Origin of the sequence: Rhodoferax sp., from assembly GCF_025354435.1 — a bacterium.
GTDB lineage: Bacteria > Pseudomonadota > Gammaproteobacteria > Burkholderiales > Burkholderiaceae_C > Rhodoferax_B.
Map to the genome: position 1 here is coordinate 1 of NZ_JANXMU010000065.1, position 45,741 is coordinate 45,741.

Sequence of the window (45,741 nt, forward strand, 5' to 3'; positions counted from 1 at the left end):
GTCGTCGTTGGCGATGACATCCTCGGCGCCCGCATCGAGCGCCGCCTCCATCACCTTGTCTTCGGACGCGCCCGGTGCGAACACCAACAGGCCGCAATGCTTGAACAAGAAGGCGACCGAGCCGTCAGTGCCCATGTTGCCGCCGTTCTTGGCGAAGGCGTGGCGCACTTCGGCCACCGTGCGCACGCGGTTGTCGGTGAGGCAGTCGACCATCACCGCCGCGCCGGCAACGCCGTACCCCTCATAGCGCACCTCTTCGTAGTTGACACCCTCCAGTGCGCCGGTGCCACGCTTGATCGCGCTCTCGATGTTGTCCTTGGGCATATTGACATCGCGCGCCTTGTCCATGGCAAGGCGCAGTCGCGGATTCATCGCCGGGTCACCCCCGCCCATGCGCGCGGCCACGGTAACCTCCTTGATCAGCCGCGTGAAGGCCTTACCCTTCTTGGCATCGGTAATCGCCTTCTTGTGCTTGATATTCGCCCACTTGCTGTGCCCGGCCATAAAGCCTCTGCCTCTGTGACGGTTCGGAAAGCTTATAATTTTACCATTCCGGCCCAACGGATCGCAGCATCATTCGAGATTCACGACAAAGACTCACGACAAGGACCGCCTCCCCATGATCACGCCCATCGCCGTCGCCAGGTCAGGCGCCACCGAACTGGCGCTGCTGCCCGCCCTCGCCAACCGCCACGGGCTGATCGCCGGCGCCACCGGAACGGGCAAGACGGTTACCCTGCAGACGCTGGCGCAGGGCTTCTCTGCCATCGGCGTGCCGGTGTTCATGGCCGATGTCAAAGGCGATCTGACCGGCATCAGCCAGGCGGGCCGTATTGGCGACAAGCTGGCCGGCATTCTGAAAGAGCGCGGCATCGACCAGCCCGAATCTCTGGCCTGCCCCGCCACCCTGTGGGATGTGTTTGGTGAGCAAGGCCACCCGGTGCGCGCCACCGTGTCCGACATGGGTCCGCTGTTACTGGGCCGCATGCTGAACCTGAACGACACCCAGGGCGGCGTGCTCAACATGGTGTTCAAGATTGCCGACGACCACGGCCTGCTGCTGCTGGACCTGAAAGACCTGCGCGCCATGCTCCAGTATGTGGGCGACAACAGCAGCGAATTCACAACCCAGTACGGCAATGTGTCCGCCGCCAGCGTGGGCGCCATCCAGCGCGGCCTGTTGCAGATCGAATCGCAAGGTGGCGACAAGTTCTTTGGCGAGCCCATGCTCAATATCAGCGACTTCATGCAGACCGTGGACGGCAAGGGTGTCATCAACATCCTGACCGCCGACAAGCTGATGAACGCACCGCGCCTGTACGCCACCTTTTTGCTGTGGATGCTGTCCGAGCTCTTCGAGCAACTGCCCGAAATCGGCGACCCCGAGCAGCCCAAACTGGTGTTCTTCTTCGACGAAGCGCATCTGCTGTTCAACGAAGCGCCCAAGGCGCTGGTGGAGCGCATCGAGCTGGTGGTGCGCCTGGTGCGCTCCAAGGGCGTGGGCGTGTACTTTGTGACGCAAAACCCGCTGGACATCCCGGATTCGGTGCTGGCCCAGCTGGGCAACCGGGTACAGCACGCCCTGCGCGCCTTTACCCCGCGTGACCAAAAAGCCGTCAAGGCCGCGGCGCAGACCATGCGCCAGAAACCCGGACTGGACATCGAAGCCGCCATCACCGAACTGGCCGTGGGCGAAGCCTTGGTCAGCCTCCTGGATGAAAAAGGCCGCCCCAGCATCACCGAGCGCGTGTTTGTGCTGCCGCCTGGCAGCCAGCTCGGCCCTATCACCCCAGAGCAACGCCAGTCGCTGATCGCCAATTCGCTGGTCGCAGGGGTGTACGAAAAGCTGGTAGACCGCGAATCGGCCTACGAGAAGCTCAAAGGCCGCACAGAAACCACGGCCACCAACACCTCGGCACCCGCCCAGCCACCCAGCCTGCCCGGCATGGCCCCGCCCGCCGCGGAAAGCAGCGCACTGGGCGGTGTGATGGGAGGCTTAAACGACATCCTGTTTGGCACCACCGGCCCGCGCGGCGGCAAGCACGACGGCCTAGCCCAGACCATGATGAAGTCCGCCGTGCGCACCATGGGCACCAAGGTCGGACAAGAGATCTTGCGCGGCGTGCTGGGCGGCATCTTCGGCGGTAAGCGCTAGTCGCTTTACACAGGCTTTGCGGCAGCCATACCCGAGGCCAAAGTCTGCCGTCCAGAATGTCCAGGATCGGGCCCTATGCCCTCTTTGGACAGGTTGGCATGGATTTCCCTTTTTTCTCCTCCGTCAGCAGCCTGATGGAATACGGCTTTTGGCTGCTGATCGCCTTTTCCGTTCTGGCCCCGGTGGGCGTATTTGCCACTTTGCTGGTGCGCCGGGTCATCTCGCGCCCGGCGGTGCTGGTGTTTGGCATCGTGCTGATTTTGCTGGCCGGGCTGGATGTGGTGCTGCTGCAAAAACTCAACAGCTGGGCCAAAGTGGTGCCTACACCGCTGGAGGACCACTTTTTTGCGTCCGAAGTGTCCCTGGCGCTGTACCTGCTGCCAGTGGTGTTGGCAGGCATTGGCGTGAACCTGGTGTCGCATGTTTTGATACACCACCTGGGCGAGGCCGAACGCCGCTTTGACAAGTCCCACAAGAATCCCGAGTAAGGTTCTGTTACGCATGCAAAATACATAGCATGCACGGAATTTGTTGCATTCTTTGAGGACTCTTTATGCCCGCTGATACCGCTACCGGCTCCATGGCTCCCGCGCAAACCAGCCACATCCGCCTCACCTCGCACGCCAGCGGCTACGGCGCGCTGCCGATACGCTGGGCCGCAGCCACCGCCGCCGAGCGCGGCCCGGTGGTCGGCACCACCACCAAACGTGCCCACCGCAACGTCATCGGCACCCACAGCGGCAGCTACAGCATCTACCGCGCGCTGGCCGTGGCCTCGGGCGGCCTGTCGCCGCAGCACAAGGCCGACCTGACCAACACCATGCCCACCGACATCATCGGCCCCTACCCGCAATGGAGCGAGCCGGGCCGCATCGTCGCCATGGACCCCTGGGGCGCGACGGTTGCCGAGGTGTTTGCCGGCGAACTGGCGGCGGGCTACGACATCCGCCCCACCATCGCCGTCACCCAGGCCCATGTGATCCTGCCGGAGGTAATCGAAGCGCTGCAATCCGGTCGCCTGAAGGCCGACGGCAAATTCCTCACCGCCAGCGGCGCGGCCATGGTCACCAAGGTGGCGGTGGAACCGGTGTGGTACCTACCCGATGTGGCCAAGCGCTTTGGTTGCACCGAGGCCGAGCTGCGCCGCGTGCTGTTCGAGGAAACCGGCGGCATGTACCCCGAACTGGTGACCCGCAGCGACCTGGAAGTGTTTTTGCCACCCATCGGCGGGCTCACCGCCTACATCTTCGGCAACCCGCGCGATCTGGCGAATCCCGAGGTCGAACTCACCGCGCGCGTGCACGACGAGTGCAACGGCTCGGACGTGTTTGGCTCCGACATCTGCACCTGCCGACCCTACCTCACGCACGCCATCGAGGAATGCATCCAGGGTGCGCAACGCGGCGGTGTGGGCCTGGTGTCGTACTTCCGCAAGGAAGGCCGGGCCCTGGGCGAAGTCACCAAGTTCCTGGTCTACAACGCCCGCAAGCGCCAGGTCGGTGGCGACACCGCCGACCAGTATTTCAACCGCACCGAGTGCGTGGCTGGGGTGCAGGACATGCGCTTCCAGGAGCTCATGCCCGACGTGCTGAACTGGCTGGGCATCCGCAAAATCCACCGCCTGGTGTCGATGAGCAATATGAAATATGACGCCATCACCCGCGCCGGTATCGAGGTGGTGCAACGGGTGAATATTCCCGACCACATGATCCCCGCCGATGCACAGGTGGAAATGGACGCGAAAATGGCAGCGGGGTACTTCACCCCCGGCGCGGTGCCGGATGCCGAAGAACTCAAAAAGGCCAAAGGCCGTGGATTGACTGAATGACTATGGATTTGATAGCTACCCGTGCAGATGCAATCAGTGCTAGCACCCTATTACGCTCTACAAAAGCAGTGCGCGCGCGGGCCCAGGGCCTGCTGGCGCGCGCCCGTGCGGGCGAATCCCAGTACTTCACCGTGGTGGATGCCGCGCTAGCTCCCACCGCGCAGTTGGTGGCCGAGGTCACCCGCAAAAACTATCCCAGCCTAGAGATCCCGTACCACAGCCGCTGGCGGCATTTTGAGGCGGGCGGGGTCAACCGCACCGACCAGATGACCGAAGAACTGGGCAAGGTGTCGGTGGCCAAGCGGGCTCGCGCGCAGATTGACCTGGCCATCGTCAGCGTGTTGCTGGACGCAGGCGCAGGCCCCGACTGGAGCTACACCGACCCGCGCACCGGCCAAAAGCTCAGCCGCTCCGAAGGCCTGGGCGTGGCCAGTTTCAACGCTTTCACCAAAGGCCTGTTTTCCAGCAAGCCGACCCAGCCCTGCCAGGCCGATGCGCTGGGTTTGCAGTCCCTCACCTCGCGCCAGTTGGGCGATGCGTTCCAGGTCGGCGTGGAGAACCCGCTGGTCGGACTGGAAGGCCGCGTCGCCTTGCTGCGCCGCCTGGGTGAGGTCGTTGCAGCCCAGCCCGAAGTATTTGGCGGTGCGGGCGGCCTGTGCCGTCCGGGCCGCTTGTTCGACCACCTGGTGCCCACCGACACCGACGAGCCCACGGTGGCGGCGCACGATATTCTTGCAGCACTACTGGGCACGCTCTCGCCCATCTGGCCTGCACAGAATGCTATCAAAACAGATGATGGAGCTGACATTGCACTCGGCGACTGCTGGCGGCACAGCGCGGTGCCCGGCGAGGGCGCTTCTGCGGGCTGGATGCCCTTCCACAAGCTGTCGCAGTGGCTCACCTATTCGCTGCTGGAGCCGCTGGAATGGGCGGATGTGACCGTCACCGGCCTGGATGCACTGACGGGCCTGCCCGAGTACCGCAACGGCGGCCTGCTGCTGGACGGCGGCGTGCTGGTATTGAAAGACCCGGCGCTAGCCACCCAGGCGCACACTGCGGGCGATGAATGCATCGTCGAATGGCGGGCCTTGACCGTCGCCCTGCTGGACGAGCTGGCTCCGCTGGTGCGCGCCGAGCTAGGCCTCACCGCTACGCAAATGCCCCTGGCCTGCGTGCTCGAAGGTGGCACCTGGGCGGCAGGCCGCGTGCTGGCCCAGCGCTTGCGGGGTGGCACCCCACCCTTGAACATCGCCAGCGATGGCACCGTTTTCTAACCCATTGAAGAAGCACACCATGAGCAACGTCCACCTGATCAACCACCCTTTGGTGCAACACAAGCTGACCCTGATGCGCCGCAAGGATGCCAGCACCAACACCTTCCGCCGCCTGCTCAACGAGCTGAGCTCGCTGATGGCCTACGAGGTCACGCGCGACATGGCGATGCAGGACGTAGAAATCGAAACCCCGCTGGAGACCATGACCGCCAAGGTGATTGACGGCAAGAAGCTGGTGTTTGTGTCCATCCTGCGCGCGGGCAACGGCATTTTGGAGGGCATGCTCAGCGTGGTGCCGGGCGCGCGCGTCGGCCATGTGGGCCTGTACCGCGACCCCAAGACTCTGACGGCCGTGGAGTACTACTTCAAGATGCCCAAGGACATGGAAGAGCGCGATGTGGTGATCGTCGACCCGATGCTGGCCACCGGCAACTCGGCGATTGCGGCGGTGGAGCGGCTCAAAGAGCTCAACCCCAAATCGATCAAATTTGTGTGTCTACTGACCTGCCCCGAAGGCGTGGCCGCGCTGCAGGCGGCACACCCGGATGTGGCGATTTATACCGCTGCCATCGACCGCCAGCTCAACAGCCACGGCTACATTGTGCCCGGCTTGGGCGATGCGGGCGACCGTATTTTCGGCACCCAGTAACCAAAGGGAATAAGCGCGGGGATTTAGACGATGACGGTCAGGTCAGTCGAGCTCACCAGGCTGGAACCGGCGCGGGGCCACTCTACCAGCACACCCTTGTCGGTCTGGGCCAGCACATAGCCGTCGGTGCGTTCGATGCTGCCACGGCGCACCAGGTTCACGCGCTCGCCAGGGGCGAACTGGTTCTGGGCAACGGCGAACAGGGATTTGATGAAATACAGAACTTGCATGGTGAAACTCCAAAAAGGGTCAGGCGCTGTGCCTGGAAATTAAAAAATTATTTCGACTGCAGCCACTGGCGTTCGCGGGACTCGAGGTCGGCGAATGACTGGGATTTGCCGAGGTAGCTGTCCACATCGCGCTGGTCTTGCTGGTCCAGGTGGCGGCCCAGTGCGTGGGCGGCGTTACGTGCGGAGAACCAAAATAAATAAAGAATGTGCATAGCCAAAGTGTCCTGGGGTAAAACCGCTCCCTGTTTTTCAGGGTTAACCCTAGTATCGCACAAGGCCGGTGCACGCACGCACCAACTAATGCACATTAGTTACTCTTGTTTGGTATAAGGCACCGTTTTGCCTCAATTTGGTGCATCTCCCAAGCACCTCTCCAACACACATGGCTTTTGAAGTTTTTATAAGAAATAGGCCTCTAGCGCATATCCTGCCTACGCTATTCGCTATTTATTCAATAGCAATTACCACAACTTCTCCAACCGCCCCTCCATCAACCGGAAGCCGCAGGTGGCCATGGCCTGGGCTTCGGCTTCGTCGTGGGTTACCAACACCGTGGCCATACCGACATCGAAGATACGCTGGCAGAATTCGGCCTGCAGGTTGCGGCGCAGGGCGGCATCCAGGGCCGAGAACGGCTCGTCCAGCAGCAGCGCACGCGGCGCGGTGATGAGGGCCCGCGCCAGGGCCACGCGCTGCTGCTCGCCGCCCGAAAGCGTCCAGACCCGGTGCCGGGCATGGTTGGCCAGGCCGAAGCGCTCCAGCAAGGCTTCTGCGCGTTGCCGGGCCTGGGCCTTGGGCACCCGCTGTTCGACCAGGCCAAAGGCCACGTTGTCGCGCACGTCCAGGTGCGGAAACAGCGCAAAGTCCTGGAACATCAGCGCAAAACCGCGCCGCTCGGGTGGCAGGCGGCTGATGTCTTCGTTGTCAAACCACACGCTGCCCGCCTCGGCGGCTTCCAGCCCAGCGGCAATTTTCAGCAAGGTGCTTTTACCGCTGCCCGACGGGCCGAGTAAGGCGACGATCTCGCCCTCGCCAACCCGCAGATCGAGTTGGTCGGCCAGGGCGCGGTTGCCGTAGTGTTTGGTGATTTGGCGCAGTTCAAGCATGGTGGGGGGCCTTACGGCGTGGGCCTTCGATGAACGCAAACGCGGCCATGGCCAGGGCCATCAGCACGCAAGCCAACACCAGCGCCGCGTCGCCATTGGCGGCACCGGGGCGGCCCAGGCGCTGGTAGATCAGCGTGGTCAGCGTGGCCCATTCGGGGCGGGATAAAAACAGGGTCACGGCGAATTCGCCCAGCGCCGTGGCCGCCGCGAAGGCCATGCCCCGGCGCAGCGCGGGTGCCACCATCGGCAGCGTGACCCGCCAGAACACGCGCCAGGGCGTGGCACCCAGGCTGCGGGCGGCCTGGGGCAGGTGTTCGGGCACGCTGTCCAGCGCCGATGCCAGCGATTTGGCGATGAACGGATAGGCCAGCACAGCGTAGGCGCACAGCAGCAGCGGCAGGCTGGCGGTCCACTGCGGGTACAGCAGCAACAAACCAAATGCCACGGTGATGGGCGACACCACAAACGGCAAGAACGCGGCGGCACGCATCGCCACCGAGCTTTGCGCGGCCAGCGCGTGCAGTACGCCCAGCACGGTGGCCAGTAATAGTGCAACGGCGGAAAAGCGCAAGGTGTTCCACAGCGCGGCCAACGTTTCTTCGTCGGCCACCAGCGCCCAGGTGTCCCAGCCTGCATGGGCGGCCCGCCAGACAATCGCCACTAATGGCGCGGCGCAAAAGAAAGCCAGCACACCCAGTGCCGCCGCTACACCCAGCCAGTGCGCCGGGCGGCTGGGTCGTTGGCGGGCGATGGGCTGCACGCGGGTGGGCGTGGCCAGGCGCTTTTCGATCAAGGCATACGCCCAGGCCACCGCGCCGGTCAGCAGCAGCATCCACAGCGCCAGCAGGCTGGCCGGGGCCAGTTGCAGCTCGTGGGCCACCAGGGTGTAGATCTCGACCTCCACCGTGGCGTAACGCTGCCCGCCCAGCACCAGGGCCAGGCCAAACCCGGCAAAGCAGTACAAAAATACCAGGCACAGGCTGGATGCCAGCCAGGGCAGGATGGCCGGCCACTCGACCCGCCAGAACGCCCGCCATGGCGTGGCACCCAGAGTGCGTGCTGCCGCCACGCGCGGCGCGCTGACGTGCTCCAACGCATCCACCCCGGCGCGCACCACCACGCAGAGGTTAAAGAACAGGTTGCCGTACAGCAGCAGCCAGGGTGTGTCTTGCAGATGCAAGCCCAGCCAGCCACTGAACACGCCACGCGGCCCCCACAGCGCCAGCACACCCAGCGCGGCGACCAGGGTGGGCACCACAAACGGCAACATCAAGAGGCGCAGCACCAGGCTGCGGCCCGCGAATTCCCAGCGCGCCAGCACCCAGGCCACCGGCAGGCCCAGCAGCAGCGCGGCGACACAGGTGGCAGCCGCCTGCAGCACCGACCACAGCACGCGCCAGCGCAGATACGGGTCGGTCCACAGCGCCCAGGGGGAGCTAGGGGCTTGGGTGGCCAAGTCGCCCCACCAGCCTTCGCCCGCCAACCGCAACACCGGGGCCACCAGCAGCACGGCCAGGGCCAGCAGCGGCAGCAGGGCCAGCAGCCAGCGGCGGAAACTACGCATCGTCCACATTACCGGAGCGAATGTCCTCCAGAAACACCGCAGAACTGGCTTTCCCAGGCTGCTGGTATTGCCTCCTGCAAGAGGGTTGGCGAAAGATGCGAAGCACTGCAGCCTGGGGGTGAGCCACTACTTCAGAACCACCTGCGTCCAGCGCGCCACCCAGCCCGTGCCCTTGTCTGCAATCGTCTCGGCGGGCAGGCTGTCAAAGGCGGTGGGTTCCACGGCGTGCTTCATCACCTCGGCCAGGGGGGTGTGGGCTTCGATCGGATACATCCACATGTTGGTTTGCAAAGCCTCCTGCACCACGCCGGAGCGCATGAAGCGGATGAACTTGCCTGCCGCCTCGCGCTGGCCGCCGCCTGCCACCAGGGCTACGCCCTCGACCTGGCGGAACACGCCGCCCTTGAGGAACAGGTTGCCGGTAGGCGATTCGCTGATTTTTTCCTTGCTGTAAAACACCTCGGCCGCCGGGCTGCTGGCGTAGCTGACGACCAGCGGGCGGGTGCCGCCGTTGCGGCTAAATTCGGTGTAGTAAGCCTCGGTCCAGCCCTTGACGACTTTCACACCGTTGCCGCGCATGCGGGCCCACCAGTCAAAAGCCTTTTCTTCGCCCATGCCTGCGATGGTGGCCAGCAAAAAGGCGTAGCCGGGGCTGGAGGTGGCGGGATTGGGCACCACCAGCAGGTTGCGGTAGGCGGGCTGGGCCAGGTCTTCCAGTGTTTTGGGTAGTGCCAGGCCACTCTTGGCGAAGGCCGCCTTGTCAAAGTTCAAATTGACGAAGCCGTAGTCCACCGGCACCACGTTCGCACCCACCTGGGCAATGGCCGAACCCTGGGTGTAGGCCAACGGCTCCAGCACCTTGTTGGCCTGGGCCTTGGCGACGGAAGCGTTGTCCAGGCCAAACACCACGTCGGCGATGGGCTGGGCGCGGGTGAGGATGAGCTTGTTAAGCATCTCGCCCGCATCGCCCGCCTTGATGATGCTGAGCTTGACACCGGATTCGGCCTCGAACTGGGCCAGCAGCGGCTTGGGCAGCGAGAACGAACTGTGCACCAGCACCCGCAGCGGAGTGTCTTGGGCCAAGGCCGGGAGGGAGACGAGTGCGGCCAGCGCGGTGGCGGCCAGGGTAAAACTACGGCGGTACAGCATGTGTGCCTTTCAATGCGCCGGCGGCGGACGCATGAAAAGGCCCCAAAGTTGACCCCATCACGCTCCCTACGCTGGCATGACCCAGATCAGGTATGGGGTATTTCTCAGTCTGTTTTTAGTCCAGACACCCCCGGTGTAGGACCGGATTGTAGTGGTTGTCCACCGGCTTCAAGTTCTCCCTGCCAACACTGGATAAACTTGTGGATAACCCTGCCAAGCACTTGTATAGGGTGGTTAAGTGCTTGATTTATATGGATAAAGCTTACAGCGCTTAAAAATTAAGCACTACGCACCAGAGGTCTTGCCCGACATGCGGCTCTTCACTGCGCCTAGCACAATCACCAGGCCGGGAATCAAAATCATGGCCCAGATGATCTTGTCCAGGTGCTGCTTGACCCACGGAAAGTTGCCAAAGAAGTAGCCAATGGTGACGATACCCACCACCCACAGCGCACCACCCAGCACGTCAAAAAACGTGAACTTGGCGCGGCCCATCATGGCCACCCCGGCCACAAACGGCGCAAAGGTGCGCAAAAACGGCATGAAGCGCGCAGCCACCAGAGTTACACCGCCGTAACGTTCGTAAAACGCATGGGCCTGGTTGAACGCCTGCTTGTTGAACAGTCGGGAGTTTTCCCACTGGAACACCTTGGGCCCAAAAAAGCGGCCAATCGCGTAGTTGCACTGGTTACCCATGATGGCCGCCGCCAGCAGCAGACCTGCGGCGATGGGATACGACATCAGCCCCACGCCGCACATCGCGCCCACTACAAACAACAGCGAATCGCCGGGTAAAAATGGCATCACCACCACTCCGGTCTCCACAAAAATGATCAGAAACAGCAGCGCATAGACCCAGGGGCCATAGCTGATCACAAAGGCCTCCAGGTGCTTGTCAATGTGCAGAATGAAATCGAGAAGTTGCATGAGAATGTCCATGGAGCGCGATTATCGTGGGTGGCTGCTGTCATCATGTGACATTGCCCCGTAGGACATACGCCACAGTCCGCACCCAACTACCCGAATAGAAACATGAGCATCATCTGCCCCGCCTGCAAAACCGAGAACGCCAGCGATGCGCCCCTGTGCACCCACTGTGCAGCCGCCCTGCCCCTCCCCCCGCCCGCTCCCCAGCGCATGTCCCTGTTGGAACAGGCCATGGCCAAACCCTCCGCGATGCCTTTCGCCAAGCCCGTTGCCCCGCCCGTTGCATCACCGCCGGCCGTCCCGACCGTGCCTAAAGCCGCCCCGGTGCCTCCGCCCGCGCCCGTGGTAACCGCGAAACAACCACCGGCCCCCATACCGGCACCAGCACCCGTCACCGCACCGGCACCCGTCACCGCCAAGCCCACGTACACCATGCCGCCCTTGCCCCCGCAGCCCCAGGCACGCCGCCGCAGCCGCGCGCCCTGGATTCTGGCCGCAGTGCTGTTTCTGGCCCTGCTGGGGGCCTTGGCTTACGAACAATTACAAATCCGTGGCATATCACTCCCATCCCTGCTCTCATCCCTGTTTACCGCCCGCCCCTGATGGAGACCGAAGCCCGCCATGACGCACCACACCCATCTGCTCATCATCGACCCGCAAAATGACTTTTGCGACCTGCCCAGCCCTGCCAAGCCCGCCCTGCCGGTGGTGGGAGCCGATGCAGACATGCAGCGTCTGGCTGCCTTCATCCGCGCCAACGGGTCGCAGTTGACCGACATCACCATCACCCTGGATTCGCACCACCGCATCGACATTGCCCACCCCACCTTCTGGCGGCAGGCCGATGGCAGCCCGGTTACACCATTCACTACCATCACCGCCGCCGCCGTGCACGCAGGCCAGTACCGGCCACGCCAGCCCGCGGCGCTGGGCCGCACCCTGGCCTACCTAGACGCGCTGGAAGCCCGGGGCCGCTACACGCTGATGGTCTGGCCGGTGCACTGCGAAATCGGCGCCTGGGGCCACAACGTGCACGCCGATGTGCGCGCCGCCTACAACCAATGGGAAGACCAGCAGGGCCGCAACGCCACCAAGCTCACCAAAGGCAGCAACCCCTGGACCGAGCACTACAGCGCCGTCATGGCCGAGGTGCCCGATGCCCATGACGAAGCCACGCAACTCAACCACGCGCTCATGGCCGCCATGGACCAGGCCGACATACTACTGATCGCTGGCGAGGCCAGCAGCCACTGCGTGCGCGCCACCACCGAGCACATCGTGCATAACCTGGCCCGCCAAAAGCACCAACGCATCGTGCTGCTGACCGACTGCATGAGCCCAGTAGGCGGTTTCCAGCTGCAGCACGAGGCGTTTTTGCAAACCATGCAAGCCCAGGGGATCGAGCTGGCAACCAGCACACAGATCCAGCTATAGATTTTTTAAATGCGAACGGTTATCATTTAGTCACCTGAATACGCAAAACTCCATTCAACGCAAAGGGCCCGGTGCTGCCATCCGTGGCACCGGCTCCATGGATGTTTTGCATGACCCGTTCTTTTGTACCTTCTGCGCCCGCCGTTTCACCCACGCCACTGCCGCGCCCCCAGCGCCCCCAGCGCCCCGCCAGCCTCACCCAATGGGAGGCCCTGGTACAGCGTGGCACCCATGCCGTACAGGCCGGGCACCCCGAGCTGGCACTGTTCAGCTTTCACCAGGCCCTGGCCATCGCCCAAGACCTGTTGGATGTTCCGCCCGCTGAACTGACCGACGACTGCCTGGCCGCCCTGGTGGTGTCGCACCACAACCTGGCCGACCTCTACGCCCAGGCCCAACTCTTAGAGGCCGCCGCCCAGCACCTGTGCCGCGCCCACCGCACGCTGCTGGCGCTGCAACACAGCCCCGCGCACGGCCTGGCCTGGCGGCACAGCCGCGAAACCCATACCGCCCTGTTGCTGCACCAGCGCGCCTGGGGGCCGCACCCCGACATCACCGCGCTGCTCCACGCCACTACGACCACTCTGGCTAGCCCCGGCACCCTGCACTGATTTTTTAAACCCGAAAGACCTCCCATGCCCCATACCCTGCCCGCCCTGCCCTACGCCTACGACGCGCTGGAGCCGCACATCGACACCCAGACGATGCAGATCCACCACACCAAGCACCACCAAACCTACATCAACAGCCTGAACGCCGTCCTGCAAGACACGCCGCATGCCGACACCCCGGTCGAGGCGCTGGTAGCGGCCATCGCCACCCTACCCGAGGGCCTGCGCGCCGTGGTGCGCAACCATGGCGGCGGCCATGCCAACCACAGCCTGTTCTGGCGCGTGATGTCGCCCAGCGGCGGCGGCCACCCCACGGGCGCGCTGGCCCAGGCCATCACCGCCAACCTGGGCGGCTTCAAAGCTTTCAAGGATGCCTTCACCAAAGCCGCGCTAACCCGCTTCGGCAGCGGCTGGGCCTGGCTGTGCCTGACACCGCAGGGCACGCTGGTGGTGGAGAGCAGCGGCAACCAGGACAGCCCGCTGATGCACGGCAACACCCCCATCCTCGGGCTGGACGTTTGGGAGCACGCCTACTACCTGCGCTACCAAAACCGCCGCCCCGACTACATCGCGGCCTTCTACAACGTGGTGGACTGGCCCGAAGTGGCCAAGCTCTTCCAGGCCGCGCGCGGCTAAGCCACCCGCAGACCCCAGCCATGGACAAACCCGAAACCATGTGGCCCAGCGGCAGTAAAGACCATTTGCACTTGCTACGCCTGCTGCGCAAACTGCTCGGCGGCGGCATTGCGCTGTTGGGCGCGGGCGTGCTGGCCAGCGACTTCTGGCACTACTGTCTGGCCCATCCCGTGGTGCTGAACGCGCTGATAGGCGGCTCGGTGGCGGCACTGGCCACCGTGCTGGGCACGCTGCCGGTGGTGTTCTCGCACAAGCTGTCCGAGCGCACCCAGGACACGCTGTTTGGCTTTGGTGCCGGGGTGATGCTGGCGGCCAGTGCGTTTTCGCTGATCATCCCCGGCCTGGCCGCGGCCCGCGCTGCCGGGGCCAGCAGTTGGGCCGCGGGCGGCATGCTGGGTGCGTCCATCCTGCTGGGCGGGGCGGTGCTGCTGGCCATGGAGCGCCTGCTGCCGCACGAGCACTTCATCAAGGGCGTGGAAGGCCCCCAAGGACCGCGTTCTCGGGTGCTGCGCCGCACCTGGCTGTTTGTGTTTGCCATCACCCTGCACAACCTGCCCGAGGGCCTCGCGATTGGCGTGGGCTATGCCGCCACTGACCCGCTGCGCGCCACCGCGCTGGCCACCGGCATTGCCATCCAGGACGTACCCGAAGGCCTGGTGGTCGCCGTGGCGCTGCTGGCCGCGGGCTACAAGCGCCGCTTTGCCGTGCTGCTGGGCATGGCCTCCGGCCTGGTGGAGCCGCTGGGTGCCGTGCTGGGCGCGGCCGCCATCAGCCAGTCGGCCAGCCTGCTGCCCTGGGGCCTGGGCTTTGCAGCCGGTGCCATGCTGTTTGTGATCAGCCACGAAATCATCCCCGAATCGCACCGCAAAGGCCACGAGGCCTGGGCTACTGGCGGGCTGATGCTGGGCTTTGTGCTGATGATGCTGCTGGATACGGTACTGGGCTGAGATGCTCACTTTACGATAGCAACTTGTGTAGGCAGCATATGCGCTAGCGGCCTAAAAGTCTTGAAATTCAGGCATTTGCAGCAGCCAGTGCTGGTGCACGCAGCGCACCAATGAATTCAAAAAGTGCAATTTACAGCACGGCACGACGCTCCAACAATCGCGCCGTCACGGGCCATTTCGGCCCCGTCTGTAACACCACCACTTTCCATGATCCACCGCAATATCCCCTGCGTGCTGATGCGCTCCGGCACCTCCCGTGGCCCGTTCTTTCTGCGCGAATGGCTGCCCGACAGCACCGAGGCGCGCGACCAGGCGCTGATCGGGGCCATCGGCGCGTCCGACCCGCTGCAGCTCGACGGCCTGGGCGGCGGCAGCACGCTGAACAGCAAAGTCGCCATCGTCTCGCGCTCGCAGCAGCCGGGCTGTGATGTGGACTACCTGTTTGCCCAGGTCGGCGTGGGCCACCAGTCGGTCGATACCCGGCCCAACTGCGGCAACATGCTGGCGGGCGTGGTGCCATTCGCCATCGAGCAGGGCCTGATCGCCGCCCAAGACGGCCACACCACCGCCCGGGTCTACAACGTCAACACCGGGGCCTGCATCGACGTGACGGTGTGCACCCCGGGTGGCGTAGTCACCTACGAGGGCGATGCCCGCATCGACGGCGTGGCGGGCACGGCAGCGCCTATCTTGCTGAACTTTCTGGATGCCTGGGGCGCGGTGACCGGCCATTTGTTCCCCACCGGCCAGCGCATCGACGTGGTGGACGGCATCCCGGTCACCTGCATCGACGCGGCCATGCCGCTGATGGTCATGCGCGCCGCCGACCTGGGCCTGACCGGCCGCGAGCGCCCGGCCCAGCTGGATGCCAACACCGCTCTGCTGGAGCGCATCGAAGCCATGCGCCGGGTGGTGGGCGCACGCATGGGCCTGGGCGATGTGTCCGACAGCGTGGTACCCAAGCCGGTGATCGTCAGCGCCGGGGATGACGCCAACAGCATCACCTCGCGCTACTTCACGCCGCGCCGCTGCCATGCATCGCACGCCGTCACCGGCGCGATTGGCGTGGCCACCGCCTTCGCCCTGCCCGGCACCGTGGCCAGCGGCAGCCACACACCGTCGGGCAAGCGCGCGCTGGTGGTGCTGCATCCGGCAGGGCAAATCGACATCGAAGTGGAGGTGGTCGGCGTGGGCGAATCGGCCCAGGTGGAACGCGCCGCCCTGGTGCGCACCGCCCGCAAGATTTTGCAGGGCGAACTACACCTGCCCGGCTATGTGTTCCCACAAGCCACTTTGGCCAGCCCGCAGCAGGCCACGCCCGACAGCAGCATCCGCATCATCGTGCCCACCAGCGCGGGTGGCGGCAACGACACCATCGCCCGGGCCCTGGCGCGCAAACTGTCGCCCCTGCTGGGCCAGAGCGTGCACATCGACAACCGGGCCGGGGCCCACGGCAGCGTAGCCTGCGAATACGTGGCATCCGCCGCGCCCAACGGCCAGACCCTGCTGTTTGGCTACATCGCCACCCACGGCATCCACCCGGCGCTGGAGGGCCTGCGCTACGACCCGTTGGCCGACTTCTGCCCGGTAGGGCTGATCGGCTATTCGCCCACCCTGCTGGTGGTCAACGCCGACCTGGACGTGCACGATGTGCCCGATCTGGTGGCCCGGGCCCACCACAGCCCGCTGCACTACGCCAGCGCAGGCACCGGCACCGCGCCGCACTTCGCCGCCGAGCTGTTCAACCTGAACGCCGGCACCACCCTGCGCAGCCACACCTACCCCGGCGCTGCCCCGGCGATTGCCGACACGGTGCGCGGCAGCACACAGCTGATGTTCCCCAGCCTGTTCACCGCCCAGCCCTATTTGCACAGCGGCAAGCTGCGCGCCCTGGCCGTCGCCGGACCCGAGCGCCTGCCCGGCCTACCCAACGTACCCACGCTGGCCGAGCAAGGCGTGCCCGGAGTGGAGGTAACGCAGTGGTATGCGCTGTTTGCCCCGACCGGTACGCCGCCCGACGTGGTAGCCGCGCTGAATGCCGCCCTGAACACCGTATTGCAAGACCCCGAGCTGGTCGCCCGCATGGCCGCTGACGGTGCCCGCGTGCAGACCAGCACGCCCGAGCAGCTGGCGCAACTGGTCCGCAGCGAAATCACCAAGTGGCGCCGCGTGGCCCAAGGGGCGCACCTGCCCGTAGGCGGCGCACTAGAAGAAGGCTAAAGCCTTAGGCAGTCCGCTGCGGCAGCTTCCAGCCGGGACGGGCGAAATGGCAGGTGTAGCCGTTGGGGCGGTGCACCAGATAGTCCTGGTGCTCGGGCTCGGCATCCCAGAAGGTGGGCGCGGGCAGCACCTCGGTCACCACCTTGCCGGGCCACAGGCCGGAGGCATCCACGTCTTGGATAGTGTCCAGCGCCACGGCCTTTTGGCTGTCGCTGGTGAAGAAAATGGCCGACCGGTAGCTGGTGCCCACGTCGTTGCCCTGGCGGTTCACCGTGCTGGGGTCGTGGATCTGGAAGAAGAATTCCAGAATCGCGCGGTAGCTGGTGACCGCGTTGTCAAACCCTATCGCCACGCCCTCGGCATGGCCGGGGTGGTTGCGGTAGTTGGGGTGGTCGTTGGTACCGCCCACATAGCCCACGCGGGTGGAGACGACCCCGGGCAGCTTGCGGATCAGGTCCTGCATGCCCCAAAAACAGCCTCCTGCCAGTACTGCAGTTTCAATAGCCATGGTGTTGCCTTTGTTGAGATGGAGTGAGGAACCAGCAAGTTGGTGGCAAAGGCACCAGTTTCAAGAACTTTTAAGCTTTTTAGGGCTCTAGCGCATATACCACCTACGCTAGTAGCTACTATAAATATAGCAATTACGGAGGCGGCCTAGCTTATGCCACCGCCTGGATCTGCGCCTCGCAAGACAGTACGCGGTTGCGTCCGGTTTGTTTGGCGCGGTACAGGGCAGTGTCGGCGCAGGCGACCAGCGCGCCGCTGTCGACACCGTGCTGGGGGAATACCGCAATACCCGCGGAAAACGTCACGTGGAAGCTGGCATCGCCGAACAGGATGGAGGTTTGGGCAAACTCCAGCCGCCACGCATCCACTTTTTGCCGCGCCTGCTCAAGCGACATTTTGGGCAGCACGATCAGGAATTCCTCGCCGCCAAAGCGGCAAATCGTATCGGTCTGGCGCGCGCCTTTGTTCAGCTGGGCCGACAGGGTTTTGAGCACCTGGTCGCCAGCGATGTGCCCATAGGTGTCGTTGATGCGCTTGAAGCCATCCAGGTCCAGCAGGGTCAGGGCCAGGGTATGGCCTTCGCGCCGGGCGCGGGACAGGTCGCGGGCCAGCGTTTCGTCCAGGTAGCGGCGGTTGAACAAGCCGGTGAGCGGGTCGCGGATGGCCTGCTCTTGCAATAGGGACTGCAGGATCGAAATCTTGGCCAACTGGGCTTCGAGCAGGCGCTGGTGCTTCTCGGTTTGTTGCAGCGCGCGCAGCAAGAAAACCCCCATTAGCAACGATACCAGCAGAAAACTACCCGCCATCACTACGCTGCGGTAGACCTCCAGGTTCCAACCCACCAGGTAATCGCGCTGCGCTGCCGACACCACCACCAGCATCGGGGCCTGCTGCAGGTAGCGGTAGGTGGACAGGCGCTCCAACCCGTCGGCACCGGCGGCCGTGAAGTAGGTGGCGGTGCGGGCACCCGACTGCAATTGCTGCCGAAACTCTTTGGACACGGCGCTGTTGCCCACCTGCCCTACCGCTTTGTCGGCAATGGCGGGCACGCGGGTGATCAGGCCCACATCGGCATCGCGCAAGATCAGCGAGCCGTTGGGCCCCAGGTTAAATTGCGAAAGAATCTGCGAAAAATGGCTGATTGCGATCGGGGCCGCCACCACCCCGGCAAAACGGCCGTCCGGGTAGTTGTAGCGCCGCGCAAAGGCAATGATGTACTGCCGGGACACCCGCCCTACCAGCGGCTTGGAGATGTGCAAGCCGGTTTCCGGGTGGTCGCGCAGCGCCACAAAATAGCTCCGGTCTGACCAGCTATTGCGTTCGGCCTTGTTCAGCCCCCGGCCCAGCACCACCAGGCCATCGGCCCGCGCCACGCGCACCGCTTCCACCTGGGGCAAGCGCTGCTCCAGCCGCAGCAAAAAAGCCTGCATGGCGATTTCGTTCATACCCTTGTCGGCCAGCTGGCGCTCCAGTTCATCGGCCACGGCGTGCAAGGACAGATCGACCTTTTCGATGTCGCTGGACACGGCCTGGTCCAGCGCGCTGGCGATGTTCTGGGTCTGGGTTTCAGCCCGCTGCTCGGCGTGCTGGCGGCTGCGGTAGAGCAAATCCCCTGACAGCACCAACGCCAGCAGGTTGGCGCATACCAACCCTACCACCAGCCCAAAACGGAGCCGACGGGCGGTTGCCAGCGAGATGCTAGGGGGTGCAAGGCCGTGGTCTTCGGACGGTATCGACAGGGCCATATCTATTCGCAGGTGCTTCCCACGGGCGTGGGATATCGATTGCTACCGATCTTAGTCTCTTCAAAAAATTTCGTTACAAAGTTTCACAAAATAAGTGTATTTGAGAGAGTAAGGAGGTTTGGGGCTCTAGCGTATATATTGCCTGCGCTAAAAGCTACTGAATCAATAGCAGATACAGCCCCACCGCCTCCGCACACTCAGTGCAGGGCCAGCAAAAACACCAGCCCACCCACCGCCAGCATCAGCAGCGGGCTGACCCGCGTCCACACCAGCGCCAGCGTAGACAGCGCCGCCACGGCCCAGGCCCACACCCCGCCCTCGGCCGCGCGCAGCACGGTGCAAGACGCAGCCAGCACCATGCCCGCCGCCACCGGGGCCAGGCCCGACTCGATGGCGCGGATGGCGAGCCGGTCGCGGTAGCGCGACCACACATGCGCCAGGCCAAACACCAGCAGCGAGGTGGGCACAAAGATCGCCGCCGATGCCACCAGCGCCCCCCAGAAGCCCGCCACATGCCAGCCCACCAGGGTGACCAGCAGCGAACCCGGCCCCGGCGTGATGCGCGACAGGGCGTACAGGTCCAGAAACTGCGCGTCCGTCATCCAGCCGTGCACGCCCACCGCCTGCCGGTGGATGTCGGCCAGGATGCTTTGGCCGCCGCCCACGCTCAAAAAAGACAGCGGCACAAACACCGCCAGCAAGTCGCCCAGGAGCCGAAAGTTCATGCCCGTGCATCCTCGGCGCGCACGCGGCCCCAGGCCAACGCAATCGACAGCGGGGCCATGGCGCCTACCACCCACAGCAGCGGCAGCCGCCACACAAAGATGGCGGCAAAGGTGGCCACCACGATCAGCGTGCGGGCCCAGCTCTGTGCCGCATGGCGGGCCGCACGCAGCCCGGTTTGCAGCGATAGGCCCACGGCAGCCGCCGCCACACCCGCCAGCGCAATGTGCACGCGGTGCGAGTCCGCCGCCTGGGAAAACAACGCCACCAGCAACATCGCCACGGCCATGGCGGGCACCACCATGCCCAGTGCCGCCACCACCGCACCCGGCCCGGCGCGAAGCCGAAAGCCGATCCAGATCGCCAGGTTCACCACATTGACACCCGGAAACGCCTGCGCCAGGGCCAGGCCGCTCAAAAACTCCTGCTCGGTCAACCAGGCCCGGCGCTGCACAAATTCACGCAGCAGCCAGCCGCTCAGCCCGCCGCCAAAGCTGGTTAACCCGATTTTGGAAAAAGCTAAAAAGATACTGCGCAGCGACGGCGCGGCGGTCGGTGCCATGGCGGGCTTCAGAGCGTGCGGCGCAGGGCTTCGAAGAACAACGTGGACTGCAGCCGCTCGCTGGCCATTTGGCGGCACACCTCTTCGGCCAGCGCCGGATTGCTGGGGGCCAGTGGCCGGCCGGTGGACTGGGCCAGCACCTGGGCCTGGCAGGCGCGCTCCAGGTAGTACAGGTCGTCGTAGGCATAGTCCAGCCGGTCGCCGCAGACCACCAGGCCGTGGTTGCCCAAAAAGCCGATGTCGGCAAAGCCCATGGCCCAGGCAATGCGCTCGCCCTCGCGGTAGTCGAGCGCCAGGCCGTTGTATTCGGTGTCGATGGCCGTGCGGCCATGGAAGCGCATGGCGTTTTGCGACAAGGTGGTGTCCAGCGCCCGGTCGGTGGTGAGCGTCAGCGCCGTGGCGTAGGGCATGTGGGTGTGCAGCACGCAAGCCTTGGCGCACAGCCGGTGGATGGCCGCGTGGATGAACATGGCGCTGGACTCCACCTCGTGGCGGCCCACCAGCTTCTGGCCCTGGGTGTCGACCATCACGATATCGTCGGCCTGCACCTCGCTCCACAACAGGCCGCGCGGGTTCAGCAAAAAGCGCCCCGAGTGGTCGGGCAGCTCCTGGCTGAAATGGTTGCACACCCCTTCGCCCAGACCGTGGTGGGCGGCGGCGCGCAGCGCCAGGGCCAGGTCGGCGCGCAAGCGGCTGACGGATTCGGATACGTAATCTTCTGCATGCATGGCGAGTCCTTGTGGTTTCACGTTTCTTTACCTGTGGGGAACACCCTGCGCCCTATGGCAGCGCTGATATTCGGCCCTGGGCAGATTGTCATCGGAACCGGATGCCACCGCGTTTTTTAGCTAGCGGCTTGCAATGTGAACCCGCCGATAGCTGACCTCTGTGACCCTCGCCATTGACCCCACCACACCCTTGGAAATCACCCCCATGAAAAACCTCAAATCCCACCTGATTCCCTTGTTGCTGGCCAGCCTGGTACCCCTGGGCGCCATGGCCGATGTGCCGGGCAAGCACCCTGCCTACCTGCACGCGCTGACCGATTTGCGCGCCGCCCGCTGGCTGATCGAGCACCGTCCCGGCGATGCCAGGGTCAGCGGCGACGAAGACGTGGCCATCGCCCGCATCAACGAAACCATCGACGAGATCAAGCACGCCGCCATCGACGACGGCAAAGACCTGCGCGACCACCCCATGGTGGATGCCAAGCTGGACCACAACGGCCGCCTGCACCGCGCCGAAGAGCTGCTGAACAAGGTCCACAACGACATCGCGCGCGAAGAAGACGACCCGCTCACCCGCGGCCTGCGCGACCGCTCTGTGCACCACCTGGACGAAGCCATCCACGCCACCCACCAGGCCATCGTGGATGCCAGCAAAAACATGTAAGCGTAGACCGCCCGCAGTTGATTAAACTGCGGGCATGCTAGTAAAAACCCTTGTATCCGTTCCATTTGAAGGCGGCTGCAAATGATCGTCCGTAACCGGCCTTCGGGCCTGCGTCTGTTTTTGCTGCTGCGGGGTTCGGTGCTACCGCGCATCCTGCCCACCTTGCTGGTCAACACGCTGATCGCCACCGTAGTCACCTGGAGCCACGGCGACCTGTTTGCGCTGAAGATCACGCTGACCACCATCCCCTTCACCCTGATCGGCTTGCCGATTGCCATCTTTCTGGGCTTTCGTAATAACGCGGCCTACGACCGGTATTGGGAGGGGCGCAAGCTGTGGGGCGAGATCGTGCTGCGCAGCCGCAACCTGACACGCCAATGCCAAACCCTGGTGGCTTACCCCGCGTCCGCCACGGCGCACGATGGCCTGGCCGACACCCGCGTGCGCATGGTTTGGCGCGCAATCGCCTTCGCCCACGCCCTGCGGCATCTGCTGCGCGGCACGCCGCCCGGCCCCGAGGTGCAAAAGTGGCTGCAGCCCGCGGAATGGCAGCAACTGGGCGGCACCAGCAACGCACCCGACTTTCTGATGCTGCGCATGGGCATGGACCTGCAGCAATGCCTGCGCGAACAGCGCATCGACCCCGCCCTGGCAGTGGCGATCGACAACACTTTGTCGGCCATGACGGCCGCTGCCGCGTCCTGCGAGCGCATCAAGAGCACGCCGATTCCGTTCTCGTACACGCTGCTGTTGCACCGCACGGCTTACCTGTACTGCTTTTTGCTACCGTTCGGGCTGGTCGATTCCATCGGCTTCATGACCCCGTTCGTGGTAGCCATCGTGGCCTACACCTTCTTCGGCCTGGATGCTTTGGGTGACGAGATCGAAGAGCCGTTTGGCATGGAAGCCAACGACCTGCCGCTGGACGCGATCTGCCGCGCCATCGAGATCAACCTGCGCGAATCCCTGGGCGACAACAACATCCCGCCACCGCTGCAGGCCACAGACTACCTTCTTACTTGATTTTCAAGATTTTTAGGCCTCTAGCCCATATAGCAACTGCACTAGTAGCTACTTAAACAATAGCAAATCACATCGGAGCCAGGGGCTGCGGCGAACCGTCGTAGCCGCCCCACACCGACTGGTCGTACTCCACCACCGAGCCGGTCATCAGGCCCGACTCGTCGCTGCACAAAAACGCCACCGCGCGGGCGACTTCCTGCGGGTCGATGAGACGGCCAAAGGGCTGGGCGGCGGCGGCCTGGGCCAGCCAGTCGGCATCGGCGTGGTGGAACTCGCGCTGGATGCGGTCTTCGCCCTCCGAGGCCATCCAGCCGATGTTCAGACCGTTGACGCGGATGCGGTTGCGCAGCAGGCCGTAGGCGGTGTTGCGTGTCAGCGTGGCCAATGCCCCCTTGGACGCGCAGTAGGCCGCGATGAACGGCTGGCCCGCCAGGGCCGACATGGAGCCGATGTTGACGATGCTGCCCGCAATGTTTTCGCGGCGCATGATCTTGATGCTGTCTTGCATCAAAAAGAAAGGCGCACGTACGTTGACGGCAAACATGCGGTCGAACAGCGCGGGGTCGGTGTCCAGAATGCTGCCGCGGTCGGTCAGGCCCGCCGCGTTGACCAGGATATCGACACGGCCAAACTTGGCGTCGGCCTGGGCGATGATGTTGCGGCAATCTTCCACCTGGCCCAGATCGGCCTGCACGTACAGGGTTTGCGCGCCGCTGGCCTCGGCGATTTTTTGCGCCTGGGCTTCGCCCTTCTCGCGGTTGCGGCCACACAGCACGATGCCGTGCGCCCCGCGCTCGGCCAGCAGCTGGGCGACGGCAGCGCCCAGGCCCTGGGTGCTGCCGGTAACGACGGCGACTTTGCCGGTAAACGTGGAGGTGTTGTGGGATACGGTGGTGTTCATAGAGTCTCCTGGTGGGTTAGTTTTTTGTGGGCTTGCTGTTGCAGGGCTGCATCCAGTTGCGCCAAAGGCCAGTCCTCTTGCAGCGCCCGCAGCACCAGGCCTTGCTGGCTCTCGGGGGCCAGGCCACCCAGCGGCGGGTCGCGGTCGAGGTTTATGGGGAAGGCATAGCCCTCGGCGCAGGCGGCCACGGCGTTGGCTTGCTCTGCGGCTGGCATGCCGCGCAGGGCCGGGTACAGCGCCTGGCACATGCGTAGCCGGTCTACCGACTCCATGGCGCGGCCAAAGGCGCTGGACACCTGCAGCAGGTTCGCCAGGCGGTAAATGTCGGCCGAGCGGTTGTGGCCTGCGGCGTGCATCAGCGCGGGATTAAAAAATACCGCATCGCCCTTTTTCAGCGGCAATTGCACGTGCTGTGCATCAAAGTAGGCCTGGAAATCCGGGTGACCCGCCACCAGGTAGCCGGGCGCGTATTTTTGCGAATGCGGCAGGTACAGCGTGGGGCCGCTTTCCACCGGCATGTCGACATGCGCCACCGCGCCCTGCAACGTCAGCGCGGGCGACAACTGGTGCACGTGCGCCGGGTAGCGGGCGGCCTGCACGGGGCCCAAAAAGCCCAGGTGGTAATCGCGGTGGGCCATTTGCGCGGCACCGCCGGGGTTGACGCTGTTGATTTGCGAAGTCACCTGGTAGGCCGGGCCCAACCAGGCCTTGCACACCCAGGCCAGTAGCGGGTTGCCGTAGTAGGCGGCAAACACTCCGGGCGCGGCCACGCAGAGCTTTTCCAGCGCGTTCCAGACCCGGTCGTTGGCACCGGGCTTGGCGAAGTGGTCGGCCTTGGTACCGGTCAGGCGCTCGGCGGCAATCAGCCGGTGGAATTCGGCCGTGGCCGCGTCCACCACGGCCAGGTCGGCAAACGCGGCCTGCAGCACCAGCACGCCCGGGCCGCTGTGCCATACGCGGCACCATTCGGCCATCAAGTCGCGCTGCAGGGCCGGGCTGGCATGGCGGATTTGCGCGCCGTCGTACACCGGCACGCCCTGGGTGATGGTGTGGGCCAGCGGGTAGTCGGCGGGGTCGTTACGCGTGCGTACCATGGCATCCAGGTCGGCGACCTGGCAGGCTTGCGGGTCTAGCCAATGGGGGGAATCAAATGCGGGCATGGAGTGGTGTTGTCACTAAAAAGATGGGCAAAGTGTAGGCAGGCTTGACGTATATTGAGGGCCTTAAACCTATCAAAAACACCTCAAAAATTGCCATGGCCCACCCCCACCTTTTAAAAGACGTTGCCTCCCAGGCGGGCACCAGCATCGCCACCGTAGACCGGGTGCTGCACCAGCGTGGCGGCGTGCGCTTGCACACGGTGCGCCGTGTCGAGCAGGCGCTGGCGGAGCTGGAGCGGCAAAAAAGCCAGGTCGGGCTGGTGGGCCGCAAGTTTTTGATCGACCTGGTGATGCACACCCCGGACCGCTTCTCGCGCCTGGTGCGCGGCGCGCTGGAGCGGGTGATGCCCACGCTGCACCCGGCCATCTTCCGCGCCCGCTACCAGCTAGCGGAAGACCTGCCGGTGGCGCAACTGGTGGCCACACTCGACAAAATCGCCCGCCAAGGCAGCCACGGCGTGCTGCTCAAAGCCCCGGACGTGCCCGAGGTGGTGCAGGCTGTGGCGCGGCTGCAGGCCCAGGGCATTCCGGTGGTGACGCTGGTGACGGATTTGCCCACCTCGGCCCGGCGCGCCTACGTGGGCATGGACAACCGGGCGGCCGGGCACACGGCGGCGTATTTGGTGGCGCAGTGGCTAGGGTCGGCTCCATCGGGGGTATTGATATCCGCCAGCAGCAACCGCTTTCGGGGCGAGGAAGAGCGCGAAATCGGCTTTCGCCAGGCCATCCGCGACCGCTATCCCCACGTCACGGTGCACGAGGTCAGCGAGGGCCTGGGCCTGCACGATGCCACCGTGGCCCTGGTGCGCCAGCGCCTGCGGCTGTGCCCCGAAGTGGAGGCGGTGTACTCCGTCGGCGGGGCCAATGCGGCGATTCTGGAGGCGTTTGACCAGTTGCAGCGCCCCTGCCGGGTGTTCATCGCCCACGACCTGGATACCGACAACCTGGGCCTGCTGCGCGCGGGCCGCCTGCAGGCTGTGCTGCACCACGATCTACAGCATGACATGCGCCAGGCCTGCATACAGGTGATGTCGGCCCACGGCGCGGCACCGGTGCCTGCGTCGCCCCTGCCCTCGTCGGTACAGGTGGTCACGCCCTGCAACGTGCCAGAGCAGTTGCTCTAGGCGATTGCTTTAGGTGCCTCTAGCGGCAAGGTAGCGGTAAACACCGTTCCCGCATCGGCGGAAGAAGCCACGGCCAGGCGGCCATGGTGGGCCTGGACGATCTGCGCGCAGATGTGCAAACCCAGGCCCAGCCCTTCGCGCTGCAACGAGGTACCGCTGCGCCAGAACGGCGCAAAAACTTTGTCCAGGCTGTCGGGCGGAATGGGCGGGCCCTGGTTGGACACCGCCAGCACCAGGCTGTCTGCCGTGGTGAGGGCCTTGAGTTGCACCAGGCTGTCTGGCGCGCCATGGACCAGCGCGTTACTGAGCAGATTCGCCACCAGCTGCTGGATGCGGCCACGGTCCACCTGCACCGGCTGGGAAATATCGAACTGGCATTCGATCTCGTGCCCCGGAAAGCCCGCCTGCAGCTCGGTCACCACACTGAACAAGGCCTCGTCCATACGCTCTACCAGCACCGGTTGCACCTGGACCAAGCCACCCAGGCGGCCCCGGGCAAAGTCCAGCGCATGGTCGATCAGGGTGGACACCTGCTTCACGCTGGCGTGGATATCCGTGGCAATGCTGGCCACGGCCACCGGGTCTTGGGCCTTGGCCAGCAGACGCTGGCTGTTCAGGGCGATCAGGCTGATGGGCGTGCGCAGGTCAAAGCCCAGGATGGCGATCAGCTGCTCGCGCAGTTCGCTGGCAGCGCGCTCGCCGAGCAGCGCGGCCTGTACCTGGTGCTGGCGGCGCTGGTTTTCCAGCTCCAGGGCAATCAGCGCCGCAAAATGGTGGAACATGGCGACGATACGCGGCTCGGAAACCGGGGCCGGGCGGGGGTCGATGGCGCACAAATTGCCAAAGTACGTGCCGTCGGACAGCAGGATGGGCACCGACACATAGCTTTCAATCGCGTAGGTGCGCGGCGTGATGTGGTCGCGGTATTGGGGGTTGGCGCTGGCCTGTTCGATCACCACCGGTATGCGGGTAAAGCGCACTTGCTTGCACAAAGTGGTGTTGACATCCAGCTGGCCGCCGGGCAGCAGCCCGAAGCTGATTTCATCGCGTACCGAGCAGGCGGTCCAGGTGCCATCGGTCACCCGGGCCACCGCGGCAAAGCCCATGCCGGTGATCTCGCACAGCACACGCAATATCGTGGGTACAGATTCGATACGGCCTACCAAGGCCACGTCGTGCAATATCTCCTCCGCAGAATCGCCCATAGTTCACTCCAGCTTTCATTTTTATAGCAAACAGCACAGATTGAGGGTGCGCTAGCGGCTAATTCCCTACCAAAACGGAAAAATCCTGCATACAAACAGGCATGCCAACTAGCAAGCACATTGTGCGCGATTGCAGCATACGCCTGGCGCACGGCGTACGTCTATTGCGGCGGAGTGGAACGGGGATAGGCGAGCTGCTAGAACGCGTAGGCGTAACGCAGCAGCACAAAGGTTTCACCCGGATTGGGGCGGCGCAAACCGGCGTTGGACACGTGCTTGACATACAAGCCCAGTTCCTGGCGCCGTTCGACCCCGAAGCTGCGGCCCACGCCCAGGTGGTCGCTGAAGTTCCACTGGGTGCTGAACGACTTGTTGGCGGTCTGGTACGACTCATCCAGGTACGACACCCCCACCCCACCCTCTACAAACCAGGGCGATTGCCCGGCATCAAACCGGTAGCGGAACATCGGCACCAACCCGATCTGGCTGAACTGCGAACGCACGCCCGGCAAGGCATCGGCCTTCCAGTCGCTCAGGTACAGGTCCCAGGCGAGCGTGACGCGCCCATCCCAAAACGTGCGCTGCACCGGCAGGCGCAGGCCGATGGTGACCATGCGGGTATCGCTGCCCTGCTGCACCGTCTGCCCGCCCTCCAGATAGACCGACGGCCCCGTCGGCTCTGCCGCGCGGGCGTAGCCGCTGCAGGCCAGCCCCCACAGCACGACCGCCACCGCCTGAAAACCCCGCGCCATGCCGTGCGCCCGCCCTGATGTGTTGTCCATGCTTGCCAGCTCCTCCGAATAAACACCGTGCAGACCGCAAACCGATCCACCGCAGCGCGCATAGAAGAAATTGTGCCGTTGCTATAAAAAAATGCAGCAGCCACCATGCCGTGGCTGTGTAGGCGTTGGCTGACGCGGGCGCGGGCGCTCAAAACATATTTTTATACAATTTATGCCTCTAGCGCATATACAGTCTACGCTTATAGCTACATATTAAATAGCAGATTCCAAAAACCCGCATCGCCGGACGCTGCCCTTCAGGGCGCATGGCGGGGGGCCAACAGCCGCGCCAGGCCCAGCATGGCAAAGCCTACGGCGATGAACCCCAGCAGCAAACCCACGGCATTCACCAGCACCTGGGGGTAGCCCAGCGCAATCACGTCGATGAAGGGGTACGGATACACACCCAGCCACTCGCCGCGCAGCAGCACGTACGCCAGGTAGGCCAGCGGATACACACACCAGGCCAGTGGTGCGACCAGCGACAGCCGTGCAGTGGGGCGGTACAGCAGCCAGTGCAGCAGCGCACCGGCCGGCACTGCATAGTGCAGCAAGGTATCGGCCAGCAACTGCGCGCCTTGCGGCGACCAGATTTTGCGCAGCACCAGGTGGTAGACGATGCCCACCACCACAATGGCCGTAGTGGCACAGCCGACCACCGGGCCCGTGTACAGCCAGGGCGTGGTGCGAGACCGCTGACCCACAGCACCCACTGTCGCCACCAGTGCCACAAAAATGTTACTCAAAACGGTGAAGAAGCCCAAAAACACCAGCACGCCGCCCAGCAACGACTTGCCATTGGCGAAGCCCAGTTGCACCGACAGCCAGAGTTGCAGCAGGATGGCAAACCAGGCCGTGGCGGCCAACAAGGCGGGCCAAAACCTGCGGGCGGAATGCAGAAGGGACATGCTGGCAGCCGGTGAAATGAAACCCAGTGTAGGGTCTAGGCCGTCGATGGTTTCAACCAGCTAGGTTATCTGCACCATGGACGGGTGATGCCATCATTAATGAACACTAATTGCATTACTGTTCAATACAACCACCCCATCCCTGACAACACGCCCCCCTTTGCCGTGACTGCACCCAAAAATATCCAAGGTGTCCTGCCCGTCCTGTTGGCCGGTCTGACGGCCATCGGGCCGTTCACGGTCAATACCTATCTGCCGTCCTTCACCGAGATTGCCGCGCACCTGGATGCCACCACAGTGGAAATGCAGCAAACCATCACCGCCTACCTGGCGGCTTTCTCGTTCATGACGCTGTGGCACGGCGCCATCTCCGATGCCCTGGGCCGCAAGAAGGTGATCCTGGGCGGGCTGGTGGTCTACACCCTGGCCTCGTTCGGCTGCGCCATGGCCACCCGCATCGAATATCTGTGGCTGTTCCGGGCGCTGCAGGGTTTGTCCGCCGGGGCGGGCATTGTGGTGGGCCGGGCCGTGGTGCGCGACATGTTTGACGGTGCCCAGGCCCAGCGGTTGTTTGCCCAAATCGGCATCATGTTCGCCCTGGCCCCCGCCCTGGCTCCGCTGGTGGGTGGCCTGCTGCATGTCGCCCTGGGTTGGCGCTCGGTGTTCATCTTTCTGGGCCTGATGAGCGCCCTGCTGTGCGTGTGCACGCTGCGCATCCTGCCGGAAACCCTGCCGCCCGAGCGGCGCCAACCGCTCAACCTGCGCAGCCTAGCCCAGGCCTACCGCGAAGTGCTCAGCCACCCGGCCTACCTGGCCTGGTGCCTGGCGTTTGCGCTGGTGTTTGCGGGGTTTTTTATCTACGTACTGTCGGCCCCGGTGTTCCTGATGCGCCACCTGGGCCTGGGCGAAACCGAATTCCTGTGGCTGTTTGCACCCGCCATGGTGGGCATGATGGGCGGCTCCTGGATGTGTACCCGGGTGGCCGGCCACTGGTCGCAGGGCATAACCCTGTGCTGGGCGTTTGCCGTGATGGCCGTGGGCGACGTGTTCAACATCGCCGTGTGCCTGGCGCTGCCGCCCTCGGTGCCGTTGAACGTCATCCACATCACCATCCACACCTTCGGCATCACCCTGCTCACGCCCACCCTGACCCTGCTGGCCCTGGACTGCCTGCCCGACCGGCGCGGCATGGCCTCGTCCGGGCAGACCTTCATCCAGACCGCCTGCAACGCCTTGTGCGCGTCCTTGCTGGCGCCCATGCTGTGGGGTTCGCTGCAAACCCTGGCCTATGGCGCGGCCGCACTGACGGTAGGCGCAGGTGCCTGTGTTTTGCTGGCACGCAGGCTGCAGAGGGTCCAGGCGCTGGCACCTGAAATTGCTCCTTAATTCAGAGCATCACCTGCAGTATGAATGGTCGCTACAGCCTCATTTCATAAAATTTTAGCCCCTACTGCGGCCAGCTTCTGCGGCGCATCCCAACCTCCCCCCAGCGCCCGCACCAGCATCACCGTGGCCTGGTACTGCGCCGAGCGCACGTTCAGGGCCTGGCGGCGGTTGTTGAGTTCACTGCGGCGGGCATCGAGCAGGTCGAGCTGGCTGACGCGGCCATTGCGGTAGCGGGCATCGGACAGCACGGTGGCGCGGCTGGCGGAGGCAACGGCGCGGTCCTGGGCCTGGGCTTGCTGCTCCAGCAGGCGCAAGGCAGACAACTGGTCTTCGACCTCCTGGAAGGCCACCAGCACCTGGCCCCGGTACTGGGCGGTGGCACCGTCGAGCTGGGCGCTGGCGGCCTGCACACCGGCTTCGCGGCGGCCACCGTCCAGCAAGGGCATGGACAGTAGCGCGCCTATGCCCCAGGCGCGGGCCGACCACTTGAACACGTCGCCCAGGTCCGGCGAGGCAAAGCCCCCGGCGGCGGTCAGCGACACGCTGGGGAACCAGGCGGCCTGGGCCACGCCCACGCGCGCCTGGGCGGCCAGCAGGCTGCTTTGGGCGGCGGCCACGTCGGGGCGACGCGTCAGCACGGTAGCGGGCACGCCGGACGGGATCACCGGCAGCGCGGTATTCCAGTCCGCACTGTCGAGGCTGAAGCTGGACGCGGTGTCGCCCACCAGCACGGCCAGCGCGTGTTCCAGCGTGGCGCGGCGGCGGTCCAGGGCCAGGGCTTCGGATTCGGTGGCAGCCACTTCGGTCTGCACCCGCACGACATCCAGCTCGGCCACGTCCCCGGCGCGGAAGCGGCTTTGGGTCAGCTCCACGGTGCCGCGGTAGGCATCCAGCGTGGCGCGGACCAGGGCCCGCTCGGCATCCAGCGCTCGCAGGGCCAGGTAGGTTTGCGCCACGTCGGCCTGCACCAGCAAACGCGTGCTTTGCAGCAGGGCGACGCGGGCTTGCGCGTCCAGCCCGGCGGCATCGGTGGCGCGGGCCAGTTTGCCAAACAGGTCCAGCTTGTACGACAGGTTCAGGTTGGCATTCAGCAAGGTGCTGGGCGTGCTGCCGTTGGCGGTGCCTGCGCCCGCCTGGCGGGTGGCTCCGGCACCGATGCCCGCTTGCAGCCCGCGGTCGGATTCACTGCTGCGCAGCAAGGCACGGGCCTGGGCCAGCCGGGCCGCTGCCTCGGCGATGCTGGTGTTGTGCTGGGTGGCACGGTCTACCAGCGCGTCCAGCGCGGGGTCGGCAAAGGCGCGCCACCAGGTGCCGCGGTCGCGGGCTTCGGCCGGGCTGGCCTGGGTCCACTGGGCGTTTTCTTTGAAGGCCACCGGGGTGGCGACCAGGGTGGCCGTGTCGATGGCCGGGGCGGTGGCGCAACCGGCCAGCACCAGGGCGGCTAGCAGTGGGGCCAGGGTTTGGGTTAAGAGCTTCATGGTAGTTCTCGGTTCTTGTTGAGGTCAGTCCAGCGGCAGCACAGGGGCGGCCAGCACCGGGCGGGCCGAAGCGCCACCGTGCGCAGCGTGCGAGGGAACGATGGGCGCTTCCACCGCATCCGGCACCGCGCCGTGCAGCTTCAGCGGCCTATTGCCCGCCACGCGGCGCATCACCACGTAGAACACGGGGGTCAGGAACAGGCCAAACGCGGTTACGCCAATCATCCCGGCGAACACCGCCACGCCCATGGCCGAGCGCATCTCGGCCCCCGCACCGGTGGACAACACCAGGGGCAGCACGCCCATGATGAAGGCCAGGGATGTCATCAAAATCGGCCGCAAACGCAGGCGGCTGGCTTCGATGGCGGCCTGCACCGGCGTGCGGCCCGCCATCTCCAGCTCGCGGGCAAATTCGACGATCAGGATGGCGTTCTTGGCGCTGAGCCCCACCAGCACGATCAGCCCGATCTGGGTGAACACATTGTTGTCGCCACCGTGCAGCCAGACACCGGTCATGGCCGCCAGCAGGCCCATGGGCACGATCAGGATGATGGCCACCGGCAGGGTCAGGCTTTCGTACTGCGCGGCCAGCACCAGGAACACCAGCAAGATGGCCAGCGGGAACACCAGCATGGCAGAGTTACCCGCCAAAATCTCCTGGTAGGTCAGCTCGGTCCATTCAAAGGCCATGCCCTTGGGCAGGGTCTCAGCCGCGATGCGGTTGATGGCATCCTGCGCCTGGCCCGACGAGAAGCCCGGGGCCGGGCCACCGTTCACGTCTGCCGCCAGGTAGCCGTTGTAGCGCATGGCGCGCTCGGGGCCGAAGCTGGCGTTGACCTTCATCAGCGCCGACAGCGGCACCATTTCGCCAGTGGTGGAGCGCACCTTCAGCAGGCCCACGTCTTCGGCGCGGGCACGGTACGGCGCATCGGCCTGCACCCGCACGCTGTAGGTGCGGCCAAACTTGTTGAAGTCGTTGGCGTACAGGCTGCCCAGGTAGATCTGCATGGTGTCGAAGATGTCGGTCACCGGCACGCCCAGTTGGCGGGCCTTGGTGCGATCGATGTCGGCATACAGCTGCGGCACGTTGACCTGCCAGCTGGTGAACATACCGGCCAGCTCGGGCGTTTGGTAGGCTTTGGCCATGAAGGCTTTGACGGCCTTGTCCATGGCTTCATAGCCCAGCGAACCGCGGTCTTCCAGCTGCAGCTTGAAGCCGCCGGTGGTGCCCAAACCGGCCACAGGGGGCGGTGGGAACATCACGATGAAGGCATCCTGGATACCGCCAAAGGCCTGGTTCAGCTGGCCTGCGATGGCACCGCCGCTCTGGTCGGCGCGCTTGCGCTGGTCAAACGGCTTGAGGGTGACAAACACCACGCCCGAGTTGGAGCTGTTGGTAAAGCCGTTGATCGACAGGCCGGGGAAGGCAATCGCGTCCTCCACATTCGGGTTTTGCTTGACCAACTCGCCCATGCGGTGCACCACGTCTTCGGTGCGGTCCAGGGTGGCACCGTCGGGCAACTGGGCAAAACCGATCAGGTACTGCTTGTCCTGGGCGGGCACAAAGCCGCTGGGCACGGCCTTGAACAGGCCAAAGGTCACGCCCACCAGCACCAAGTAAACCACCAGCATCAGCGTCTTGCGGCCAATCACCGCCTTCACGCCGCCGCTGTAGGCCTCGGAGCCGCGCTGGAAGAAGCGGTTGAAGCCGCGAAACAGCCAGCCAAAGGCCTTGTCCATGCCGCGCGTCAACGCGTCCTTGGGGGCATCGTGGCCGCGCAGCAACAGGGCGGCCAGCGCGGGCGACAGGGTCAGCGAGTTGATGGCCGAGATCACGGTAGAAATGGCAATCGTCACCGCAAACTGCTTGTAGAACTGGCCGGTCAGCCCGCTGATGAAGGCCAGCGGCACAAACACCGCCACCAGCACCAGGGCAATGGCGATGATGGGGCCGGACACCTCGCGCATGGCGCGGTAGGTGGCTTCGCGCGGGGTCAGGCCCGCCTCGATGTTGCGCTCTACGTTCTCCACCACCACGATGGCATTGTCCACCACGATACCGATGGCCAGCACCAGGCCGAACAGGCTCAGGGCATTGATCGAGAAGCCCAGGATGTGCAGCACCGCAAACGTGCCCACCACTGACACCGGCACGGCCAGCAGCGGAATGATGGAGGCGCGCCAGGTCTGCAAAAACAGAATCACCACCAGCAGCACGGCCTCCAGCAAGGTGTGCACCACCGATTCAATGGAGGCGCGCACAAACTGCGTGGGGTCGTAGGCAATGCGGAATTCCACGCCCTCGGGCATGTTCTTTTGCAGCTCGTCCATGGTCTTGCGCACATTGGCCGAGATGTCCAGCGCATTCGAGCCCGGGGCCTGGAACACGCCCATGCCCACGGCCGGGTCGTTGTTCAGCAGCGAGCGCAGCGAATAGTCGGCCGCGCCCATTTCCAGGCGGCCAATATCGCGCAGCCGGGTGATGGCACCGTCGCTACCGGTCTTGACGATGATGTCGCCAAACTCTTCTTCGCTCTGCAAACGCCCCTGGGCGTTGATCGACAGTTGCATGTCCACACCGGCCAGGCCAGGCGATGCGCCCACCACGCCCGCCGCCGCCTGCACGTTCTGGCCACGGATGGCGGTTACCACGTCGCTGGCTGACAGGCCGCGCTGGGCCACCTTTTGCGGGTCCAGCCAGACGCGCATGGAATAGTCGCCACCGCCAAAAATCTGCACCTGGCCCACGCCGGGAATGCGCGCCAGGCGCTCCTTCACGTTCAGCACCGCGTAGTTGCGCAGGTAGTTCATGTCGTAGCGCTTATTCGGCGAGGTCAAGTGCACCACCATGGTCAGATCCGGCGCGCTCTTGACCGTGGTGAGACCCAGGCGGCGCACTTCTTCGGGCAGGCGCGGCTCGGCCTGGGAGACGCGGTTTTGCACCAGCTGCTGGGCCTTGTCGGGGTCGGTACCGAGCTTGAAGGTCACGGTCAGCGTCATCACACCGTCGGTGGTGGCCTGGCTGCCCATGTAGAGCATGCCCTCCACGCCGTTAATGCTTTCCTCCAGCGGCGTGGCCACGGTTTCGGCAATCACCTTGGGATTCGCACCCGGGTACTGGGCGCGCACCACTACGGAGGGCGGCGCGACCTCGGGGTATTCCGAGATTGGCAGGCTGCGCAGCGCGATCAGCCCGGCGATCAGCATCAGCAGCGACAGCACGCCGGCAAAGATCGGCCGGTCGATAAAAAATTTGGATAGATTCATGGTCTTGTTCTCAAAAGGTCCGGATCAGGACTGCGCCGCGCCTTCGCGCTTGGCTTGCGCTTCGGGTTTGCCGTCCATCGGCACTAGCTCGGGAGCGACCAAGGCACCGGGGCGCACGCGCTGCAGGCCGTTAACCACCAGCGTTTCCCCGGCGACCAGCCCCTTGCTGACCACCCGCAGGCCGTTCACCGACGCGCCCAGCGTCACCTCGCGGTAGGCCACGGTGTTGTCCTTGCCGACCACCAGCACAAACTTCTTGTCCTGGTCGGTGCCGACCGCGCGCTCGTTCACCAGCAGGGCCGTTTGCGCCTGGGTCTGGCCCATGCGCAAGCGGGCAAACTGGCCGGGCATCAGGCTGCCGTCGGCGTTGTCGAACACAGCGCGGGCCCGCACCGTGCCGCTCTTGGCATCCACCTGGTTGTCTACCAGTTGCAGATGGCCCTTGAACGGCGTGTCGTTGCTGGCGGCGGTGCCCATTTGCACGGGAATGCCGTCCAGGCCCTTGACGTTGTCCTTGCCGTGCAGGCCTTTGAGGGCGCGGGCAATGACCTACTCATCGGCATCAAAGCTGGCGTAGATGGGGCTGATGGAGACCAGCGTGGTCAGCACCTGCGCGCCGGGGCCTGCGGCCACCAGGTTGCCCACCGTCACCTCCAGCTTGCCCACGCGACCTGCCACCGGGGCCCGCACCTGGGTGTAGCCCAGGCTCAGGCGGGTGGTTTGCAGGGCGGCCTAGGCGGCGCGCAGATTGGCCTCGGCTTCGCGCAGGGTGTTCAGGCTTTCGTCCAGCTCGCGCTGGGCAATGGCGTGCTCGTCCCACAGGCGGCGCGAACGCTCGTGCTCGCTGGTGGAATGGGAGACGCGGGCCTGGGCGGCCGCCACCTGGGCTTCGCTGCGGTCTACCTCGGCGGCATAGGGCGCGGGGTCGATGCTGATGAGCAGGTCGCCCTGCTTGACCAGCGCGCCCTCGCGGAAGTGCACGGCCTGCACGGCACCGGCCACGCGGGAGCGGATGTCCACGCGCTGCACGGCTTCCAGGCGACCCGAGAACTCGTCCCAGGCATTGATCTGGCTCTCGGCCACCGTGGCCACCGACACGGGCGTGGCCTGCGGTGCCACCGGGCCGGGGCCGGCCTCGGCCGGGCTTTGCAGGCCAAACACGATGGTGGCGGCAGCTGCCACGGCGGTGAGCGAAGCGGCAGCGGTCCAAATAGCGCTGCGGTAGGCGAAGGAGGGAGTACGGGTCATGGTGGTCTTTCAGAAAGCAAAAATAAAAAAGGCAATGCGGCGGCCCAGCCGGTCGCTACAGCGGCCGGAAAAGCGGTAAATCAGGAAGGGTTAGGGCTGCGGATCAACAACTGCCCGCGCCGTCGGCAGCAGGCTTCAGCACCGGGCGGGTGGCATCGAAAAATGCGCGGAACTGCTGCTGCACAGCGCTGGCACAGACGCATTCGCTGTTGGCCGGAAGCAGCAGCGCGTCCGGCCAGCCCTGGGCGGTGGGCAGCACCTGGTAGGTCACGGCGATACCGGCGCTGCGCAGACGCTCGGCATAGACGCGGGCCTCGTCGCGCAGCGGGTCATCGGCCCCGCTGAGCACCAGGGTCGGGGCCAGACCAGCCAAGCGGCGCGAGATGCCGGGCACGGCGTAAGGGTGCTCGGCATCCATCGGGCAGCGCAGGTACTGGTGCCAGCCATCGGCAAATTTGCAGGCATTGGTATCGCTGCAACCGGTGGCCAGGCGCTCGGCAGCGGCGGCGCGCAACGAGGCGGTGCCCACGCAGGGGTCGAGCATGGGCGACAGCAAAATCTGCCCGGCCAGCGGCGGGTGCGCCCGGTCACGCGACATTACGGCCACGGCGGCCGCCAGGTTGCCACCGGCCTCTTCACCGGCCAAAAACACCCGTGCGCCCTGCCCGGCCAGCCGCACCCGGTGCTTGTGCACCCAGGCCAGCACGTCGTACCCGGCCTCTACGCCTTCGGGAAACGGGTGCGCCGGTGCCAGCGGATAGGCCAGCGACACCACCACCGCGCCCGCACCGGCCAGCAGCCGCGCCACGGTGGAGCCGTTGTCCAGCCCGCCCGCCACAAAGGCCCCGCCATGGAAATGCACCACCAGCGGTGACGCGCCGCCCGGCACGCGCTTACCGTACATGCGCACATCCACCGCCGCTCGCTGGGGCAGCGCAATGCAGGTGTTGGTTTCTTCGATGGCAGAGCTGGCAGCAGAACGGGGCGACATAGGGGGAACCTGTAGAAGGTGCGGGAATGTAATGGAATGTAGTAACTTGCCCACCATGGATAAAGAGGGGGTATTGCGAGTTCTCTGTTTCCAAATCACCAACAATCGGCGTTCTTTTGCGTGCGAAGATCCGGCACCGCGCCAGACTGGAAGAAAGCCGGGGCGCTAACCATACCCCTGCAGATCGCAAAGTACCGTGGAACCGGCTCCGCCGGGCCACTGGTGCTGCTCCCTGCAAGGGGGTGGACGAAAGACGCGAAGCGCTGCAGCCTGGGGGTGTGCCAACCGAACGAAGTGAGGAACTATGGATCAGATACTGACCATGCGCGTGTTTGCAAGGGTGGTGGAGGCAGGCACGTTTACCAAAGCCGCCGATTCACTGGCGCTGCCCAAGGCCACCGTCACCAAGCAAATCCAGCATCTGGAAGCACGCCTGCGCGTCAAATTGCTTAACCGCACCACCCGCCGCGTGACGGTCACCGCCGACGGTGCCGCCTACTACGAGCGCACCGCCCGTCTGCTGGCCGACCTGGACGAACTGGAAGCCAGCATGGGCAATGCCCAGACCAACCCACAGGGGCGTTTGCGGGTGGACGTGGGCTCGTCGCTGGCCAGCCTGCTGATCATCCCGGCCCTGTCCACCTTTTTCGACCGCTATCCCGACATCCAGCTGGACCTGGGCGTGAGCGACCGGCCGGTGGATTTGATTGGCGACAACGTGGACTGCGTGATTCGCGGCGGCGAGCTGACCGACCAGTCGCTGGTGGCGCGGCGCATTGGCAACCTGCCGCTGATCACCGTGGCCTCACCCGACTACCTGCGTCGCTTTGGTACGCCGCTAGATCCGCAGGCCCTGGAGCAGAACCACCACATGGTGAACTTCTTCTCGCCCCGCACCGGGCGCATGTTTGCCAACGACTTCTTCAAAGATGGTGCACACAGCACGCCCAACAGCAGCTACCGCATCGCCGTGAACGACAGCAATGCCTACATGGCCGCCGCGCTGGCCGGCCTGGGCATCTCGCAGATGACCACCTTTATGGCCGCGCCCTACCTGGCGGATGGCACGCTGGTGCAGCTGCTGCCCGACTGGGCCATACCCTCCATCCCCATCTACGTGGTGTACCCGCCGAACCACCACCTCAGCGCCAAGGTGCGCTCGTTTGTGGACTGGGCGGCAGATTTGTTCACCCGGCATGCACATCTGCAGTGAGTTGGTGCTGGGTAGAAAATATAAGCTTTTTAGGCCTCTAGCGCATATTCCCTCTACGCTAGTAGCTACAAAAACAATAGTAAATCACTCTACTGAGGCAGAAAAGAAACGGTAGCCAGCGCGCCCGGCCAGCTTGGCGCTGTACATGGCCTGGTCGGCCGTGGCCAGGATGTCGGCGGCGGTTTGGCCGTCTTGCGGGTAGCGGCTGATGCCGATGCTGGCGGTGACCCTTAACTCCTGGGCCTGCACCGGTATCGGCTCCTGGATGGCGGTAAGCAGCTTGCCAGCGATGGTGGCCAGATGGCTGTGGGATACGGCAGCGCCCAGCAGCACCACAAACTCATCCCCGCCCAGACGGGCCACGGTGTCCACCTCGCGCACCATGTGCTGCATGCGCCGGGCCACGGTTTTGAGCACCTCGTCGCCCGCGTCGTGGCCGTAGCCGTCGTTGATGGCCTTGAAGGCATCCAGGTCGATAAAGAGCAGGCAGACCTGTTCGCCGTAGCGGCGGGCATGGGCCAGGGCCTTCTCCAGCCGCTCCTGGAACAGGCGGCGGTTGGGCAAGCCGGTCAGCATGTCGTGCTGGGCCAGGTGTTCCAGCTCTTCCTGGTTGTCGTGCAGGTCGGCCAGTTGCCCGGTGATCTGCAGGTGCATCTGGTGGAAGCTGCGCGCCAGGCTGCCGATTTCATCCCGCCGCAACAGGGGCAGATCACCCGGCGGCAGGCCGTTGGCAAAGCGCTGGGCGGCGGCGGTCACGGCGTTGATCGGGCGCGTCATGGCCCGGGCCAGCGGCACGGCCAGCAACAGGCACAACATGGACAGGCCCACCACGATCTGCAAAATGGTGCTGCCCAGCTGCTGCGACTGCGCCAGCACCTGGTCCAGCGGCTGGGCCAGGCCCAACAGCAGCCGGGTTTCGCTGCTGGACACATGGACCTTGGCCGCGATAAAGGCCGCCACCACGGGGGCATCGGCATAGCCGTCTTCTCGGGCCTCGAACACCACGTGCTCTTGCTGCCCACTGATCAGCGGACGCAGGGGTTCAAACTCGTCTTGCAACAGCACCCGGCGGCCTTTGTCGAAGCCAAAGGTTTTGCTGCTGTCCGGGTGGACCAGGATGTCGCCTTCGGCATTGGCCAAAAACAGCTTGAAGGTAGGCGGCAGGTCGGCGGCGAGCAGGTTGAACATGCCGTTCAGGTCCATATTCACCACCACCACGCCAATGGCCGTGTTGTTGGCATCCATCACCGGCATGGCCAGTTGCAGTGTGGGCTGCTCCAGGCCCGCGTAGGAGCCGCCTTCGTGGTTGATGGTGATGCGCGACATGTAGGTGGCGCGGGCGGGCAGCTTCAGGGTGTCGAACACATAGGCATAGTGGCCTTTTTCCTGCAGGTCGTCGCCCTGCACGCGCAGCGTAGACGGCCCCACCCGCTCGACCCGCACGCGCTCCAGCCCGTAGTCGCTGGCCGAGATCAGGCGCAGCTGCAAATAGCTGGGGTTGGCATCGATCAGCAGGCCAAACAACTTGGCCAGTTGCTCGGTGTCGTCCCAGTCCTGGTGTTGCAGGATGGAGATGGTGATCGGCAAGCCCGCCAGCACCTGCAGATTGCGCGACACCTCCTCGCGCGTCTGGGTGATACGCCGGGCCAGTACCTGGGTCGAGGTGAGCAGCTTGTTTTTGGCCGAATCCACCAGCAGGTTGCGGCTGGCCTGGTAGGCATAGAACCCGGTCAAACCGGCCGCCAAAAACCCTACGGCGGCCAGCAACAGGACTAGCTTGCCGACGATGCCCCACCTCATGGAGTGCACTGCGTCATGGGGACAGGACCTTGCTGGCGCGGTCGCCCGACACGATGCGGGTCCACAGCAGGTTGCGGCGCTCTTCGCTTTCCACCGGCTCCAGCCAGACCAGGCGGTCTTCGGCACGGTATTCAGACGAGGCCGAGGTGGTGTTGGCCAGCCCCTGGCGTTTCACCAGCACCAGGCCAGGCTCGGGCTCCAGCAGGTAGCTGATCCAGGCTGCGGCCAGGGTCGGGTTGGTGGCACCGCGGGTGATGGCCCAGCAGTCCAGCCAGGCCAGCGCACCTTCTTTGGGGATGGCATAGCCCACGTCCAGCCCGGCCGCGCGGAACATCACCTCCTGCTGGCGGCCGTAGTTGGCAAACAGCAGCGCGGCGTGGCGGTTTTTGAACAGAGCCAGTGACTCCTCCGGCTGGGTGTAGAAACCGCCCGCGTTGCGGCGCAGGGCAATCAGCCGTTCTACCGCCTGCGGCCACTGGCTGTCGGTCAGACGAAAAGGCGACTTCAGGCCCAGTGCCATGGCCGCCAGCGCGAAGTTGTGCGTGCCAGCGTTGTAGGCAATCACCTTGCCCTGGTAGCGGGGGTCCCACAGGGCGGCGATGGAAGTGGGTGGCTGTTTGATTTGCTGGCGGTCGTAGACCAGGCCCATCTCGGCATAGGTGTACGGAATGGCATAGGTTTTGCCCGCGTGCACCAGGCCGGGAATGGCTGCCCGGTTCTGGAAGCGCGGCAGTTGCCGGGTCAGATTGGGTACCGTGGCGGTGGCGATGGGTTGTACCCAGTTCTGCTGGATGTAGCGCTGCAGCTCGGCGGTGTTGACCGCAAACACATCAAAAGCTGCAGGCTGGGCATCTGGGGTGTGCTGGCTGATTTTTTGCCACAGGTCCACGTCGGAATCGATCACCGTGACCTCCACCCGGCAGGCCATGCGCTGCTCAAAGGTTTTGACGATGTCGGCATCCGCATACCCCGGCCAGGCCAAAACCCGCAAGACCTCGGTGCCCGCCGCACCGGCCCGTCGCGGTGCAGCCAGCGGCAGCGACACCGCAGCGGCCAGCGCAAACTGCCGTCTATTGAGCAAAGGCCACGGAGTACGTAGAGGTGTGGGGTGGCGCATCGGTTTCACTCTAGCCAAGCTGCATTACAACAGCCTGTACCCCGGAGTGAAAGCTCTGGTTAATGGCTATTGACGGATGGACGGAAGCTGGCGGCGGTTACAAACTGAAACGGGCGAATGTAGTGGCGCAAAAAAGCATCCAGAACAAGCCCAATTGCTGATTCAAGCTACACAACCAGCTACTGTATTAATAGCAACCGATATCCGCTTGGCTGTCAGTCCAGCATCGGCACCAGGCCCGGATCGCCCTTGTGCATGGCACTGCGGTAGGCCGGGCGCGCACCAATGCGTTGCAAATAGGCGCGGATATGCGGATACGGAGCCAGGTCAAACGGCATGAAGGTGCGCATGGTGGTGAGCGAAAACACGGCCATGATGTCGGCCGCCGTGAATTCCGCCCCTGCCAGGTAGTCGGCCTCGCCCAGCCGCGCTTCGACCAAGCCGAGCACCAGGTCCAAGCGACCGCGGGTGCCAACCAGAATAGGGTTGTCTGTCGCCAGGTTGAGCCGCCGCAACACCATGTTGCGCCCTAGATTGGGCTGCAGATTGCCATTGGCAAAGTGCAGCCAGTACAGGTACTGCGCAAAGTCTGGGTGGTCTGGAGCCAACACTAGGCGGCCACCGCCGTATTTGGCCAGGATGTAGTCCACGATAGCCCCGGATTCGGCCAGCAGCAGGTCGCCATCGGCGATCACCGGTGCCGCACCCAGCGGGTGCAAGGCCTTCAACGCGGGCGGCGACAGCATGGTCACCGCGTCACGGGTGTAGTGCTGCAGCGTGAACGGCAGGCCCAGCTCTTCGCACAGCCAGACAATGCGCTCCGACTGCGATATACCGAGGTGGTGGATGGTCAACATGGGGAAAGTATCTCCGGAGGTGGATGGGTGGGGCCGATTCTGACAGCCCGGCTGCGGCCCGCACCACCAAGAAATTTACCTATAAAAATAGGTTCATGCCCTTATTCCACCAGCACAAGTAGCTCTTAAAAATATAGCAAACTTCACACCACCAGTCAAACGATCATCTTGCGGTACTGCACAAAGCCGCTCTTGTCGGCGATGCGGTCGTAGAGCTGCATCGCGTCCAGATTGCTCTCGTGCGTGAGCCACCACACCCGGGCGGCAGCCTCATGGGCGGCGCTGGCGTACACATGCTCGATCAAGGTCCGCCCCACCCCCTTGCCGCGCAGGTTGGACAAGGTGAACAAATCCTGCAGGTACACATAGTCGCCCGCCGTCCAGCAACTGCGGTGGTAGATGTAATGCACCATGCCCACCAGCGCGCCGTCGATCTCGGCCACCGCGCAGTGCATGGGCTCGGCCGGGTCCAGAAAGCGCTGCCAGGTCAGCGCGGTGACGGCTTCGGGGATGGTGGTTTTGTAAAACGTCTGGTAGCCCTGCCACAGCGGCAACCACTGGGCGAAATCGGTGTCTTGGGCGGGTCGGATCTGCATGCGTGGTCTCCTGTGAAGTACGCCAGCTTAGCCGCAGCATGGCACCCTGGGTAGTGCCAACCTAGAGTAAAAACAGGGTTCCACGGTTTTGTGAATTTTTTAGGCACTTTACGTCGATAAGATGGGCACAAGCAGCTCTTTTTTATGTAGCACCCTATTCCATCCCGTGCATCCGCCCGTCGATATACAACCAACATCCCTCCTGCCGCACTAGCTGGGCGGGGTTACATCCATGTGCTGGCCAGGAAGATTGTGGGACTGGGTTGGCTGGAAAGAACATACAAAAAGTACCTCCAGCGCATAAGAAACCAGCACAAGATGCTACATATTTTGCGGCAAAAATCTGTAGCATTTGCAGGAGTCCGGCCCCGCCCTCTTAACCAAGCCAAATGGCAAGTTCGGGTTGAACCTATGGTTCAAGTGCGCTTTTCAGAAGACGGCTTTGGACCCGTTGCGGTCGCTGATGACTGAGATTCGAGCAGCGAAACTGCAGGCGAGTGCGGTCGTTCATTTTCGGTGAATTTAAGGAAAATATACGAAATGCGCAAACGTAAGCCTTCTTCAATTTGCAACAGAGACCACTATAAAACAGCAAGTAAGATGTAGCTTAATAAAAGGGGGAAATATGGATTTTTCAGAAACAAACATTGCGCGCCTGTTCGGACATGAGGCGGCCGAGGACGAGGACCTTGAGTTACTCAAGGCCTATTATTTTAAAAGTAACGTATTCGGTCAAGTTGCCAACAATCTACCCATTCGATTGCTTGTGGGACACAAAGGAATTGGAAAATCAGCACTATTTAAAGTTGCCATGGCAGAGGAAGAAGCTGATGGAAAAATTTCAATTTTAATTAAACCTGACGACATCGCTGGAATTGGTGATCAAGAACAAGACTTTCTTAAACTTATTCGCGAGTGGAAGCTTGGCATCTCCGAAATAATTGCGAGCAAGGTTCTAAGCTCCCTTGGGCTTCAGTACGACGGATGGCGTGCAAACCTAAACACTTACGGCGGGAAATTTATCGATTTCTTACAATCTACTTTCAAAGCAGATAAATATGTAAATTTAAAAGGAACGAAAAAAATAATAGTCGATCAGTTCCTGAGCAGCGGTCGAATATATGTTTACCTAGATGATCTTGATCGAGGTTGGGAGGGATAAAAAAAGGACATCCGAAAAATATCTGCATTGATAAATGCAGTTCGTGATATTGCATCCGAAAGCAAAGGCGTTTCATTTCGAATAAGTCTGCGATCTGATGTTTATTATTTGGTTAGGACATCAGATGAATCAACCGACAAGATAGAAGGATCCGTTATTTGGTACTCATGGAGTAATCACGAGATATTGGCTCTCTTGGCCAAGCGATTCGAGCTGTATGCGGGGAGAACGCATGAAACGCATAAATTGGTAGAAATGACGCAGCCTCAGTTAGCGCAATACCTAAACCCAATCATGTCTCCGATATTTGAAGATAAAGGAAGTTGGTCGAAAATCCCAACCTACAGGATGATGATGTCTCTCATCCGAAAACGGCCGAGAGACTTAGTTAAGCTTTGCACGCTTGCGGCACGGCGCGCAGCTGAAAGCAAATCAACATTGATAAGCACAGAGCATTTCAATGCAGTATTTGAAGAGTACTCACAAGGAAGAATGCAAGATACCATCAACGAGTATCGCTCAGAATTGCCAGACATAGAACGACTACTTTTTGGCATGAAACCTTCTCGTCAAGACAGAAAAACAAGCAATGGATATTCGCATACCACTGAGGCTATTCTGAAAAAAATTGAAAATGTAATGCAATCCGGAGTGTTTAAGTTTTCAAATGGCAAAGTGGCAGACAAAAAAAGTCTGGCGGCTTTCATGTACAAGATTAACTTTCTGACCGCCCGGAAGGAAGAAGGTGAATTTATTCAGCGAAAGTATTTTGAAGAAAGCCGTTATTTATCACATCAGTTCGTAGACTTTGGCTTTGACTGGGAAATGCACCCCGCTTATCGATGGGCATTGCAGCCAGACAATATAAAGGATGTATTTACTCAAATGAAACCAAATGCCGATTAATCCATCTGCATTTAGTTATCGATTCTCTACAGAATCTGCAACCGCCTGATGGAGTGAACCGGTTGCTACCCTTAATGGTCTTCATTGACCGACCGTTTTAAGTCTTGGGCAGTCCTTTGTCAGGTGACAATGAAAACCAGCTTCTGGCCAATGGCGGCTGATTGCCGTCAATGACCGCGTGACGAAAGCGGATCTTCTCCAGCGACAGGCCCGACTCCACCGGTGCGGCAGTACTGGCCGCCTGGGCGTGGCGCTGCAGGATCAGCATCTTGTCCTTTGGGTTGGGTCCAGTGGGGGGAGTCGCCAATGACCGGTGTAGGCAAATAGGCGGATGACTCCTCAATCATGGAGACTCACACCCAAGGCATCCAGCTTCTTTGCGTACGAGTCCCTGCGTTTTGCCGCCTTTGCCGCTGCGTCAACGGCTGCTTGGATGGCCTTGGGTCCTTTTTTGGCGGCGGCTTTGATCAATTCGAACTTGTGGGCAGCATCCGACTCCGCCCGCTTGAAAGTGGCGATGATTTCGACATGGGTAACAGATGGCTTCACAGGTTCCCTTAAAGCTTTATGTAAGTGCGAAGCAGCGCTGCTCTCAATTCGCGGTTAGCTGGTTGTGAAACATCTACGCCTTGAACCGCCAAGTCGAACGATGAGCCAGGTTTGATACTGGTTGGGAGTATTTTTTTGACGGGATTCGTAGCAGGGTACTTGCCATCAGCAGCGCACATGCGAACGGAAAACCCGAATTCGTCGAGTACCCCTTTCGCGTACAACTCCGCCAAATGCTGAAACGACACGAATGTCGAACATTTCACTTCTTTAAGGCAACGCTGAATAAGTCCCGACCTGGCGCGTGACTTGCATTGGTATTGTCATCCCTCACAAGGCGACAAAGATGAAGCAACACACCCTGGCCCTGGCCGCCGACCAAGAAGCGGGATTCGCCCAGCACCGCAAA

General features: G+C 63.5%; 43 protein-coding genes, 2 pseudogenes and 1 riboswitch. Of the genes and pseudogenes, 18 read left to right on the forward strand and 27 right to left on the reverse strand.

The features are described from left to right. A partial coding sequence (locus Q0T48_RS16650) for a YebC/PmpR family DNA-binding transcriptional regulator (protein ID WP_295958405.1) occupies positions 1-504 on the reverse strand: 504 nt, incomplete at its 3' end. A gap of 115 nt (positions 505-619) precedes the next feature. Between Q0T48_RS16650 and Q0T48_RS16655 the strand changes: the two genes are divergently transcribed. The 5 genes from Q0T48_RS16655 (at position 620) to upp (ending at position 5,906) form a co-directional block, all read left to right on the forward strand. Further along, positions 620-2,155 carry a helicase HerA-like domain-containing protein gene (locus Q0T48_RS16655; protein ID WP_295958408.1) on the forward strand — a complete coding sequence of 512 codons (1,536 nt, stop codon included), beginning with the start codon at positions 620-622 and terminating at the stop codon, positions 2,153-2,155. Positions 2,156-2,253: 98 nt separating this feature from the next. Then, the gene (locus tag Q0T48_RS16660; RefSeq protein WP_295958411.1) at positions 2,254-2,643 is read left to right on the forward strand and encodes a hypothetical protein; all 390 of its coding nucleotides are present in this window, start codon (positions 2,254-2,256) and stop codon (positions 2,641-2,643) included. A gap of 65 nt (positions 2,644-2,708) precedes the next feature. Then, positions 2,709-3,983, forward strand: a complete 1,275-nt coding sequence (locus tag Q0T48_RS16665) for a GTP cyclohydrolase II (RefSeq protein WP_295958414.1) — start codon at positions 2,709-2,711, stop codon at positions 3,981-3,983. A gap of 2 nt (positions 3,984-3,985) precedes the next feature. Then, entirely contained in the window at positions 3,986-5,257 is a 1,272-nt protein-coding gene (locus tag Q0T48_RS16670; RefSeq protein WP_295958418.1) for a URC4/urg3 family protein, read from the forward strand. 19 nt (positions 5,258-5,276) lie between these two features. Next, entirely contained in the window at positions 5,277-5,906 is a 630-nt protein-coding gene (gene upp, locus Q0T48_RS16675) for a uracil phosphoribosyltransferase (RefSeq protein WP_295958421.1), read from the forward strand. 23 nt (positions 5,907-5,929) lie between these two features. Here the strand turns inward: upp and Q0T48_RS16680 are convergent, their stop codons facing one another. The 6 genes from Q0T48_RS16680 to Q0T48_RS16705 all read right to left on the reverse strand — a co-directional run bounded on the left by Q0T48_RS16680 (position 5,930) and on the right by Q0T48_RS16705 (position 10,894). Continuing rightward, the gene (locus tag Q0T48_RS16680; protein WP_295958424.1) at positions 5,930-6,136 is read right to left on the reverse strand and encodes a hypothetical protein; all 207 of its coding nucleotides are present in this window, start codon (positions 6,134-6,136) and stop codon (positions 5,930-5,932) included. A gap of 47 nt (positions 6,137-6,183) precedes the next feature. Then, the gene (locus tag Q0T48_RS16685; protein ID WP_295958426.1) at positions 6,184-6,348 is read right to left on the reverse strand and encodes a hypothetical protein; all 165 of its coding nucleotides are present in this window, start codon (positions 6,346-6,348) and stop codon (positions 6,184-6,186) included. 249 nt (positions 6,349-6,597) lie between these two features. Next, a complete protein-coding gene (locus Q0T48_RS16690) occupies positions 6,598-7,242 on the reverse strand; it encodes an ABC transporter ATP-binding protein (protein ID WP_295958429.1) in 645 nt (214 codons plus the stop codon). Next, entirely contained in the window at positions 7,235-8,806 is a 1,572-nt protein-coding gene (locus tag Q0T48_RS16695) for an iron ABC transporter permease (RefSeq protein WP_295958432.1), read from the reverse strand. Before Q0T48_RS16695 ends, Q0T48_RS16690 begins: the two co-directional genes overlap by 8 nt. 126 nt (positions 8,807-8,932) lie before the next feature. After that, on the reverse strand, positions 8,933-9,955 hold the full coding sequence (locus tag Q0T48_RS16700; protein ID WP_295958434.1) for a thiamine ABC transporter substrate-binding protein: 1,023 nt from the start codon (positions 9,953-9,955) through the stop codon (positions 8,933-8,935). A gap of 45 nt (positions 9,956-10,000) precedes the next feature. After that, positions 10,001-10,097, reverse strand: a riboswitch (TPP riboswitch). 143 nt (positions 10,098-10,240) lie between these two features. Further along, positions 10,241-10,894: a VTT domain-containing protein gene (locus tag Q0T48_RS16705; protein ID WP_295958438.1), complete on the reverse strand. Its 654-nt coding sequence runs from the start codon at positions 10,892-10,894 to the stop codon at positions 10,241-10,243. A gap of 93 nt (positions 10,895-10,987) precedes the next feature. Here Q0T48_RS16705 and Q0T48_RS16710 point away from each other — a divergent pair, with 93 nt between their 5' ends. The 6 genes from Q0T48_RS16710 (at position 10,988) to Q0T48_RS16735 (ending at position 16,730) form a co-directional block, all read left to right on the forward strand. Further along, the gene (locus Q0T48_RS16710; RefSeq protein ID WP_295958442.1) at positions 10,988-11,485 is read left to right on the forward strand and encodes a hypothetical protein; all 498 of its coding nucleotides are present in this window, start codon (positions 10,988-10,990) and stop codon (positions 11,483-11,485) included. Positions 11,486-11,503: 18 nt separating this feature from the next. Then, positions 11,504-12,316, forward strand: a complete 813-nt coding sequence (locus tag Q0T48_RS16715; protein ID WP_295958445.1) for an isochorismatase family protein — start codon at positions 11,504-11,506, stop codon at positions 12,314-12,316. Positions 12,317-12,426: 110 nt separating this feature from the next. Then, positions 12,427-12,927: a hypothetical protein gene (locus tag Q0T48_RS16720; RefSeq protein WP_295958448.1), complete on the forward strand. Its 501-nt coding sequence runs from the start codon at positions 12,427-12,429 to the stop codon at positions 12,925-12,927. A gap of 24 nt (positions 12,928-12,951) precedes the next feature. After that, a complete protein-coding gene (locus Q0T48_RS16725) occupies positions 12,952-13,563 on the forward strand; it encodes a superoxide dismutase (RefSeq protein ID WP_295958451.1) in 612 nt (203 codons plus the stop codon). Between the two features lie 38 nt (positions 13,564-13,601). Then, complete coding sequence (locus Q0T48_RS16730) at positions 13,602-14,510, forward strand: ZIP family metal transporter (RefSeq protein ID WP_295958523.1); 909 nt, start codon at positions 13,602-13,604, stop codon at positions 14,508-14,510. A gap of 207 nt (positions 14,511-14,717) precedes the next feature. Then, the gene (locus Q0T48_RS16735; RefSeq protein WP_295958454.1) at positions 14,718-16,730 is read left to right on the forward strand and encodes a 4-oxalomesaconate tautomerase; all 2,013 of its coding nucleotides are present in this window, start codon (positions 14,718-14,720) and stop codon (positions 16,728-16,730) included. A 4-nt stretch (positions 16,731-16,734) separates the two neighbouring features. Here the strand turns inward: Q0T48_RS16735 and msrA are convergent, their stop codons facing one another. From msrA to Q0T48_RS16760, 5 genes are all read right to left on the reverse strand, one after another. Continuing rightward, positions 16,735-17,238, reverse strand: coding sequence for a peptide-methionine (S)-S-oxide reductase MsrA (msrA, locus tag Q0T48_RS16740; RefSeq protein WP_295958455.1), 504 nt, complete (start codon positions 17,236-17,238; stop codon positions 16,735-16,737). 151 nt (positions 17,239-17,389) lie between these two features. Further along, entirely contained in the window at positions 17,390-18,982 is a 1,593-nt protein-coding gene (locus tag Q0T48_RS16745; protein ID WP_295958457.1) for a diguanylate cyclase, read from the reverse strand. Between the two features lie 197 nt (positions 18,983-19,179). Beyond that, positions 19,180-19,707: a chromate transporter gene (locus Q0T48_RS16750; RefSeq protein WP_295958461.1), complete on the reverse strand. Its 528-nt coding sequence runs from the start codon at positions 19,705-19,707 to the stop codon at positions 19,180-19,182. Next, positions 19,704-20,267 (reverse strand): chromate transporter, encoded by a 564-nt coding sequence (locus tag Q0T48_RS16755; RefSeq protein ID WP_295958463.1) that lies wholly within the window; start codon positions 20,265-20,267, stop codon positions 19,704-19,706. The genes Q0T48_RS16750 and Q0T48_RS16755 overlap by 4 nt, the downstream gene beginning before the upstream one ends. An 8-nt stretch (positions 20,268-20,275) precedes the next feature. Further along, on the reverse strand, positions 20,276-20,995 hold the full coding sequence (locus tag Q0T48_RS16760) for an aldolase (protein ID WP_295958466.1): 720 nt from the start codon (positions 20,993-20,995) through the stop codon (positions 20,276-20,278). A 205-nt stretch (positions 20,996-21,200) separates the two neighbouring features. Between Q0T48_RS16760 and Q0T48_RS16765 the strand changes: the two genes are divergently transcribed. Further along, positions 21,201-21,659 carry a hypothetical protein gene (locus Q0T48_RS16765; RefSeq protein WP_295958472.1) on the forward strand — a complete coding sequence of 153 codons (459 nt, stop codon included), beginning with the start codon at positions 21,201-21,203 and terminating at the stop codon, positions 21,657-21,659. Between the two features lie 81 nt (positions 21,660-21,740). Then, on the forward strand, positions 21,741-22,682 hold the full coding sequence (locus Q0T48_RS16770) for a bestrophin family ion channel (protein WP_295958475.1): 942 nt from the start codon (positions 21,741-21,743) through the stop codon (positions 22,680-22,682). A 67-nt stretch (positions 22,683-22,749) separates the two neighbouring features. Here the strand turns inward: Q0T48_RS16770 and Q0T48_RS16775 are convergent, their stop codons facing one another. Beyond that, positions 22,750-23,583: an SDR family oxidoreductase gene (locus Q0T48_RS16775; protein WP_295958476.1), complete on the reverse strand. Its 834-nt coding sequence runs from the start codon at positions 23,581-23,583 to the stop codon at positions 22,750-22,752. Further along, positions 23,580-24,743 (reverse strand): phytanoyl-CoA dioxygenase family protein, encoded by a 1,164-nt coding sequence (locus tag Q0T48_RS16780; protein ID WP_295958479.1) that lies wholly within the window; start codon positions 24,741-24,743, stop codon positions 23,580-23,582. The genes Q0T48_RS16775 and Q0T48_RS16780 overlap by 4 nt, the downstream gene beginning before the upstream one ends. 95 nt (positions 24,744-24,838) lie before the next feature. Between Q0T48_RS16780 and Q0T48_RS16785 the strand changes: the two genes are divergently transcribed. Continuing rightward, a complete protein-coding gene (locus tag Q0T48_RS16785; protein WP_295958482.1) occupies positions 24,839-25,867 on the forward strand; it encodes a LacI family DNA-binding transcriptional regulator in 1,029 nt (342 codons plus the stop codon). Here Q0T48_RS16785 and Q0T48_RS16790 read toward each other — a convergent pair. From Q0T48_RS16790 to Q0T48_RS16800, 3 genes are all read right to left on the reverse strand, one after another. Beyond that, positions 25,864-27,072, reverse strand: a complete 1,209-nt coding sequence (locus tag Q0T48_RS16790) for an ATP-binding protein (RefSeq protein WP_295958484.1) — start codon at positions 27,070-27,072, stop codon at positions 25,864-25,866. The two genes, Q0T48_RS16785 and Q0T48_RS16790, sit on opposite strands and share 4 nt — an antisense overlap. Positions 27,073-27,269: 197 nt before the next feature. Continuing rightward, positions 27,270-27,854, reverse strand: coding sequence for an acyloxyacyl hydrolase (locus Q0T48_RS16795; RefSeq protein ID WP_295958487.1), 585 nt, complete (start codon positions 27,852-27,854; stop codon positions 27,270-27,272). A gap of 257 nt (positions 27,855-28,111) precedes the next feature. Beyond that, positions 28,112-28,762, reverse strand: coding sequence for a Pr6Pr family membrane protein (locus tag Q0T48_RS16800; protein WP_295958489.1), 651 nt, complete (start codon positions 28,760-28,762; stop codon positions 28,112-28,114). A gap of 165 nt (positions 28,763-28,927) precedes the next feature. Between Q0T48_RS16800 and Q0T48_RS16805 the strand changes: the two genes are divergently transcribed. Then, positions 28,928-30,148, forward strand: a complete 1,221-nt coding sequence (locus tag Q0T48_RS16805) for a multidrug effflux MFS transporter (RefSeq protein WP_295958492.1) — start codon at positions 28,928-28,930, stop codon at positions 30,146-30,148. Positions 30,149-30,192: 44 nt separating this feature from the next. Here Q0T48_RS16805 and Q0T48_RS16810 read toward each other — a convergent pair whose 3' ends face one another. From Q0T48_RS16810 to Q0T48_RS16825, 4 genes and pseudogenes are all read right to left on the reverse strand, one after another. Next, the gene (locus tag Q0T48_RS16810; RefSeq protein WP_295958494.1) at positions 30,193-31,626 is read right to left on the reverse strand and encodes an efflux transporter outer membrane subunit; all 1,434 of its coding nucleotides are present in this window, start codon (positions 31,624-31,626) and stop codon (positions 30,193-30,195) included. A 24-nt stretch (positions 31,627-31,650) separates the two neighbouring features. After that, the gene (locus tag Q0T48_RS16815; protein ID WP_295958497.1) at positions 31,651-34,893 is read right to left on the reverse strand and encodes an efflux RND transporter permease subunit; all 3,243 of its coding nucleotides are present in this window, start codon (positions 34,891-34,893) and stop codon (positions 31,651-31,653) included. Positions 34,894-34,917: 24 nt separating this feature from the next. After that, positions 34,918-36,141: pseudogene (locus Q0T48_RS16820) on the reverse strand (efflux RND transporter periplasmic adaptor subunit). Positions 36,142-36,244: 103 nt separating this feature from the next. Beyond that, on the reverse strand, positions 36,245-37,132 hold the full coding sequence (locus tag Q0T48_RS16825; RefSeq protein WP_295958500.1) for an alpha/beta hydrolase: 888 nt from the start codon (positions 37,130-37,132) through the stop codon (positions 36,245-36,247). Between the two features lie 304 nt (positions 37,133-37,436). On the opposite strand from Q0T48_RS16825, the gene Q0T48_RS16830 reads away from it, so the two are divergent. Further along, a complete protein-coding gene (locus tag Q0T48_RS16830) occupies positions 37,437-38,345 on the forward strand; it encodes a LysR family transcriptional regulator (RefSeq protein WP_295958502.1) in 909 nt (302 codons plus the stop codon). 84 nt (positions 38,346-38,429) lie between these two features. On the opposite strand, the gene Q0T48_RS16835 is transcribed toward Q0T48_RS16830, so the two are convergent. From Q0T48_RS16835 to Q0T48_RS16850, 4 genes are all read right to left on the reverse strand, one after another. Further along, the gene (locus tag Q0T48_RS16835) at positions 38,430-40,145 is read right to left on the reverse strand and encodes a diguanylate cyclase (RefSeq protein ID WP_295958507.1); all 1,716 of its coding nucleotides are present in this window, start codon (positions 40,143-40,145) and stop codon (positions 38,430-38,432) included. Positions 40,146-40,158: 13 nt separating this feature from the next. After that, positions 40,159-41,262 carry an extracellular solute-binding protein gene (locus tag Q0T48_RS16840; protein WP_295958510.1) on the reverse strand — a complete coding sequence of 368 codons (1,104 nt, stop codon included), beginning with the start codon at positions 41,260-41,262 and terminating at the stop codon, positions 40,159-40,161. Between the two features lie 215 nt (positions 41,263-41,477). Further along, the gene (locus Q0T48_RS16845; protein WP_295958511.1) at positions 41,478-42,119 is read right to left on the reverse strand and encodes a glutathione S-transferase family protein; all 642 of its coding nucleotides are present in this window, start codon (positions 42,117-42,119) and stop codon (positions 41,478-41,480) included. 155 nt (positions 42,120-42,274) lie between these two features. Then, the gene (locus Q0T48_RS16850; RefSeq protein ID WP_295958514.1) at positions 42,275-42,715 is read right to left on the reverse strand and encodes a GNAT family N-acetyltransferase; all 441 of its coding nucleotides are present in this window, start codon (positions 42,713-42,715) and stop codon (positions 42,275-42,277) included. 625 nt (positions 42,716-43,340) lie between these two features. Between Q0T48_RS16850 and Q0T48_RS16855 the strand changes: the two genes are divergently transcribed. After that, positions 43,341-43,877: a hypothetical protein gene (locus tag Q0T48_RS16855; protein ID WP_295958516.1), complete on the forward strand. Its 537-nt coding sequence runs from the start codon at positions 43,341-43,343 to the stop codon at positions 43,875-43,877. A gap of 354 nt (positions 43,878-44,231) precedes the next feature. Further along, positions 44,232-44,783, forward strand: coding sequence for a hypothetical protein (locus Q0T48_RS16860; protein ID WP_295958519.1), 552 nt, complete (start codon positions 44,232-44,234; stop codon positions 44,781-44,783). A gap of 151 nt (positions 44,784-44,934) precedes the next feature. On the opposite strand, the pseudogene Q0T48_RS16865 reads toward Q0T48_RS16860, so the two are convergent. Together Q0T48_RS16865 and Q0T48_RS16870 are read right to left on the reverse strand one after the other, a co-directional pair. Further along, positions 44,935-45,063 (reverse strand): annotated as a pseudogene (locus tag Q0T48_RS16865) (P-type conjugative transfer protein TrbG); the annotation flags it as partial. A 59-nt stretch (positions 45,064-45,122) separates the two neighbouring features. Then, the gene (locus Q0T48_RS16870) at positions 45,123-45,332 is read right to left on the reverse strand and encodes a hypothetical protein (RefSeq protein WP_295958522.1); all 210 of its coding nucleotides are present in this window, start codon (positions 45,330-45,332) and stop codon (positions 45,123-45,125) included. Between the last annotated feature and the right edge of the window lie 409 nt (positions 45,333-45,741).

Excerpts from the sequence above, each read along its gene's own strand:
- upp (WP_295958421.1), top strand. The coding sequence starts at position 5,277 with ATGAGCAACGTCCACCTGATCAACCACCCTTTGGTGCAACACAAGCTG.
- Q0T48_RS16680 (WP_295958424.1), bottom strand. The coding sequence starts at position 6,136 with ATGCAAGTTCTGTATTTCATCAAATCCCTGTTCGCCGTTGCCCAGAAC.
- Q0T48_RS16755 (WP_295958463.1), bottom strand. The coding sequence starts at position 20,267 with ATGGCACCGACCGCCGCGCCGTCGCTGCGCAGTATCTTTTTAGCTTTT.
- Q0T48_RS16705 (WP_295958438.1), bottom strand. The coding sequence starts at position 10,894 with ATGGACATTCTCATGCAACTTCTCGATTTCATTCTGCACATTGACAAG.
- Q0T48_RS16850 (WP_295958514.1), bottom strand. The coding sequence starts at position 42,715 with ATGCAGATCCGACCCGCCCAAGACACCGATTTCGCCCAGTGGTTGCCG.
- Q0T48_RS16685 (WP_295958426.1), bottom strand. The coding sequence starts at position 6,348 with ATGCACATTCTTTATTTATTTTGGTTCTCCGCACGTAACGCCGCCCAC.
- Q0T48_RS16810 (WP_295958494.1), bottom strand. The coding sequence starts at position 31,626 with ATGAAGCTCTTAACCCAAACCCTGGCCCCACTGCTAGCCGCCCTGGTG.
- Q0T48_RS16695 (WP_295958432.1), bottom strand. The coding sequence starts at position 8,806 with ATGCGTAGTTTCCGCCGCTGGCTGCTGGCCCTGCTGCCGCTGCTGGCC.
- Q0T48_RS16860 (WP_295958519.1), top strand. The coding sequence starts at position 44,232 with ATGTCTCTCATCCGAAAACGGCCGAGAGACTTAGTTAAGCTTTGCACG.
- Q0T48_RS16785 (WP_295958482.1), top strand. The coding sequence starts at position 24,839 with ATGGCCCACCCCCACCTTTTAAAAGACGTTGCCTCCCAGGCGGGCACC.
- Q0T48_RS16790 (WP_295958484.1), bottom strand. The coding sequence starts at position 27,072 with ATGGGCGATTCTGCGGAGGAGATATTGCACGACGTGGCCTTGGTAGGC.
- Q0T48_RS16845 (WP_295958511.1), bottom strand. The coding sequence starts at position 42,119 with ATGTTGACCATCCACCACCTCGGTATATCGCAGTCGGAGCGCATTGTC.
- Q0T48_RS16720 (WP_295958448.1), top strand. The coding sequence starts at position 12,427 with ATGACCCGTTCTTTTGTACCTTCTGCGCCCGCCGTTTCACCCACGCCA.
- Q0T48_RS16835 (WP_295958507.1), bottom strand. The coding sequence starts at position 40,145 with ATGAGGTGGGGCATCGTCGGCAAGCTAGTCCTGTTGCTGGCCGCCGTA.
- Q0T48_RS16745 (WP_295958457.1), bottom strand. The coding sequence starts at position 18,982 with ATGGCCCTGTCGATACCGTCCGAAGACCACGGCCTTGCACCCCCTAGC.
- Q0T48_RS16665 (WP_295958414.1), top strand. The coding sequence starts at position 2,709 with ATGCCCGCTGATACCGCTACCGGCTCCATGGCTCCCGCGCAAACCAGC.
- Q0T48_RS16770 (WP_295958475.1), top strand. The coding sequence starts at position 21,741 with ATGATCGTCCGTAACCGGCCTTCGGGCCTGCGTCTGTTTTTGCTGCTG.
- msrA (WP_295958455.1), bottom strand. The coding sequence starts at position 17,238 with ATGGCTATTGAAACTGCAGTACTGGCAGGAGGCTGTTTTTGGGGCATG.
- Q0T48_RS16800 (WP_295958489.1), bottom strand. The coding sequence starts at position 28,762 with ATGTCCCTTCTGCATTCCGCCCGCAGGTTTTGGCCCGCCTTGTTGGCC.
- Q0T48_RS16830 (WP_295958502.1), top strand. The coding sequence starts at position 37,437 with ATGGATCAGATACTGACCATGCGCGTGTTTGCAAGGGTGGTGGAGGCA.
- Q0T48_RS16825 (WP_295958500.1), bottom strand. The coding sequence starts at position 37,132 with ATGTCGCCCCGTTCTGCTGCCAGCTCTGCCATCGAAGAAACCAACACC.
- Q0T48_RS16815 (WP_295958497.1), bottom strand. The coding sequence starts at position 34,893 with ATGAATCTATCCAAATTTTTTATCGACCGGCCGATCTTTGCCGGCGTG.
- Q0T48_RS16855 (WP_295958516.1), top strand. The coding sequence starts at position 43,341 with ATGGATTTTTCAGAAACAAACATTGCGCGCCTGTTCGGACATGAGGCG.
- Q0T48_RS16710 (WP_295958442.1), top strand. The coding sequence starts at position 10,988 with ATGAGCATCATCTGCCCCGCCTGCAAAACCGAGAACGCCAGCGATGCG.
- Q0T48_RS16715 (WP_295958445.1), top strand. The coding sequence starts at position 11,504 with ATGACGCACCACACCCATCTGCTCATCATCGACCCGCAAAATGACTTT.
- Q0T48_RS16735 (WP_295958454.1), top strand. The coding sequence starts at position 14,718 with ATGATCCACCGCAATATCCCCTGCGTGCTGATGCGCTCCGGCACCTCC.
- Q0T48_RS16765 (WP_295958472.1), top strand. The coding sequence starts at position 21,201 with ATGAAAAACCTCAAATCCCACCTGATTCCCTTGTTGCTGGCCAGCCTG.
- Q0T48_RS16780 (WP_295958479.1), bottom strand. The coding sequence starts at position 24,743 with ATGCCCGCATTTGATTCCCCCCATTGGCTAGACCCGCAAGCCTGCCAG.
- Q0T48_RS16750 (WP_295958461.1), bottom strand. The coding sequence starts at position 19,707 with ATGAACTTTCGGCTCCTGGGCGACTTGCTGGCGGTGTTTGTGCCGCTG.
- Q0T48_RS16760 (WP_295958466.1), bottom strand. The coding sequence starts at position 20,995 with ATGCATGCAGAAGATTACGTATCCGAATCCGTCAGCCGCTTGCGCGCC.
- Q0T48_RS16660 (WP_295958411.1), top strand. The coding sequence starts at position 2,254 with ATGGATTTCCCTTTTTTCTCCTCCGTCAGCAGCCTGATGGAATACGGC.
- Q0T48_RS16690 (WP_295958429.1), bottom strand. The coding sequence starts at position 7,242 with ATGCTTGAACTGCGCCAAATCACCAAACACTACGGCAACCGCGCCCTG.
- Q0T48_RS16655 (WP_295958408.1), top strand. The coding sequence starts at position 620 with ATGATCACGCCCATCGCCGTCGCCAGGTCAGGCGCCACCGAACTGGCG.
- Q0T48_RS16670 (WP_295958418.1), top strand. The coding sequence starts at position 3,986 with ATGGATTTGATAGCTACCCGTGCAGATGCAATCAGTGCTAGCACCCTA.
- Q0T48_RS16775 (WP_295958476.1), bottom strand. The coding sequence starts at position 23,583 with ATGAACACCACCGTATCCCACAACACCTCCACGTTTACCGGCAAAGTC.
- Q0T48_RS16795 (WP_295958487.1), bottom strand. The coding sequence starts at position 27,854 with ATGGACAACACATCAGGGCGGGCGCACGGCATGGCGCGGGGTTTTCAG.
- Q0T48_RS16700 (WP_295958434.1), bottom strand. The coding sequence starts at position 9,955 with ATGCTGTACCGCCGTAGTTTTACCCTGGCCGCCACCGCGCTGGCCGCA.
- Q0T48_RS16730 (WP_295958523.1), top strand. The coding sequence starts at position 13,602 with ATGTGGCCCAGCGGCAGTAAAGACCATTTGCACTTGCTACGCCTGCTG.
- Q0T48_RS16840 (WP_295958510.1), bottom strand. The coding sequence starts at position 41,262 with ATGCGCCACCCCACACCTCTACGTACTCCGTGGCCTTTGCTCAATAGA.
- Q0T48_RS16725 (WP_295958451.1), top strand. The coding sequence starts at position 12,952 with ATGCCCCATACCCTGCCCGCCCTGCCCTACGCCTACGACGCGCTGGAG.